General features: G+C 68.6%; 58 protein-coding genes and 2 tRNA genes (1 of these 60 only partly in view). 27 read left to right on the top strand and 33 right to left on the bottom strand.

Features of this window, described 5'->3' with window-relative positions; translation table 11 throughout:
* The 5 genes in view from allB to ACIBGM_RS12190 are tightly spaced (at most 23 nt apart) and all read right to left on the bottom strand, a layout consistent with a single transcriptional unit that may run on beyond the window.
* Positions 1 to 181, bottom strand: the 5' portion of a protein-coding gene (gene allB, locus ACIBGM_RS12210; protein WP_396385422.1) for an allantoinase AllB. It extends 1,151 nt beyond the left edge of the window; only the first 181 of its 1,332 coding nucleotides appear in the window; its start codon is at positions 179 to 181; its stop codon lies beyond the left edge, outside the window.
* The gene (locus tag ACIBGM_RS12205) at positions 178 to 1,287 is read right to left on the bottom strand and encodes a glycerate kinase (protein ID WP_360518888.1); all 1,110 of its coding nucleotides are present in this window, start codon (positions 1,285 to 1,287) and stop codon (positions 178 to 180) included. Before ACIBGM_RS12205 ends, allB begins: the two co-directional genes overlap by 4 nt.
* A complete protein-coding gene (gcl, locus tag ACIBGM_RS12200) occupies positions 1,284 to 3,056 on the bottom strand; it encodes a glyoxylate carboligase (protein ID WP_360518885.1) in 1,773 nt (590 codons plus the stop codon). Before gcl ends, ACIBGM_RS12205 begins: the two co-directional genes overlap by 4 nt.
* Complete coding sequence (locus ACIBGM_RS12195; RefSeq protein WP_360518882.1) at positions 3,056 to 3,940, bottom strand: 2-hydroxy-3-oxopropionate reductase; 885 nt, start codon at positions 3,938 to 3,940, stop codon at positions 3,056 to 3,058. The genes gcl and ACIBGM_RS12195 overlap by 1 nt, the downstream gene beginning before the upstream one ends.
* Before the next feature lie 23 nt (positions 3,941 to 3,963).
* On the bottom strand, positions 3,964 to 4,764 hold the full coding sequence (locus tag ACIBGM_RS12190; RefSeq protein WP_396385421.1) for a hydroxypyruvate isomerase family protein: 801 nt from the start codon (positions 4,762 to 4,764) through the stop codon (positions 3,964 to 3,966).
* Between the two features lie 155 nt (positions 4,765 to 4,919).
* Here ACIBGM_RS12190 and ACIBGM_RS12185 point away from each other — a divergent pair, with 155 nt between their 5' ends.
* From ACIBGM_RS12185 to ACIBGM_RS12145, 9 genes are all read left to right on the top strand, one after another.
* The gene (locus ACIBGM_RS12185) at positions 4,920 to 6,452 is read left to right on the top strand and encodes a PucR family transcriptional regulator (protein WP_396385419.1); all 1,533 of its coding nucleotides are present in this window, start codon (positions 4,920 to 4,922) and stop codon (positions 6,450 to 6,452) included.
* A gap of 156 nt (positions 6,453 to 6,608) precedes the next feature.
* A complete protein-coding gene (gene uraD / locus ACIBGM_RS12180; protein ID WP_360518873.1) occupies positions 6,609 to 8,534 on the top strand; it encodes a 2-oxo-4-hydroxy-4-carboxy-5-ureidoimidazoline decarboxylase in 1,926 nt (641 codons plus the stop codon).
* Positions 8,531 to 9,973 carry an FAD binding domain-containing protein gene (locus ACIBGM_RS12175; RefSeq protein ID WP_360518870.1) on the top strand — a complete coding sequence of 481 codons (1,443 nt, stop codon included), beginning with the start codon at positions 8,531 to 8,533 and terminating at the stop codon, positions 9,971 to 9,973. The genes uraD (ACIBGM_RS12180) and ACIBGM_RS12175 overlap by 4 nt, the downstream gene beginning before the upstream one ends.
* The gene (gene xdhB / locus ACIBGM_RS12170; protein WP_396385417.1) at positions 9,970 to 12,333 is read left to right on the top strand and encodes a xanthine dehydrogenase molybdopterin binding subunit; all 2,364 of its coding nucleotides are present in this window, start codon (positions 9,970 to 9,972) and stop codon (positions 12,331 to 12,333) included. Before ACIBGM_RS12175 ends, xdhB begins: the two co-directional genes overlap by 4 nt.
* Positions 12,330 to 13,172 (top strand): xanthine dehydrogenase accessory protein XdhC, encoded by an 843-nt coding sequence (gene xdhC, locus ACIBGM_RS12165; protein ID WP_360518864.1) that lies wholly within the window; start codon positions 12,330 to 12,332, stop codon positions 13,170 to 13,172. The genes xdhB and xdhC overlap by 4 nt, the downstream gene beginning before the upstream one ends.
* Positions 13,169 to 14,449, top strand: a complete 1,281-nt coding sequence (gene guaD / locus ACIBGM_RS12160; protein ID WP_360518861.1) for a guanine deaminase — start codon at positions 13,169 to 13,171, stop codon at positions 14,447 to 14,449. Before xdhC ends, guaD begins: the two co-directional genes overlap by 4 nt.
* A gap of 273 nt (positions 14,450 to 14,722) precedes the next feature.
* Positions 14,723 to 15,400: a hypothetical protein gene (locus ACIBGM_RS12155; protein WP_396385414.1), complete on the top strand. Its 678-nt coding sequence runs from the start codon at positions 14,723 to 14,725 to the stop codon at positions 15,398 to 15,400.
* A gap of 159 nt (positions 15,401 to 15,559) precedes the next feature.
* Entirely contained in the window at positions 15,560 to 15,952 is a 393-nt protein-coding gene (locus ACIBGM_RS12150; protein WP_360518855.1) for a hypothetical protein, read from the top strand.
* A gap of 128 nt (positions 15,953 to 16,080) precedes the next feature.
* Positions 16,081 to 16,281 carry a hypothetical protein gene (locus ACIBGM_RS12145; protein WP_360518852.1) on the top strand — a complete coding sequence of 67 codons (201 nt, stop codon included), beginning with the start codon at positions 16,081 to 16,083 and terminating at the stop codon, positions 16,279 to 16,281.
* 180 nt (positions 16,282 to 16,461) lie between these two features.
* Here the strand turns inward: ACIBGM_RS12145 and ACIBGM_RS12140 are convergent, their stop codons facing one another.
* From ACIBGM_RS12140 to ACIBGM_RS12110, 7 genes are all read right to left on the bottom strand, one after another.
* The gene (locus ACIBGM_RS12140; RefSeq protein ID WP_360518849.1) at positions 16,462 to 17,190 is read right to left on the bottom strand and encodes a peptidoglycan-binding domain-containing protein; all 729 of its coding nucleotides are present in this window, start codon (positions 17,188 to 17,190) and stop codon (positions 16,462 to 16,464) included.
* Positions 17,191 to 17,291: 101 nt separating this feature from the next.
* Complete coding sequence (locus ACIBGM_RS12135; protein ID WP_360518846.1) at positions 17,292 to 18,650, bottom strand: 8-oxoguanine deaminase; 1,359 nt, start codon at positions 18,648 to 18,650, stop codon at positions 17,292 to 17,294.
* Between the two features lie 88 nt (positions 18,651 to 18,738).
* On the bottom strand, positions 18,739 to 19,644 hold the full coding sequence (gene pucL, locus ACIBGM_RS12130) for a factor-independent urate hydroxylase (RefSeq protein ID WP_360518843.1): 906 nt from the start codon (positions 19,642 to 19,644) through the stop codon (positions 18,739 to 18,741).
* Between the two features lie 3 nt (positions 19,645 to 19,647).
* Complete coding sequence (gene uraH, locus ACIBGM_RS12125; protein WP_360518840.1) at positions 19,648 to 19,977, bottom strand: hydroxyisourate hydrolase; 330 nt, start codon at positions 19,975 to 19,977, stop codon at positions 19,648 to 19,650.
* Positions 19,974 to 20,465, bottom strand: a complete 492-nt coding sequence (gene uraD, locus ACIBGM_RS12120) for a 2-oxo-4-hydroxy-4-carboxy-5-ureidoimidazoline decarboxylase (protein ID WP_360518837.1) — start codon at positions 20,463 to 20,465, stop codon at positions 19,974 to 19,976. The genes uraH and uraD (ACIBGM_RS12120) overlap by 4 nt, the downstream gene beginning before the upstream one ends.
* Before the next feature lie 90 nt (positions 20,466 to 20,555).
* Positions 20,556 to 21,023 (bottom strand): helix-turn-helix domain-containing protein, encoded by a 468-nt coding sequence (locus ACIBGM_RS12115; RefSeq protein ID WP_360518834.1) that lies wholly within the window; start codon positions 21,021 to 21,023, stop codon positions 20,556 to 20,558.
* 23 nt (positions 21,024 to 21,046) lie between these two features.
* Complete coding sequence (locus tag ACIBGM_RS12110; RefSeq protein ID WP_360518831.1) at positions 21,047 to 22,294, bottom strand: DUF6986 family protein; 1,248 nt, start codon at positions 22,292 to 22,294, stop codon at positions 21,047 to 21,049.
* A gap of 125 nt (positions 22,295 to 22,419) precedes the next feature.
* Between ACIBGM_RS12110 and ACIBGM_RS12105 the strand changes: the two genes are divergently transcribed.
* On the top strand, positions 22,420 to 23,184 hold the full coding sequence (locus tag ACIBGM_RS12105; protein ID WP_360518828.1) for an IclR family transcriptional regulator: 765 nt from the start codon (positions 22,420 to 22,422) through the stop codon (positions 23,182 to 23,184).
* On the opposite strand, the gene fgd is transcribed toward ACIBGM_RS12105, so the two are convergent.
* On the bottom strand, positions 23,181 to 24,185 hold the full coding sequence (gene fgd / locus ACIBGM_RS12100; RefSeq protein WP_360518825.1) for a glucose-6-phosphate dehydrogenase (coenzyme-F420): 1,005 nt from the start codon (positions 24,183 to 24,185) through the stop codon (positions 23,181 to 23,183). The genes ACIBGM_RS12105 and fgd overlap by 4 nt on opposite strands.
* Positions 24,186 to 24,639: 454 nt before the next feature.
* Here fgd and ACIBGM_RS12095 point away from each other — a divergent pair, with 454 nt between their 5' ends.
* Together ACIBGM_RS12095 and ACIBGM_RS12090 are read left to right on the top strand one after the other, a co-directional pair.
* Positions 24,640 to 25,482 (top strand): carbon-nitrogen hydrolase family protein, encoded by an 843-nt coding sequence (locus ACIBGM_RS12095; protein ID WP_360518822.1) that lies wholly within the window; start codon positions 24,640 to 24,642, stop codon positions 25,480 to 25,482.
* 36 nt (positions 25,483 to 25,518) lie between these two features.
* A complete protein-coding gene (locus ACIBGM_RS12090) occupies positions 25,519 to 26,010 on the top strand; it encodes a methylated-DNA--[protein]-cysteine S-methyltransferase (protein ID WP_396385412.1) in 492 nt (163 codons plus the stop codon).
* Here ACIBGM_RS12090 and ACIBGM_RS12085 read toward each other — a convergent pair.
* Positions 25,991 to 26,827: a DUF72 domain-containing protein gene (locus ACIBGM_RS12085; RefSeq protein WP_396385410.1), complete on the bottom strand. Its 837-nt coding sequence runs from the start codon at positions 26,825 to 26,827 to the stop codon at positions 25,991 to 25,993. The two genes, ACIBGM_RS12090 and ACIBGM_RS12085, sit on opposite strands and share 20 nt — an antisense overlap.
* 21 nt (positions 26,828 to 26,848) lie before the next feature.
* Between ACIBGM_RS12085 and ACIBGM_RS12080 the strand changes: the two genes are divergently transcribed.
* Together ACIBGM_RS12080 and ACIBGM_RS12075 are read left to right on the top strand one after the other, a co-directional pair.
* The gene (locus tag ACIBGM_RS12080) at positions 26,849 to 27,241 is read left to right on the top strand and encodes a DUF1232 domain-containing protein (RefSeq protein ID WP_360538492.1); all 393 of its coding nucleotides are present in this window, start codon (positions 26,849 to 26,851) and stop codon (positions 27,239 to 27,241) included.
* Between the two features lie 64 nt (positions 27,242 to 27,305).
* A complete protein-coding gene (locus ACIBGM_RS12075) occupies positions 27,306 to 27,914 on the top strand; it encodes a TetR/AcrR family transcriptional regulator (RefSeq protein ID WP_360538490.1) in 609 nt (202 codons plus the stop codon).
* A 57-nt stretch (positions 27,915 to 27,971) separates the two neighbouring features.
* On the opposite strand, the gene ACIBGM_RS12070 is transcribed toward ACIBGM_RS12075, so the two are convergent.
* Complete coding sequence (locus ACIBGM_RS12070; RefSeq protein ID WP_360538488.1) at positions 27,972 to 29,003, bottom strand: hypothetical protein; 1,032 nt, start codon at positions 29,001 to 29,003, stop codon at positions 27,972 to 27,974.
* A gap of 102 nt (positions 29,004 to 29,105) precedes the next feature.
* On the opposite strand from ACIBGM_RS12070, the gene ACIBGM_RS12065 reads away from it, so the two are divergent.
* Genes ACIBGM_RS12065 through ACIBGM_RS12055 form a run of 3 tightly spaced genes read left to right on the top strand, consistent with a single transcriptional unit; the run spans position 29,106 to position 31,458 of the window.
* A complete protein-coding gene (locus ACIBGM_RS12065; protein WP_396385407.1) occupies positions 29,106 to 30,458 on the top strand; it encodes a glutamine synthetase in 1,353 nt (450 codons plus the stop codon).
* 30 nt (positions 30,459 to 30,488) lie between these two features.
* Positions 30,489 to 30,863, top strand: coding sequence for a hypothetical protein (locus ACIBGM_RS12060; protein WP_360538484.1), 375 nt, complete (start codon positions 30,489 to 30,491; stop codon positions 30,861 to 30,863).
* Between the two features lie 37 nt (positions 30,864 to 30,900).
* On the top strand, positions 30,901 to 31,458 hold the full coding sequence (locus ACIBGM_RS12055) for a dihydrofolate reductase family protein (protein WP_360538483.1): 558 nt from the start codon (positions 30,901 to 30,903) through the stop codon (positions 31,456 to 31,458).
* On the opposite strand, the gene ACIBGM_RS12050 is transcribed toward ACIBGM_RS12055, so the two are convergent.
* From ACIBGM_RS12050 to ACIBGM_RS12025, 6 genes are all read right to left on the bottom strand, one after another.
* A complete protein-coding gene (locus ACIBGM_RS12050; RefSeq protein ID WP_396385405.1) occupies positions 31,455 to 31,973 on the bottom strand; it encodes a YciI family protein in 519 nt (172 codons plus the stop codon). The genes ACIBGM_RS12055 and ACIBGM_RS12050 overlap by 4 nt on opposite strands.
* Positions 31,974 to 31,982: 9 nt before the next feature.
* Positions 31,983 to 32,708, bottom strand: coding sequence for an MBL fold metallo-hydrolase (locus ACIBGM_RS12045; protein ID WP_396385829.1), 726 nt, complete (start codon positions 32,706 to 32,708; stop codon positions 31,983 to 31,985).
* Positions 32,705 to 33,664 (bottom strand): acetylxylan esterase, encoded by a 960-nt coding sequence (locus ACIBGM_RS12040; protein WP_396385403.1) that lies wholly within the window; start codon positions 33,662 to 33,664, stop codon positions 32,705 to 32,707. Before ACIBGM_RS12040 ends, ACIBGM_RS12045 begins: the two co-directional genes overlap by 4 nt.
* Positions 33,665 to 33,689: 25 nt before the next feature.
* On the bottom strand, positions 33,690 to 34,148 hold the full coding sequence (locus tag ACIBGM_RS12035) for a hypothetical protein (protein WP_396385402.1): 459 nt from the start codon (positions 34,146 to 34,148) through the stop codon (positions 33,690 to 33,692).
* A gap of 50 nt (positions 34,149 to 34,198) precedes the next feature.
* The gene (locus tag ACIBGM_RS12030; RefSeq protein ID WP_396385401.1) at positions 34,199 to 35,002 is read right to left on the bottom strand and encodes a hypothetical protein; all 804 of its coding nucleotides are present in this window, start codon (positions 35,000 to 35,002) and stop codon (positions 34,199 to 34,201) included.
* 232 nt (positions 35,003 to 35,234) lie between these two features.
* The gene (locus ACIBGM_RS12025; RefSeq protein ID WP_396385400.1) at positions 35,235 to 36,821 is read right to left on the bottom strand and encodes an LCP family protein; all 1,587 of its coding nucleotides are present in this window, start codon (positions 36,819 to 36,821) and stop codon (positions 35,235 to 35,237) included.
* Positions 36,822 to 37,082: 261 nt separating this feature from the next.
* Between ACIBGM_RS12025 and ACIBGM_RS12020 the strand changes: the two genes are divergently transcribed.
* A tRNA-Ser gene (locus ACIBGM_RS12020) sits at positions 37,083 to 37,172 on the top strand.
* A 129-nt stretch (positions 37,173 to 37,301) separates the two neighbouring features.
* Here ACIBGM_RS12020 and ACIBGM_RS12015 read toward each other — a convergent pair.
* Together ACIBGM_RS12015 and ACIBGM_RS12010 are read right to left on the bottom strand one after the other, a co-directional pair.
* Entirely contained in the window at positions 37,302 to 38,186 is an 885-nt protein-coding gene (locus tag ACIBGM_RS12015; RefSeq protein WP_360538469.1) for an LLM class flavin-dependent oxidoreductase, read from the bottom strand.
* 43 nt (positions 38,187 to 38,229) lie between these two features.
* Entirely contained in the window at positions 38,230 to 38,646 is a 417-nt protein-coding gene (locus ACIBGM_RS12010; RefSeq protein ID WP_360538467.1) for a PPOX class F420-dependent oxidoreductase, read from the bottom strand.
* Between the two features lie 48 nt (positions 38,647 to 38,694).
* Here ACIBGM_RS12010 and ACIBGM_RS12005 point away from each other — a divergent pair, with 48 nt between their 5' ends.
* Positions 38,695 to 39,330 carry a phosphoribosyltransferase family protein gene (locus ACIBGM_RS12005; protein ID WP_360538465.1) on the top strand — a complete coding sequence of 212 codons (636 nt, stop codon included), beginning with the start codon at positions 38,695 to 38,697 and terminating at the stop codon, positions 39,328 to 39,330.
* A 91-nt stretch (positions 39,331 to 39,421) separates the two neighbouring features.
* Here the strand turns inward: ACIBGM_RS12005 and ACIBGM_RS12000 are convergent, their stop codons facing one another.
* The 5 genes from ACIBGM_RS12000 to ACIBGM_RS11980 all read right to left on the bottom strand — a co-directional run bounded on the left by ACIBGM_RS12000 (position 39,422) and on the right by ACIBGM_RS11980 (position 44,057).
* A complete protein-coding gene (locus tag ACIBGM_RS12000) occupies positions 39,422 to 41,299 on the bottom strand; it encodes a phosphoenolpyruvate carboxykinase (GTP) (protein WP_360536432.1) in 1,878 nt (625 codons plus the stop codon).
* 326 nt (positions 41,300 to 41,625) lie between these two features.
* Positions 41,626 to 42,855 (bottom strand): hypothetical protein, encoded by a 1,230-nt coding sequence (locus ACIBGM_RS11995; RefSeq protein WP_360536434.1) that lies wholly within the window; start codon positions 42,853 to 42,855, stop codon positions 41,626 to 41,628.
* On the bottom strand, positions 42,852 to 43,439 hold the full coding sequence (locus ACIBGM_RS11990) for a hypothetical protein (RefSeq protein ID WP_360536436.1): 588 nt from the start codon (positions 43,437 to 43,439) through the stop codon (positions 42,852 to 42,854). Before ACIBGM_RS11990 ends, ACIBGM_RS11995 begins: the two co-directional genes overlap by 4 nt.
* A 106-nt stretch (positions 43,440 to 43,545) precedes the next feature.
* Positions 43,546 to 43,818 carry a hypothetical protein gene (locus tag ACIBGM_RS11985; protein WP_360536438.1) on the bottom strand — a complete coding sequence of 91 codons (273 nt, stop codon included), beginning with the start codon at positions 43,816 to 43,818 and terminating at the stop codon, positions 43,546 to 43,548.
* Between the two features lie 17 nt (positions 43,819 to 43,835).
* The gene (locus ACIBGM_RS11980; RefSeq protein ID WP_360536440.1) at positions 43,836 to 44,057 is read right to left on the bottom strand and encodes a hypothetical protein; all 222 of its coding nucleotides are present in this window, start codon (positions 44,055 to 44,057) and stop codon (positions 43,836 to 43,838) included.
* Between the two features lie 163 nt (positions 44,058 to 44,220).
* Here ACIBGM_RS11980 and ACIBGM_RS11975 point away from each other — a divergent pair.
* A tRNA-Arg gene (locus ACIBGM_RS11975) sits at positions 44,221 to 44,293 on the top strand.
* A gap of 118 nt (positions 44,294 to 44,411) precedes the next feature.
* On the opposite strand, the gene ACIBGM_RS11970 is transcribed toward ACIBGM_RS11975, so the two are convergent.
* Entirely contained in the window at positions 44,412 to 44,654 is a 243-nt protein-coding gene (locus tag ACIBGM_RS11970) for a tyrosine-type recombinase/integrase (protein ID WP_396385399.1), read from the bottom strand.
* 25 nt (positions 44,655 to 44,679) lie between these two features.
* Between ACIBGM_RS11970 and ACIBGM_RS11965 the strand changes: the two genes are divergently transcribed.
* Positions 44,680 to 44,889, top strand: coding sequence for a UTRA domain-containing protein (locus tag ACIBGM_RS11965; protein ID WP_396385828.1), 210 nt, complete (start codon positions 44,680 to 44,682; stop codon positions 44,887 to 44,889).
* Positions 44,886 to 45,419, top strand: coding sequence for a hypothetical protein (locus ACIBGM_RS11960; RefSeq protein WP_360536504.1), 534 nt, complete (start codon positions 44,886 to 44,888; stop codon positions 45,417 to 45,419). The genes ACIBGM_RS11965 and ACIBGM_RS11960 overlap by 4 nt, the downstream gene beginning before the upstream one ends.
* A 104-nt stretch (positions 45,420 to 45,523) precedes the next feature.
* On the opposite strand, the gene ACIBGM_RS11955 is transcribed toward ACIBGM_RS11960, so the two are convergent.
* Positions 45,524 to 46,141 (bottom strand): hypothetical protein, encoded by a 618-nt coding sequence (locus ACIBGM_RS11955; RefSeq protein ID WP_360536506.1) that lies wholly within the window; start codon positions 46,139 to 46,141, stop codon positions 45,524 to 45,526.
* Between the two features lie 504 nt (positions 46,142 to 46,645).
* Between ACIBGM_RS11955 and ACIBGM_RS11950 the strand changes: the two genes are divergently transcribed.
* Together ACIBGM_RS11950 and ACIBGM_RS11945 are read left to right on the top strand one after the other, a co-directional pair.
* Entirely contained in the window at positions 46,646 to 47,071 is a 426-nt protein-coding gene (locus ACIBGM_RS11950) for a VOC family protein (protein WP_360537954.1), read from the top strand.
* A 246-nt stretch (positions 47,072 to 47,317) separates the two neighbouring features.
* Positions 47,318 to 47,722, top strand: a complete 405-nt coding sequence (locus ACIBGM_RS11945) for a VOC family protein (RefSeq protein ID WP_360537956.1) — start codon at positions 47,318 to 47,320, stop codon at positions 47,720 to 47,722.
* 520 nt (positions 47,723 to 48,242) lie between these two features.
* Here ACIBGM_RS11945 and ACIBGM_RS11940 read toward each other — a convergent pair.
* Together ACIBGM_RS11940 and ACIBGM_RS11935 are read right to left on the bottom strand one after the other, a co-directional pair.
* Positions 48,243 to 48,986 (bottom strand): hypothetical protein, encoded by a 744-nt coding sequence (locus tag ACIBGM_RS11940; RefSeq protein WP_360537958.1) that lies wholly within the window; start codon positions 48,984 to 48,986, stop codon positions 48,243 to 48,245.
* A 110-nt stretch (positions 48,987 to 49,096) separates the two neighbouring features.
* Positions 49,097 to 50,512 (bottom strand): hypothetical protein, encoded by a 1,416-nt coding sequence (locus ACIBGM_RS11935; RefSeq protein ID WP_360537960.1) that lies wholly within the window; start codon positions 50,510 to 50,512, stop codon positions 49,097 to 49,099.
* A gap of 311 nt (positions 50,513 to 50,823) precedes the next feature.
* On the opposite strand from ACIBGM_RS11935, the gene ACIBGM_RS11930 reads away from it, so the two are divergent.
* Positions 50,824 to 51,336, top strand: coding sequence for a DinB family protein (locus ACIBGM_RS11930; RefSeq protein ID WP_360537962.1), 513 nt, complete (start codon positions 50,824 to 50,826; stop codon positions 51,334 to 51,336).
* Between the two features lie 370 nt (positions 51,337 to 51,706).
* Here the strand turns inward: ACIBGM_RS11930 and ACIBGM_RS11925 are convergent, their stop codons facing one another.
* The gene (locus tag ACIBGM_RS11925; protein WP_360537964.1) at positions 51,707 to 52,186 is read right to left on the bottom strand and encodes a hypothetical protein; all 480 of its coding nucleotides are present in this window, start codon (positions 52,184 to 52,186) and stop codon (positions 51,707 to 51,709) included.
* A gap of 785 nt (positions 52,187 to 52,971) precedes the next feature.
* On the opposite strand from ACIBGM_RS11925, the gene ACIBGM_RS11920 reads away from it, so the two are divergent.
* Positions 52,972 to 53,208, top strand: coding sequence for a hypothetical protein (locus ACIBGM_RS11920; protein WP_396385398.1), 237 nt, complete (start codon positions 52,972 to 52,974; stop codon positions 53,206 to 53,208).
* A 395-nt stretch (positions 53,209 to 53,603) separates the two neighbouring features.
* Complete coding sequence (locus tag ACIBGM_RS11915; RefSeq protein WP_360537968.1) at positions 53,604 to 54,092, top strand: GNAT family N-acetyltransferase; 489 nt, start codon at positions 53,604 to 53,606, stop codon at positions 54,090 to 54,092.
* Positions 54,093 to 54,267 lie beyond the last annotated feature (175 nt).

Below are 54,267 nucleotides of genomic sequence, written 5' to 3'. Positions count from 1 at the left end.
CGACCAGGCCGGGCATCAGCACCTCGTCGTCGGCCAGGATCAGCTCTCGGGCGGCGTCGAGCTGGGCGTCGTACGGCGCTATGGCGGCGATCCGACCGTCCCGCACCCCGACCGCATGCGGGGCTTCACCCGCGGCGGTGATCACGCGGCGAGCCCTGATGACGAGATCCAGCGAGGTCATGCGATGCCCCTCTCGGTTGCTGTCATCGTAGATCTCGGCAGGTGACCGGCCGCGATCTTCTCGCCGAGTTGCCGGAGCAGCGGGATCGGCTCGCCGATACAACGCCGTACGTCGGGCTCGAGGTCGGTCAACGCGTAGGCGGCCGCGATCCCGGCTTCCTCGAGCCTGTGGCGGTCGAGCCGATTGGTGCCGCACACGGCCACCACCAGAACCCCCGCCGCCCGAGCCGCCGCCGCCACTCCCGCGACCGCCTTCCCATGCAACGTCTGCTCGTCCAGCGCACCCTCGCCGGTGACTACGAGGTCCGCGCCTTGGAGCTGCTCGTGGAAGCGAACGAGATCGAGCATCAGCCCGATCCCGGGCCGCAGTTCGGCCCCCAGCAGGGCGACCGCCGCAAACCCCACTCCACCCGCTGCCCCGGCCCCGGGTACATCCCGCAGGTCACGCCCGGTCTCCCGAGCCACGAGATCCGCCCACCGGCCGAGAGCAGCATCCAGCTGCGCGACTTGGGCGGTGTCGGCGCCCTTCTGCGGCCCGTAGACAGCTGCAGCACCCGACGGCCCGGTCAGAGGGTTGTCGACGTCACACGCCACCACAACCTCGACACCAGCGATCCGCTCACGAAGTGCGGTCAGCTCCAGGGATTCCTCACTGATGGTGGCACCCATGGCGCGGACCAGGCCGGTGCCGCCGTCGGTGGAGGCGCTGCCGCCGATGCCCAGGATCACCCGGGTGCAGCCGTTGTCGATGGCCGCGGCCATCAGCTCGCCGGTGCCGCGGGAGGTTGCGGTCATGGGTGCGAACCGGCCGCCGGGGAGGCGGACCAGGCCTGAGGCGTCCGCGAGCTCTACGACTGCGGTGTCGCCGCGGCGGGCGAACCCACTGCGCACGCGCGAGCCGGTCGGGCCGGTCACGGTCACCGCGACCAGTTCGAATCCGGCGGCGACGGCGGCGGCGAGGGTGCCGTCGCCGCCGTCGGCCACTGGTACGGCGTCCACGGTCACGTCGGGGTCGGCACGCCGTACCCCTTCGCGAACCGCCACCGCCACCTGGTTGCTGGTGAGGCTGCCCTTGAACTTGTCGGAGGCAACCACCACGCGGGTCATCGGACCGCGATGGCGGTCGGGGCGTCCTCGGGGCGCTCCGCCAGGTCTTCGAACTCGGTCACGTTGTCGATCTCCAGGCCCATCGAGACGTTGGTGACGCGTTCGAGGATGACCTCGACGACGACCGGCACCTGGAACTCGGCCATGAGCTTCTTGGCCTTCTCCAGGGCGGGCAGGATCTCGTCGGGCTCGGTGACCCGGAGGGCCTTGCAGCCCAGGCCTTCGGCGACCTTGACGTGGTCGACGCCGTAGCCGTTGACCTCGGGGCTGTTGATGTTCTCGAAGGACAGCTGCACGCAGAAGTCCATGTCGAACCCGCGCTGCGCCTGACGGATCAGACCGAGGTAGGAGTTGTTCACGACGACGTGGACGTACGGGATGTTGAACTGCGCGCCGACCGCCAGCTCCTCGATCAGGAACTGGAAGTCGTAGTCACCCGACAGCGCGACCACAGTGCTCTCCGGGTCCGCCACCGCGACCCCCAGCGTCGCCGGAACGGTCCACCCCAGCGGCCCAGCCTGGCCGGCATTGATCCAGTGCCGCGGCCGGTAGACGTGCAACATCTGAGCCGCCTGGATCTGCGACAGCCCGATGGTCGACACGTAGCGGGTGTCCGGCCCGAACGCCCGGTTCATCTCCTCGTAGACCCGCTGCGGCTTGATCGGCACGACGTCGAAGTGCGTCTTGCGCAGCAACGCCGTACGGCGTTCCTGACACTCCGCAACCCACGCGGACCGGTCCGCCAGGCGACCGTCGGCGACCCACTCCCGCGCGACCTCGACGAACACCTCGAGCGCGGCGCGCGCATCGGACACGATGCCGTAGTCCGGCGAGAACACCCGGCCGATCTGCGTCGGCTCGATGTCGACGTGGATGAACTTGCGGCCCTCGGTGTAGGTCCCGACCGACCCGGTGTGCCGGTTGGCCCACCGGTTGCCGATGCCGAACACCAGGTCCGAGGCGAGCAGCGTCGCGTTCCCGTAGCGGTGCGAGGTCTGCAGCCCGACCATGCCGGCCATCAGCCGGTGGTCGTCCGGGATCGAGCCCCAGCCCATCAGCGTCGGTACGACGGGCACCCCGACCAACTCGGCGAACTCGACCAGCAGGTCGGACGCGTCCGCGTTGATGATCCCGCCACCGGCCACGAGCAGCGGCCGCTCCGCGGCGTTCAGCATCGCGAGAGCCTTCTCCGCCTGTGCCCGCGTCGCGGCCGGCTTGGCCACCGGCAGCGGTTCGTACGTCTCGATGTCGAAGTCGATCTCGGCCAGCTGGACGTCCAGCGGCAGGTCGATCAGCACCGGACCCGGGCGGCCGTCCCGCATCAGCTGGAAGGCCTTCTGGAAGGTGCCGGGCACCTGCGCCGGCTCCATCACCGTGACCGCCCACTTCGCGACCGGCTTGGCGATCGAGGCGATGTCGACGGCCTGGAAGTCCTCCTTGTGCAGCTTGGCGACCGGCGCCTGGCCGGTGATGCACAGGATCGGGATCGAGTCCGCGGAGGCGGAGTACAGCCCGGTGATCATGTCGGTGCCGGCCGGTCCCGACGTACCGATGCAGACGCCGATGTTGCCGGCCTTCGCCCGGGTGTAGCCCTCGGCCATGTGGGACGCGCCCTCGACGTGGCGGGCCAGCACGTGCTTGATCCCGCCGTGCTTCTTCATCGCGCTGTAGAAGGGGTTGATCGCGGCACCGGGCAGCCCGAAGGTCTGGGTGGAGCCTTCCTTCTCCAGGATCAGGACCGCGGCGTCGACCGCGCGCATGCGTGCCATCAGCCCGACGCCTTTCCGGACAGGCGCTCCACGCCACGCAGCAGCGCGGAGTGGTCGAGGCCGCCGTCACCGTTGGCCCGGGCGGACGCGACCAACTGGGCGACGAGCGAGCCGAGCGGTACGGCGACACCCGCCTCGCGGGCTGCGGCGGTGACGATGCCCATGTCCTTGTGGTGCAGGTCGATCCGGAAGCCGGGCTGGAACGAGCGCCCCAGCATGTTCTCCTTCTTCTGGTTCAGCACCGAGGACCCGGCCAGGCCACCGCCGAGGACCTCCAGGGCGGCCTTGGTGTCGACGCCGTACGCCTCCAGGAAGACGACGGACTCGGCCAGCGCCTGGATGTTGGCGGCAACGATCAGCTGGTTCGCCGCCTTGACGGTCTGGCCGGATCCGCTCGGGCCGACGTGCACGACGGTCTTGCCGACCACGTCGAACAACGGCTTGGCGGCCTCGAAGTCGTCCGCGTCGCCGCCGACCATGATCGACAGGGCGGCGTTCTTCGCGCCGGCCTCACCGCCGGAGACGGGAGCGTCCAGGATCCGGAAGCCGAGCGCCCGGGCCTGCTCGGCCAGCGACTGGGTGACGTCCGGCCGGATGCTGGAGAAGTCGATGATCAGCGAGCCGGTCTCGGCGTGCTGGAAGACGCCGTCCTCGCCGGCCAGGACCTCTTCGACGTCGGGTGAGTCGGGCACCATCACGCAGATCACGTCGGCGCCCTTGATCGCGTCGGCGACCGAGGTCGCGTACCGGCCGCCGGCCTCGACCAGCGGAGCGCCGCGCTCGGGAGTGCGGTCGAGGCCGGCGACGTTGTGACCGGCGGCGGCCAGGTGCACAGCCATCGGGCTGCCCATGATGCCGAGGCCGATGAAGGCGATGTTCGTCATGTCGGAGATCTCCCAAAGAGGTGTCAGCGGGCGGCGCGCGGCAGCCAGCCGAAGCTGTCGACGGTGGTGGTGGAGGGCTTGTACTCCAGGCCGATCCAGCCCGAGTAGCCGTTGGCCGTGAGCGCGTCGAGCTGCCGCGCGAGCGAGAGCGTGCCGGTGCCGGGCTCGTTGCGGCCGGGGGCGTCGGCGATCTGCACGTGCGCGATCCGGTCGGTGTGCTCGGCGATCACCCGGTCGACGTCGTCGCCGTTGACCGCGAGGTGGTAGAGGTCCGCGAGCAGCCCGACGTTCGGCGCCTGCACCCGGTCGATCACGGCCAGCGCGTCGGCGGCGGTCAGCAGCGGATACCGGTCCGCGCCGCTGACGGGCTCGACCAGTACGACGCCGTCGATCCGGGCCGCCGCCTGCGCGGCGAGCGCGAGGTTCTCGACCGCGAGGTCGTCCTGCTCACTCGGGGAGTGGCCGTCCTCGCGGTTGCCGTACAGCGCGTTGAAGGCCTGGCAGCCGAGTCGCTCGCCGATGCCGACGGTGACGTCGATGTTGTCCCGGAACTCGCCGGACCGCTTCGGCCAGGACACCAGGCCGCGGTCGCCGCCGGGCATGTCGCCGGCGAAGAAGTTCAGGCCGGTCAGCTGGACGCCGGCGTCCTGGATCGCGGTCACGAACGCGTCGACGTGCCGGTCGGTCGGCACCGCCTCGACGAACGGCCACCAGAACTCGACGGCGCCGAAGCCGGCCCGCCGGGCGGCCGCCGGGCGCTCCAGCAGCGGAAGCTCGGTGAACAGCAGCGAGCAGTTCACCGTGTAGCGCAGCGGATTGGTCATAGCATTCTCGACTTTCCGTATTGCGGAAGTTGAATTCTGTTCTGCGAAAAGACCATAGGTGGGCCAGCGCGCCGGCGTCAAGGGAAAGGTTTCCGGCCGGGTGCCCGGGCGTTGTACGTTCCTCTGAGAACCACACCGGGCGGAGGAGGTGCGCCGTGCTGCTGTCCGAGCTGCTCGACGCGCCCGAGCTCGGGCTCCGCCTGCTGCACCTGGCCGACGACTCACTCGCCCGTCCGGTCGGCCGGCTGGTCACCACCGACCTGCTCGAACCCGGCCGGTACCTGAGCGGCGGCGAGCTGGTGCTGACCGGCCTGGTCTGGCGCCGGAGCGAGGCGGACAGCGAGACCTTCGTCTCCTCGATGGCGGTCCGGGGCGCCACCACGATCCTGGCCGGGAAGGCGTTGCTCGGCGCCGTCCCCGAGGACCTGCTCGAGGCCTGCCACCGCCACCAGGTCACCCTCGTCGAGGTGCCCATCGAGGTCGCGTTCGCCGACATCACCGAGTACGTCGCCGCCGCAGGCTCGGCCGAGACGGGGATGCGGCTGTCCGCGAGCCTGGTACGGCAACGGCAACTGTTGTCGTCGATCGCGGCCGGCCGGAGTCTCGACGAGCTCGCGGACCGCATCTCCGCCGAGATCGGGCACGACTGCCGGGTGATCACGCCGACCGGCCGGCACGTCGTACCCGGGCCTGGTCGTCTGGACGAGGAAGTGCTCGACGTGCTCTCGCGGCGGTTCCTGACCGCGGACCGGACTCCTGCGGTCGCCGACGCCTTCGGTACGTCGTACAGCCTGTTCCCGGTCGGGTCGGGTCTGGGGAATCGGCTGACGGCGTGGGTGCTGGCGATCGAGGGCAACCACACGGACTGGTCCCGCGACCACGTCGAGGCAGTGCAAGAGCTGTGCGCGATCGCCGCGCTGGACAGGGCTCGCCGGGACGAAGGGCGGCTGGCGTTGCGGCCTCTGGTGGCTGACGCGCTGGCATTGGTCGAGTCGGGCGCACCGCATGCCGAAGTCGCCATCCGGCTGCGGCAGGCCGGTGCGCACTCGGACCTGCCGATGGTGGTCGCAGTGGCGGACCTGCGCGACGACGGGCCGAGCGAGGTCGCGATCACGCTGCTCGAGGATGTCGCGCTCACGTTCGGTCCCGCGGTCGTGGCGCCGGGGCGTAACGGGGTGCTCGTCGCGTTGCTGCCGTTCGTCCCCGGGCTGCCGGAGCAGCTCCGCCGAGCGTTCGGCCGGCTCTCCTCGGGGCTCGTGCGCGCGCGGCTCGCGGTCGGCGTCAGCGGCGAGACCGGCGTCGACGCGCTGGTGGGTGCGCTCGAGGAGGCCCGGTTCGCACATCGGGTCGCTCGATCGGGCAGTACGCCGGTGTCGGTGGTCACGTCGGAGGAAGTCGCCTCGCACGTCCTGCTGCTCGCCACGTTGCCCGACGACGTACGGCGTACCTACACCCACCGCGTCCTCGGGCCCGTGCTCGAACACGATCGCCGTACCAACGCCGACCTGCTCGCCACGCTGCAGGAGTTCCTCGCCTGCGACGGCTCGTGGTCGCGGGCGGCCGAGGCTCTACACCTTCATGTCAACACCGTTCGCTACCGGATCGAACGCGTTGAGCAACTGACCGGTCGCGATCTGTCCCGGCTCGAGGACCGGGTGGACGTGTTCCTCGCTCTCAAGTCGCTCTGAACCGCGTGGTTTGGGTGATCGCACAAAACCGGGGCCGCCGGAGCGGGTGATCTTCGGAGGTTCACGGGGTGCAAACCGGATCGGCGCGCGCGGATGCTGTCGTGCAGATCACCAAACGCCGCCGCGCCCCCGAGCCACATCCGAGGAAGGTGCCCGATGAAGGCAATCCTGCGACCCGGCCGCCGCGCCAGCCGTCACCCCGTCGACGAGGTGCTGCCACCCGGCAAGCTCGCCGTCTACGGCTTCCAGCACGTCCTGGCGTTCTACGCCGGCGCCGTGATCGTACCGATCCTGCTCGCGAACTCGATCGGCCTCAGCACGCAGGAGCTCGTGCACCTGATCAACGCCGACCTGTTCACCTGCGGTATCGCCTCGATCATCCAGTCGGTCGGGTTCTGGAAGGTGGGCGTCCGGCTGCCGCTGCTGCAGGGCGTGACGTTCACCGCGGTGTCGCCGATGATCGCGATCGGCCTGGCCGCAGGCGGCGGGACCGACGGCCTGCTGGTCATCTACGGCGCGGTGATCGTGGCCGGTCTGGTCACCTTCTTCCTGGCCCCGTACTTCAGCAAGCTGATCCGGTTCTTCCCGCCGGTCGTGACCGGGTCCGTGATCACGATCATCGGCCTGGCGCTGCTGCCGGTGGCGGCCGGGGACGCGGTCGGCGGCGCCGGCCCGACGGCCGACCCGACCAGCGGCAAGAACCTGGCGTACGCACTGGGCACCCTCGCGCTGATCGTGGCGATCCAGCGGATCTTCAAGGGGTTCATGGCCACCATCGCCGTCCTGGTCGGCCTGGTCGCCGGCACCTTGGTCGCCTGGGCCTTCGGCGACGCGCACTTCGACGCGGTCAGCGACTCCGGCTGGGTCGGCGTGACCACGCCGTTCCACTTCGGCTGGCCGCAGTTCTCGCTCGCGGCGATCATCTCGATGGTCGTGGTCATGCTGATCACCGCGGTGGAGACGACTGGTGACGTCTTCGCGACCGGTGAGATCGTCGAGAAGCGGATCGGCCGCGAGGACGTCGCCCGCGCGCTGCGCGCCGACGGCCTGGCCACCACGATCGGCGGGGTCTTCAACTCCTTCCCCTACACGTGCTTCGCGGAGAACGTCGGCCTGGTCCGGCTGACCCGGATCAAGAGCCGCTACGTGGTCGCGGCGGCCGGCGCGATCATGATCCTGCTCGGCCTGATCCCCAAGGCCGGCGCGATCGTGGCCGGCATCCCGCACCCGGTGCTGGGCGGCGCCGCCCTGGCGATGTTCGCCACCGTGGCCGTGGTCGGCTTCCAGACCCTGGCCAAGGTCGACTTCCACGACCACCGCAACGTGGTCATCGTGGCCACCAGCGTCGGCCTGGCGATGTACGTCACCGCGCAGCCCCAGGTCGCCCAGGCGGTTCCGGGCTGGGCCGAGATCATCTTCGGCAGCGGCATCACGCTGGGCAGCCTGACCGCGATCCTGCTGAACATCGTCTTCCACCACCTCGGCAAGGACTTCGGTCCCGCAGTGGCCGGGCTGCCGGGCGACTCGGTCCGGCTGGACCAGGTGAACAAGATGAGCCGCGCGGAGTTCGTCGAGACCTTCGCCGGCCTGTTCCAGGGCCCGCGCTGGATGGTCGAGCGGGCCTGGGAGATGCGGCCGTTCACCGACACCCACGCGCTGCGCCGCTCGTTCCAGGAGGCCCTGTTCTCCGGCTCGCCCGAGGAGCAGCGGCAGCTGATCGAGTCCTACCCGCAGCTCGGCTCGCAGTTCGTCGCCGACGGCCTGAGCGGTGAGGCGTCGCTGCGAGACCAGTCCGCCCGCGGCCTGACCTTCCTGGCCGAGCCGGAGCGCGACGAGCTGGCCGCGATCACCGAGGCGTACCGGGAGCGGTTCGGCTTCCCGCTGGTGATCTCGGTCCGGGACGCGGAGTCGTTCGACCGGATCCTCGAGCAGGGCCGGGATCGGCTGGGCAACTGCGAGAACCAGGAACACGCCGCGGCCCTGCTGGAAATCGCCAAGATCGCTGGGTACCGGTTCGACGACTTCCTCTCGGACGCCAATCCGATTCATAGTGCAAGAACACGCTGGAGCACTAGCCGATGAGTACGACGACCACGCAAGCACCATCGATCACGGTCAATGGCGAACCGACCGCCCTCGGTGACGTTGCCGTGCACACCTCGGTGCTGGACTGGCTGCGGGACCGGGGCCTGACCGGGGCAAAGGAGGGCTGCGCCGAGGGCGAGTGCGGAGCATGTTCCGTGCTCGTCGCCCGGCCCGGCACCGACGCCCCGACCGAGTGGACCGCGATCAACGCCTGCCTGCTGCCGGTCGCGGCGCTCGACGGCCAGGAGGTCATCACCTCCGAGGGCCTGGGCTCCCCGGAGGAACTGCATCCGGTCCAGCGGGAGCTCGCCGTACGCGGCGGGTCACAGTGCGGGTACTGCACGCCGGGCTTCGTGTGCAGCATGGCCGCCGAGTTCTACCGCTCCACGCGTACGACGTCCAACGGGCACTGCGACCACGAGCACGGGCCGAACGGCTTCGACCTGCACTCGCTGAGCGGCAACCTGTGCCGCTGCACCGGGTACCGCCCGATCAAGGACGCGGCCTACGCGCTGGGCGAGCCGGCCGTGGACGACGCGCTGGCCGCCCGCCGGTCCGCGCCGCCGCCACCGCCGGTGGCCACCGCGATCGAGGTGGACGGCGCGGAGTTCCTGCGGCCGGCCGATCTGGCCGAGGTCCTCGAGGTGCTTGCCGAGAGCCCCGAAGCGCAGATCGTTGCCGGGTCGACCGATGTCGGGGTGGAGGTGAACCTCCGCGGCGTCCGGAAGCCGCTGGTCGTCGCGATCGACCGGCTGGCCGAGCTGCGGGAGTTCTCGTTCGGCCCGGACGAGGTCCGGCTCGGCGCCGCGCTGACGCTCAGCGAGATCGAGCGGCTGCTGGCCGGGCGGGTGCCGCTGCTGGCCCAGATGTTCCCGCAGTTCGCGTCCCGGCTGATCCGCAACGGCGCCACCATCGGCGGCAACCTCGGCACCGGCTCGCCGATCGGTGACACCCCGCCGGCCCTGCTGGCGCTGGACGCCTCGCTCGTCCTGGCGTCCCGTCGAGGTGAGCGCGTCGTACCGCTGGCGGACTACTTCACCGGCTACCGGCAGACCATGAAGGCGGCCGACGAGCTGATCCGGACGATCGTCATCCCGCTGCCGCTCGAACCGCTGTCCGCTTTCCACAAGATCGCCAAGCGGCGGTTCGACGACATCTCCAGCGTTGCCGTCGGGTACGCCGTCGACGTCGAGGACGGCGTCGTACGGCGGGCCCGCATCGGACTCGGCGGGGTCGCCGCCACTCCGCTGCGCGCGCTGGCCACCGAGCAGGCGCTGATCGGCAAGCCATGGACCGAGCGGACCGTCCGGGAGGCGGCCGCGGTGATGGCGGCCGAGGGTACGCCGATGGACGACCACCGGGCGAGCTCGTCGTACCGCTCGGCGATGCTCGGCCAGTCGCTGCTCCGGTTCTACGCGGAAGGAGTACGCGCATGAGTTCGCTGTCAGAGCGTCCGCAGCAGGCCGTTGTCGGTCTGCCGCTGCCGCACGAGAGCGCCGCGCTGCATGTCACCGGAAAGGCGCTCTACACCGACGACCTGGTGCAGCGGACCCGCGACGTCCTGCACGCCTGGCCGGTCCAGTCGCCGCACGCGCACGCCCGGATCACGGATCTGCGGGTAAAACCGGCGTACGACGTCCCTGGCGTGGTCCGCGTGCTGACGGGTGACGACGTACCTGGGGTGAACGACGCCGGCGTGAAGCACGACGAGCCGTTGTTCCCGACCGAGGCGATGTTCCACGGGCACGCGATCTGCTGGGTGCTGGCCGACACGTTGGAGGCTGCGCGACTCGGCGCGGCCGCGATCGAGGTCGACTACGAGCCGCTCGAGTCGCTGGTGACCGTCCGGGAGGCGATCGCCGCGGGCAGCTTCCAGGGCACCGGACGGCACCTGGTCCGGGGTGACGTCGAGGGTGCGTTCGCGGACGCGGCGCACGTGTTCCACGGCGAGTTCGAGTTCGCCGGGCAGGAGCACTTCTACCTGGAGACCCACTGCGCGCTCGCTCACGTCGACGAGGGCGGCCAGATCTTCATTCAGAGCAGCACGCAGCACCCGTCCGAGACGCAGGAGATCGTCGCGCACGTTCTCGGCGTGCCGAGCCACGAGGTGACCGTGCAGTGTCTCCGGATGGGAGGGGGTTTCGGAGGCAAGGAGATGCAGCCGCACGGGTTCGCTGCGATCGCCGCACTGGGATCGACGCTGACCGGACGACCCGTGCGGCTGCGGCTCAACCGGACGCAGGACCTGACGATGTCCGGCAAGCGGCACGGGTTCCACAGCGAGTGGCGGGCCGGCTTCGACGACGACGGTCACCTGGTCGCGCTCGATGCCACGCTGACCTCCGACGGCGGCTGGAGCCTGGACCTGTCCGAGCCGGTGCTCGCCCGCGCGATGTGCCACATCGACAACGCCTACTGGATCCCGAACGTCCGCGTTGACGGCCGGATCGCCAAGACGAACAAGACGTCGCAGACCGCGTTCCGCGGGTTCGGCGGCCCGCAGGGCATGATCGTCGTCGAGGACATCCTCGGCCGCTGCGCCCCGCTGCTCGGGTACGACGGGACCGAGCTGCGCCGGCGCAACCTCTACCGGTTGAACGACACCACGCCGTACGGACAGCCCGTCCGGCATGCCGACCGGCTGGAGTCCTGCTGGAGCCAGGTGTCGTCCAACGGCGACGTCGTACGGCGGCAGGCGGAGATCGCGGCGTTCAACGCTTCGAATGCTCACCGGAAGCGGGCGCTGGCGATGACGCCGGTGAAGTTCGGCATCTCGTTCAACCTGACCGCGTTCAACCAGGCCGGCGCGCTCGTGCATGTCTACAAGGACGGCTCGGTGCTGATCAACCACGGCGGCACCGAGATGGGGCAGGGCCTGCACACGAAGATGCTGCAGGTCGCTGCCACCACGCTGGGTCTCCCGCTAACTCGGGTCCGGCTCGCCCCGACCCGCACCGACAAGGTGCCGAACACCTCGGCGACCGCGGCCAGCTCCGGCGCGGACCTCAACGGCGCGGCGATCAAGAACGCGTGCGAGCAGATCCTCGACCGTCTCGCGCAGGTCGCCGGCGGCCGGCTCGGGATCAGCCCGCACGACGTGCGGTTCGCCGACGGCCAGGTCAGCAGCCTGACCGGCGACAGCGTGCCGTGGGAGGAGATCATCAACAGCGCGTACCACCAGCGCGTTCAGCTCTGGGCGGCCGGCTTCTACCGCACCGAGGGCCTGCACTGGGACCCCAATGCGATGCGCGGCGAGCCCTTCAAGTACTTCGCGTACGGCGTCGCCGCGGCCGAGGTCGAGGTGGACGGGTTCAGCGGCGCCTACACGGTGCGCCGGGTCGACATCGTCCACGACGTCGGCGACAGTCTCAGCCCGTTGATCGACATCGGCCAGATCGAGGGCGGCTTCGTCCAGGGCACCGGGTGGCTGACGCTCGAGGACCTGCGCTGGGACGAGAGCACCGGCCCGAATCGCGGCCGGTTGGCCACGCAGGCGGCCAGCACGTACAAGCTGCCGAGCTTCTCGGAGATGCCTGAGGTCTTCAACGTCCAGCTGCTGGAGAAGGCGCATGAGGAAGGTGCGGTCTACGGCTCGAAGGCCGTAGGCGAGCCGCCGCTGATGCTGGCCTTCTCGGTGCGCGAAGCGTTGCGGCAGGCTGCGGCTGCGTTTGGACCTTCCGGCACGAGCGTGGATCTGCCCTCGCCAGCGACGCCGGAGGCCGTGTACTGGGCGCTCGACAAGGCCCGGTCGGCGGTCCGCGTGGAGCGCCTCGAAGCGCAGGCGAGTGGGGTGTGACGACCGAGATGGAATGGATGAAGGCGGTCGAGCGGCTCCGCGAGCAGCGGTTGCCCGGCGTCCTGGTGACCCTGATCTCGGTGCGCGGGCACTCGCCGCGCGAGGCCGGGGCGAAGATGGTGGTCGCGGCGGACGGGACCTGGGCGACTGTCGGCGGCGGCAATCTGGAGGCGCTGGCGGTCGAGCGTTCCAGGGCGATGATCACGGCGGGCATTGGCGAGCCTGAGGTGATCGAGGTCGCGTTGTCGGACAAAGCGCCGTACCAGCACGGGGTTCAGTGCTGTGGCGGTGAGGTGAAGCTGCTGCTCGAGCCGCTGCCGGTGGTTCCTGCGGTGGCGATCTTCGGCGTCGGGCACGTCGGACTCGAGCTGGCGCGGATCCTGGCCCGGCACGACATCGAGCTGCACCTGATCGACTCGCGGCCCGACCAGTTGGTGACCGAGCGGATGGTCGTCCTCGACGACGCGGTGGCCAACCTGCACGTGCACAACGTGCCGGTGCTGCCCGAGCTCGTCGTCGGCGAGCTGCCGGCCGGTACCCACGTCCTGATCATGACCCACGACCATGCGGAGGACGCCGCCCTGTGCGACGCCGCGATCCGCCGGGACGACCTGGCCACGATCGGGCTGATCGGGTCCAGCGCGAAGTGGGCTCGGTTCCGCCGCAAACTCGCCGAGGACGGCAACTCCGCCGCGGCGATCGACCGGATCACCACCCCGATCGGCCTGCCCGATCTGGCCGGCAAGGAGCCGGCCACCATCGCGGTCAGCGTCGCGGCCTGGCTGCTCCACCAGTTCGTTGCCGAACGCAACCCTGCACACCGTGAGGCGAAAGCATGACCATCTACCGAGGCACGTTCCTCGACACGCCGGAGAACCCCTTCACCGGCGGCAGCCTGCGCGTCGACGCAGACGCCGCGCTGCTGGTGACGGACGGCGTGATCGTTGCGCGCGGCACCTTCACCGACGTACGGCGGGCCAACCCGGCCGAGGAGATCGTCGACCTGCGCAGCGGCCTGGTGCTGCCCGGGTTCGTCGACACCCACGTGCACTTCCCGCAGATTCGGGCGGTCGGCGGCCTCGGGCTGCCGCTGCTGGAGTGGCTCGACCGTTATGCGCTGCCTGAGGAGGCGCGCATGGCTGACACCGCCTACGCGGCGGGGGTCGCGTCCGAGTTCGTTCGCGGGCTCGCGGCGGCGGGGACCACGAGTGCGTTGGTCTTCGGAGCGCATTACGCGGACGCTGTCGACGTACTGTTCTCGTCTGCTGCCAAGGTCGGCCTGCGGATCACCAGCGGGCTCGTCGTCAGCGACCGGCTCCTGCGGGAGGACCTGCTCACCACACCTGAGCGGGCCTATGCGGAGTCGCTGGCTCTCGCCGAGCGCTGGCACGGCGTCGGCCGGAACCGGTACGCCGTCACGCCCCGCTTCTCGCTCTCGTGCACCGACGAGCTGCTCGCTGTCTGCCAGACGCTGCTCGAGGAGATCCCGGGCTCGCTGTTCACGTCGCACGTGAACGAGAACGAGGCGGAGATCGCCACGGTGTCCGAACTGTTCGGCGGCAGCGACTACGTGAGCACGTACGACAAGCACGGGCTGGTCAACCGGCGCAGCGTGCTCGCGCACAACGTCCACCCGACCGACGTCGAGCTGAAGACGCTCGGCGAAGGCGGTGCGGCGGTCGCGCACTGCCCGACCAGCAACGCCGCGCTCGGCAGCGGACTCTTCCCACTGTCCCGGCACCTCCAGTACGGCGTCCGCGTCGCACTGGGGTCCGACGTCGGCGCAGGCACCGGCTTCTCCCTGCTGAAAGAGGGCCTGCAGGCGTACTTCTGCCAGCAACTGATCGGCGACCACGGCCATCCGCTGAACGCTGCGCACCTGCTGTACCTGGCGACCGCGGCCGGCGCGGACGCCCTGGGCCTGGACGAGGTCGGCCACCTGAGCGTCGGCCAACGCTTCGACGCCCAACTCCTCCGCCCCGCCGACGGCTCCCCCCTCGCAGTAGGCGTAGCCCACGCCGACGACGCCGAAGAAGCCCTCGCCCGCCTCTTCACCCTAGGCACCCCCGCCGACGTCCACGCAGTCTGGATCAACGGCGACCTCCTCCACCCCTAACAGTGAGGATGATGTGAGTGGGCCCCGCAGTGGTCGTCCTGACTCGCCCTCTAACTGACTTCGGGTCATTGTCGGGATCTGTCGGTCGACTACTGCGGGGCGTGCCTGCACTCACCGGGCCAGGGGTTGTGACTGCATAAGAGCCTGTGCCAGCAGGCACCCATACTGTTTGTCCGCTCGCCTCGGCTGGTGCGTGCCGCCCTGGCCCTAGCGAAAGGACGGCTGATGACCACCATCGCATGAACCGACTGTGTCGCCGGCTCGAGGTGACCGGTGGCGTGGACACTCATTGAGACACTCACACCGCCGCGGCGATCGATGCCGTTGACCGGCTCCTGGGTCATCGGGTGTGTTCCCCGCCAGTATGGCGGGTTACCGGCAACTGCGGCCTGGTTGCAGAGCTTCGGCAGCGTGGTGAAGGTCGGTGTCGAGGGCACCGGTGTATGGCAGCGGATTGGCCTGCTACCTGAGCGGACACGGGGTGCGGGTGATCGAGGTCGACCGGCCCGACCGCAAGCCCCGCTGATCAGCCGCAAGTCCGACCCGAAAGACTCCGAGGAAGCACTCCGCAACCTGCGCATTGCCCACCGCGGCGCCATCAGCCACCGCGCCGACTGCGTGCGCCGGAGCAAGACCCTCGTCGTCACCGCATCCGAAGAACTCCGCGACCAGGTGCGCCACCTGCCGACTCGCGAGCTGGTCACCACCTGCGCCGCGCTGCGCTGCGACCAGATCCGGCCCGGATCAACCAGCCGCACCACCCACACCCGTCTTGACATCCATAGGAGCATCCGACGTTTGCCGAGTCGTCGATTTCGGTGCTTCAGCGAGCGGATCTACTGCAGAAATCCACAACTCGGCGAACCACCTCCGGTTGAACCGCTGGTCAGCCCACGCGCCTACTCCTTAAGCGCGTGCTCGCACGGGCGCGCGTGTCCGGGATGCCCTTGATTTGGTTGCTTGACCCGTATCTGAGCGCAGTTTTATCGTCGGGCCTAGCAGCGAGAGGGGGGTGCTGTGACGGCAGAACAGTGGACACTCGCGGTTATTTGCTTCTTTTCGGGGCTTGCGTCCGGCCTGCTGGGGATGTTGTGCACGATCATGCGCCCGATGCTCCAGGAGATGGACGGCCGGGGCTTCCGGAACTTTATGGGAGCGTTCCTTGAATTCGCCGGCGGTGGACTCGGGAAGGCGTACAACCTCGCCTGGTCGATCGTGATGTTCCTCGGCCCGATCCTCGCGCTCGTGCTCCTCTGGGACGACCGCGGCTCCACGTCGTTCGTGCTCACCGCGATCGGCCTGGGCATCGTGGTCGTCGGTGTGATCATCCTGTCGAACGCGTGGAAGACACCGCACTACAAGGTGATGCTTGCCTGGGACCCCGAGGCGATGCCGGCGGACTGGGAAGCCGGCCGCCAGACCTACTTCACGATCAACTGGATCCAGTGCGCAACAACCTGGTCCGCCTTCGCCCTCTTCCTGGTGGCTCTGGCCTACCTGTAACTGGCAAACAGTCGGGAACCAGTTGCCAGAAGCACACGTCGGATGCGTGACCCGAAGCGGTGAGAACATGTCGCCGAATCAACGAAGTGGTGACGCACGCCTCGCCATGAATCACACAGGAGATGAACTTGAGCAACCAAGAAGAGCGGGACGAAGCGGGAATGAAGAAGGCGATGGATCTTCTCAAGGCGCACGGCCCGGTCGTCGATCGCCTCACGGACATGGGACATCTCAAGGCGGCAAAGAACATCGAGGCCAAGGGCGGCCGCTGGGACTCGCCGGAAGTACGCGACGCCCACAAGCGCGACCGCGGCGGCCAGGGCCGCTGACAAACATCCCGCGCCTGCCAGGCCGGTGACCGCCACGTTGCCAGAAGCAACCGAGCGGTCCACCGGCCGGCGACGCCGACGAGTTCTGCTCACCGAGCGGCGATGAGCCGCGCGGAGGCGTGGGTGGGGCAGCCGGGCGGACGCGCGACGGAGGAGCGCGCGTAGCTGGCTGTGGGGCTGTCAGGCGCAGGCGGGGAGGGTGTTGCGGGAGATGTCGCGGACGGACTTGGTGTGGTGGGCGTTGCCGTAGGTTCCGACCCAGGCGGTGAACTGCTTGCCGTCGTACGCGCCGGCGTAGATGTTGAACTGGGTGGCGATCCGGTCGTCGCCGATGACCTCTCCGTCGATCGGGTAGCCGTGGTCCCACATGTAGTAGGCCCAGTCGGCCCACTTGCCCGAGTTGTTCCACACGGAGACACGGAATGTCTCCGAGTTCACCTTGCACATGTACATGGTGACTCCGGACACCCAGGCCAACGCCTTGCCGTAGGTCCGCAGCTTCCGCCAGGTCTGGGGCCCGACCTTGCCGTCGACAGTGAGGCCGGCGTCGTCCTGGAACGACCGGACCCGGCTCCGCGTCCCTGTGCCGTACACGCCGTCCACGCTGAGCCCACCCAGGTTCTTCTGGAGCAGCCGCACACAGGTGCCACGGCTGCCGAGGCTCAGATAGGTACCGAAGCAGCTCGCGACCGCCGCGGTCTCCGCGTCAGTCTCGGCTGTCGCTGCCGTCGCTGCCGTCGTACCTGTCGCTGCCGTCGCGGCGGGAGAGGACTCGACGGACGGCGCGGCCGTCGGGTCACTCGGGCTGCCGAAGTCCGCGTGAGCTGCTGCGGCCAGGCCCAGCACCAGACTGCCTGCCAACGCTGTGGCGACGACGACGGTGCGCGGTCGACGCAGGATGTTCCTCATGAAGTTCCATTTCTCGCTTGGACAAGTGTTCCTGCAGCACAGTAGGAATCTGCAGGAACACCCCACTGCCCGTACTCCACCCGCACCAGGCAGAGCGTGTCTCAGCGAGCCTTGGTGAGTAGGTCGTTTTGGACCTTGGCTACCTGGAGCGCCAAGCCGGACTCGTCCACGGTGATGACTCTGTTGTGCTCGACGACGGGTTTGCCGTTGATCAGAAGGAGATCCAGAGGCGGCGGGGTGCCGAGGACCAGCGCGGCTACCGGGTCGGCGATGCCTGCGTGTTCCAGCGTGTCGAGACGCCAGAGGGCCAGGTCGGCGAGTTTGCCCTCCTCGATCGAGCCGATCTCGTTCTCGCGGCCGAGGATGCGGGCGCCGTCGAGGGTGGCCATCTCGAGCGCGGCACGGACGTCGAGCGCCTCAGGTCCACCGCGGGCGCGGGCGAACAGCAACGCGTGCCGCAACTCCTCGACCAGGCTTCCGGCTTCGTTGCTGGCGGCACCATCTACGCCTAGGCCAACAGAGCTGCCCGCCGCGCGGAGGTCTGCTGCGCGAGCGATGCCGGCGCCCAACCGGGCGTTGGAGCTCGGGCAGTGCGCGACCCCGGTCCCGGTGCGCCCCAGGTGCGCGATCTCGGAGTCGGAGAAGTGGATGCCGTGGGCAAACCACACGTCCGACCCCGTCCAGCCGAGTTCAGCGACGTACTCCAACGGCGTGGATCCGAAGTGCTCCCGGCAGTACGCGGACTCGTCGGTGGTCTCGGCCAGATGGGTATGCAGCCGGACACCCTTGCGACGGGCGAGTACGGCGGCCTCGCGCATGAGCTCACCGGTGACGCTGAAGGGCGAGCACGGCGCGACCACCAGCTGCAGCATCGAGTCCGGGCCGGGATCGTGCCAGCGGTTGATCGCAGCCTCGGTCGCGGCCAGGATCTCGTCGCGGTCCTCGACGACCGAGTCCGGCGGCAGCCCGCCGTCCTTCTGACTGAGGTCCATCGATCCCCGGGACGGGTGGAACCGCATCCCGACCTGCGCGGCGGCAAGGATCTCCGCCTCCAGCAGGTCCTTCCCGTCACGCGGGAAGACGTAGTGATGGTCGGACGCCGTCGTACAACCGGTCCGCGCGAGCCGGGCCAGCGCGGCCTGAGCTGCCACGTGCACGGACTCGTCGTCGATGCCGGCCCACACCGGGTACAGCGTGGTCAGCCAGCCGAACAGCGTCGCGTCAGCGGCCAATCCACGAGTCACCCACTGGTACAGGTGCTGGTGAGTGTTGACGAGCCCCGGAGTGACCAGGCAGCCCCGCCCGTCGACCACCCGTGCCTCGGCGTACGCCGGCGCCGGACCCGGACCGACGGCAACGATGCGGTTGCTCTCAGCAACGACATGGCCGGTGAACTCCCGGCGGCTGCGGTCGAGAGTGACCACCGTCGCCCCATCGATGACGATCCGCGTTGTGCTCATGCGGTCCAGTCAACCCATCGGCTCGATCGCGCGTCACCGGCAGGGACCACGAACTTCGGCCCCGCCGGCGACCTGCGGTTGGAGGTTCCTACACGAAGCCCGGTACGGCGTGCCACGCGGAGCCGGCGTCGGACGCGTCGTCGCGGACCACGGTCGCCTCGATCAGGCCGTACGGGCGATCGGCCGCGATGAACACCTCGTTCGGGTTCTCCAGGCCGAACGGGCTCAGGTCGACCACGAAGTGGTGCTTGTTCGGCGCCGAGAACTTGATCTCCGCGACCTCCGGATGCCGCTCGAGCACTGCCTCGCCCATCCCGTACAGCGTCTGCTGCAAGGCCAGGCTGTGGATCTTCGCGAACTGCTCCAGCAGCAGCGCCTTGATCTCGTCGTACGACTTGTCCCAGTCGACCTCGGTGTGGTCGTAGCGCCAGCGGGCGACCAGCGACGTGGCGAGGATGCGGTCGTCGGTCTCCTGCAGCGTCGTGTACTTGTCCTTCAGGTACCCGTGGAACTCCGAGCCCGTGGACTTCAGCACGACCAGGTCCTTGATTCCGGAGACGACGTACGACTTCCGCTGGTCGCCGCGGCCCTCGACGTTGACGACCGTCGTCCGTACGCCGCTGCCGGCCCGGACGAAGGAGTGGTCGTGCTCCTGGCCGTCGACCTGGATCCGCTCCCAGGTGTACTCCTCGACCTCGACGCGCGCGCCCTCGGCGGCCGGCGCGGAGTCGATGAAGTGCGCGCCGAGGGTGAGCGCGTAGTCCTCGATCGCGCCGATGCCCCTCTCCTTGGCGAACGCGAACGCGGTGTTCTTCTGGGTGTCGGTCGGCAGCACGTCGCGCTGGTCGCCGGTGGTGTGCGCGTCCTCGAAGTCGCCGCGCAGCGCCGACGAGACGTTCAGGTCGCGGATCTGGTGCCGCGGCGTGTCACGGTAGATGCGGACGACCCGGCTCTCGGCCTTGCCGTACTGGTTGGCGCCCAGGTGGATGGCCATGGGTCAGCTCCCTCGATAGGTGGAATAGGCGAACGGACTGAGCAGCAGCGGGACGTGGTGGTGCCGCTCGTCGGAGATCGTGAAGGTCACGGTGACCTCGGGGAAGAAGATCGTCTGGCCGGACTTCGCCGCGTAGGCGTCGATGTCGAACCACAACTGGTACGTGCCGGGCTCGAGTCCCGCCTCGAAGTCGGAGAACCGCCCGTCGGCGTTCGTCGCGCCTTCTCCGAGTACGGCGACCTGGTCGTCGGCGATCCGGGACAGCCGGACCGGCACCCCCAAGGCGGGCAGCCCGAGTCCGGTATCCAGAACGTGCGTGCTGACAGAGCTCATGAGACGACCTTTGCCAATCGGAGGAGTGCGATCTTCCGGAGTTCCTCGTGTACGACGGCCGCCTCGGCAGTCTCGTCGTGCGTCAACCGCTCGCGCAGGCTGGTGAGCATCTGCTCCGCCGACAGACCGGTCGCGCAGATCAGGAAGACCCGGCCGAACCGCTCCTCGTACTCCCGGTTGCCCGCCGCCAGCGCCGTACGGACGTCAGGGTCGTCGCCGACCCCGGACTGCTCGTTGCGCGACCAGGCCGCCTCGGTGCCGGCCCCTTCGGCCCGGTCGCCGATCCGGGGGTGCGCGGCCAGAGCCCGGTCGACGTCACTGGCGTCGAGCTCGCGCAAGGCCTTGTCAGCGGCCCCGGTCAGCGCCTCGAGGTCGCCGTACGGACGGCCGGCCAGAACGGCGTCGACCCAGCGGGGGACGTCGCAACAGGCCGCCAGCAACGGGCGCAGCCGGTCGTCCGGCGCGGCGTTGAACTCCAGCAGATCCACAGGTCACACCTTCTCGAATCACGAAACTGAATTTCCGTATGACGAGAGTGGCACGCGAGCTGATCCTACGTCAACAGTTTGTTGAATTTCTCAGTCGCGGGCCCGGTTCAGGTAGTTGTAGACGGTGAAGCGGGTGACGCCGAGAGCCTCGGCCACGGTCTCCGCCGACTTGCGATACTCGAATGCGCCCTTGGCCTCGAGCAGCAGCACGGCCCGCTGCTTGTCGCCCCGGGACAACCCACTCAACGGCCCGCCGAGCTCGGCCGCAACCTCCGCGAGCAGCGCGCTCACCCCACTGCCCTCGCGCGGAGCCCGGACCGTGCCGTCCTGGCGCACCTGCAACGTCACCTGGTTCGCGCCGTTGGCGAATGCGGCCTCCAGGACCCGACTCACGGCCGGCAGCAGCAGTTCCTCTTCACCGCGGACCGACGTACCTAAGGGGCCGAAGTCGCACTCCAGCCCCGCCTCCCGGGCAGCCTCGAGCGCCTTGGTCGCGTGGGCGGGCGGCTGGCCCTCGACATCGAAGGGCTCGGTGGTGAACTCCGCTACCAGTCGCATGTCGCGAGGCTAGCCCCGAGCCGTCAGGACCGCACTGGTCGCCGGGCGAGCTTCGCCAGGCCCATGGTGTCCACACCGATCAGCTTGTCGACCTCTGCCGGATCCACGGCGCCACACTCGAGGCCACGCAGTACGTAGCCCGCCAGGGCCGCAGCGGTTGCGGGCTCGTCGAGATAGCCGGAGTTGCCGCCGCTGACGTACGCACGCAGCCGAGCACCGGCCGTTTCCAGACCCTCGCGGTAGAAGAGGTACGTCGCCGCGTACCGAGTCGGGAGTTGGGCCGGATGCATGTCCCAGCCCTGATAGATGCCGCGGGCAAGCGATCGCCGGACCAGGCCGAAGTGCAGTCGCCAGGCGGCATGCACGGCCTCGGTGTCGCCGACCGGCAGGACATTCGTCGAGCCATCGGAGACGAACACGCCGGTGCCTGCCGCGGCCAGCTGCATCACGTCCTTGGCGTGGTCGGCGACCGGGTGATCCATGCTCTGGTACGCCGCCGCCACGCCGAGCGAAGCCGAGTAGTCGTAGGTGCCGTAGTGCAGACCGGTGACGCGGCCGGCGCCCGCGCTGATCATCCGGGCGATCAGCGCGCTGCCGTCCGGGCCGAGGATCGCCTGCGGGGTCTCGACCTGGATCTCGAACGGCAACGATCCGACAGTCAGATCGTAGGCTCGTTCGATTGTCGACAATACGACGACCATCGCCTCGACCTGCTCGACCGACGTCACCTTCGGTTGCGTGATCACGAAGCAGTCCGTCACCGCGTCGGCGCCGGCCAGCTCACGGACGAAGAGATCCAGCGTGCGCAGCCCACGCCGGCGACTCGGCGCCTCCAGCGACTTGATCCGCAGCCCGTGGTACGGCGTCGCCGAGCCGGCCTTCACGGTCTTCGCGAGCGCACGGGCCGCGTCGACCGCGGCGGCATCCTCCTGCTCGTCCGGCCTGGTCCCGTAGCCGTCCTCGAAGTCGATCCGCAGATCCTCGATCGGCTCTCGCTCCAGCTTGGCGCGGACCCGCTCGTGCAGCTCGGCCCCCAGGTCCGCCGGGAGATCCAGCGCTTCGGTCAACCCCGCCGGGCCGTCGCCCAGCGCGGCCTTCGCCTGCGAACCCCACTCGCCGACGGTGTCCGCGTCGTACCGGTCGGCCGGCACGTAGACGGTGTGCACGGGCTGCCGGACCCCTCGATCACCCGGGTACCGCGCGGCCAGCTCCGCATCGGCCGCAGCCAGCAGCCGATCCAACTCCGCAGCGAGATCGTCCACGTGAGTCATGACAACACACCTCGTTCACCTTGACGCCAGTTTCCGTATCGCGGATACTAATATCTACTTTGCGGAAGCCGCAATGTCCGGTATCTGTCGCTAAACTTCCATGATCCGGAAAGAGGGAGTGTGCGGTGGCGGAGAAGACTGAGGGCAAGGGCCGGTCGGGCAGTGTGCAGTCGATCGAGCGCGCCTTCGGGCTGCTCGAGACGATGGCCGACGCGGGCGGGATGATGGGCCTGTCCCAGCTGGCCACGGCGTCCGGCCTGCCGCTGCCGACGATCCACCGGCTGGTCCGCACGCTGGTCGACCTCGGCTACCTGCGCCAGGAGCCGTCCCGGCAGTACGTGCTCGGCCCGCGGCTGATCCGGCTCGGCGAGAGCTCCTCGAACATGCTGAGCGTCTGGGCCCGCCCGCACCTGACCCGCCTGGTCGACGAACTCGGCGAGTCGGCCAACATGGCGATGCTCGACGGCGACCAGATCGTGTACCTCGCGCAGGTCCAGTCGCGGCACTCGATGCGGATGTTCACCGAGGTCGGCCGCCGGGTGCTGCCGCACTGCACGGCCGTCGGCAAGGCGATCCTCGCGAAGCTGCCCGAGGCCGAGGTGCGCGAGCTACTGCATCGCACGGGCATGCCGAAGCACACCGACAACACCATCACCGACCCCGAGGCGTTCACCGCCCAGCTGCACAAGGCCGAAGAGGTCGGCTACGCCACCGACGAAGGCGAGCAGGAGCTCGGGGTGCGCTGTGTCGCGGTCGCCGTACCGGACGCGCCGTCCCGGCTGGCGATCTCGATCTCCGGGCCCGCCGGCCGGATGTCGGAAGAGCTCGTCGAACGAGCCGTCCCCCTGCTCACCCAGGCCGGCAAGGCCTTCTCGGAGGACCTGCGTTAGCCGAGCTTCCGCAGCAGCGGAAGCACGTCTGAGGTGAACTGGGTGAGGAAGCGTTCCTGGTCGTTGCCGGGACCGTGCACGACGAAGTGGTTGAAGCCGGCGTCCAGGTAGGGCTGGAACTGCTTCACGACCTCCTCGGGGTCGGAGGCGACGATCCAGCGCTGCGCGACCTGCTCGATCGGCAGCTCGTCGGCCAGCCGCTCCATCTCGGTCGCGCTGGTCACGCTGTGCTTCTGCTCCGGCGTCAGCGACAGCGGCGCCCAGAACCGGGTGTTCTCCAGCGCGGCCGCGGGGTCGCGGTCGTAGGAGACCTTGACCTCGAGCATCCGGTCCAGGTCGTCGAACTTCTTCCCGGCCTTCTCAGCACCCTCCTTGACCGCGGGGATCAGCTTCTCGGTGTACAGCTCCATCCCCTTGCCCGAGGTCGCGATGAACCCGTCGCCCGCGCGGCCGGCGTACTTGGCCACGAGCGGTCCGCCGGCGGCGACGTACACCTTCAGCTGGGTCTCCGGGCGGTCGTAGATGAACGCGTCGACCGTCTTGTAGTACGGCCCCTCGGAGCTCACGCCGTCCTTCGTCCACAGGTCGCGGATCAGCTGCACCGCCTCCCGCAGCCGCGCGAACCGCTCCTTGAACTCCGGCCACTCCATCCCCGACACCGCGATCTCGTTCAGCGCCTCGCCGGTGCCGACTCCGAGCATCACCCGCCCCGGGTACAACTCACCCATCGTGGCGAACGCCTGCGCGATCACCGCCGGGTTGTACCGGAAGGTCGGCGTCAGCACCGACGTTCCCAGCAGCACGCGGTTGGTCCGCTCGCCGACCGCCGCCAGCCAGGCCAGCGCGAACGGCGCGTGGCCGCCCTCGTGCCGCCACGGCAGGAAGTGGTCCGAGACGGTCACACTGTCGAGCCCGAGCTCCTCGGCCCGGACCGAGTACTCCACCAGCTCCCGCGGCCCGAACTGCTCCGCCGACGCCTTGTACCCGACTCGAATGCTCACCCTCTGCTCCCAACGTCGTCTGGACCTGCTCCTCCAAGCCAACCCCATTCTGGCTGGACTTATGCCGCCGGGGGCAAACGGACAGGAGGTAGTCCGCGTCGGCAGGGTCTCCCCTGCGTGCGAGTCGCCGCAGAACTCGTCCGGAGCCGGATACCTCCTGTCGGTCTGCACCTTCGGTTAGCATGTGGATCCGGCGCGGCCCGCGCCTCACCTTCGTCGACCGGCCCCAGCCCGGTCTCATCGAGAAGGCAAAGGGACTTCCTGTCTCGGGCCGTACGTCCTGGTCAGCCGCCTCGGACGGGATCGCTGGGGGATCGCGGACGAGTGCGTGGAAGGCCAGATGACAGCGCACAGGAACCTCAAACGGCGGGTTCGAGCCCGCGCCGCCAAGACGGGTGAGTCCTACACGGCTGCCCTCCGGTACTTCCGTCCGACTCCCACAGGAGAACCAGACATGCCGGAAAACCACACCCTGCGTCTCGCCGTCGTCCAGTCGACGATGCGCGACGACCCGACCAGCGCCGCTCTGCTCCGGGAGGCCGGCGCCGAGATCCGCAGCTTCCTGAAGCAGGCCGCGAAGGCCGGCGCCCGCCTGGTGCACTTCACCGAGGGGGCGATCTGCTTCCCGAGCAAGCACGTGATGTCGGAGCTCGGCCCGGACGACGTCGGCCCGTCCGACTGGACCAAGGCCGACTGGACCGTGCTGCAGCAGGAGCTCGACCGAATCGCCGTACTCGCGGGTGAGCTCGGGATCTGGGCGGTGATCCCGTCGGTGCACCAACTGCCCGCACCCGATCGCCCGCACAACAGCATGTACGTCGTCTCCGACCAGGGCAAAGTGGTCGCCCGGTACGACGAACGCACGCTGTCGACCACGAAGCTCACCTGGATGTACAGCCCCGGCAAGCAGCCGGTGACCTTCGACGTGGACGGATTCCGGTTCGGGCTCGCGCTCGGGCTGGACGTGCTGTTCCCGGAACTGTTCACGGAGTACGACCAACTCGGCGCTGACGGCGTACTGGTGTCGTACGCGACGAACGGCGTCTCGCACCACGAGCACGTGGCGGTTCAGGCGCGCGGGTGCGCGGTCAACAACACCTGCTGGATCAGCTTCGCCGTGTCGGCCAACCCGGACGGCGGGCTCGAGGCGGGCGTGATCGACCCGCGGGGCGAGTGGGTGGCCCAGGCGCCGGCGGACGGTTCGCCGGCGATGGTGGTCACCGACGTCCAGCATGCCGAGGTGACCCAGGTCGGCCGGGAGTTCCGGCGCCGGACCCGGGAGCGCGTCGGCTCCTGAGGCTCACACGTCCGGGTGCTGACGCGTTCCATCAGCATGAACAGGCACGCGACCGTCAGCACCCGGATCGGTGACCTCACCCTGGTCGCCGCAGGCAATGCACTGGCCGGCGTCTACTTCCCGCACCACTGGGTGAAGCCGACGCCGGCCACTCTCGGCGAGCCGGTCGAGCCGACCGACCCGGTCATCGCCGAGGCCGCCCGCCAGCTCGACGAGTACCTCGCCGGTGAGCGGATCGGCTTCGACCTCCCGATCGTCCTGCGCGGCGACGCCTTCCAGCGGCGCGTGTGGGCGGTCCTCACCGAGATCGAGTACGGCGCGACCACGACGTACGGCGAGATCGCAGCCCGACTCGGCGAGACGGCCCAAGCGGTGGGAAAGGCAGTCGGCCAGAACCCGCTCTGCATCGTCGTCCCATGCCACCGCGTGGTCGGCAAGAACGGCTCACTGACCGGGTACGCCGGCGGGCTCAAGCGGAAGCAGTTCCTCCTGGACCTGGAGGAACCAGTCACCGCCCGGCTTTTCTGATCTTCAGGCGTTGGGCGAGGGCTTCCGCGTCGAAGGGGGCACGGACCTTGACGTCGTTGTCGAAGTAGACGTAGGTGTCGCGCTTCCAGGATCTGATCTTGCGGGCCCAGTGGTCGAGCGACTCGTCGTCGTACCCGCTGACGTAGAGCTCCTCGGCGCCGTGTAGGCGGACGTAGGCGAAGTCGGAGGTGACGTCGCCGAACATCGGCCACTTGCCGGCGGTGTCCGCACAGACCAGCGCGATGTCGTACGCGCGGCACAGCTCGACGAACTCCTTGGTCTCGAAGCTGGAGTGCCGCACCTCGATCGCATGCCGGAGCGGGATGTCGACCGAGCACTCCAGCAACGCCCGGCCCTCCATCCGCTCGTCATGACCCTTCGCGACCTCGGCTGCGGCCGCCGTGGTGCGCGGCAACGACTCGAAGAACGGTCCGCACCGGTCGGCGTCGTACCCGAGATTCGGCGGCAGCTGCCAGAGCACCGGACCAAGTTTGTTGCCGAGAGCAAGTACGCCGGAGGCGAAGAAGTTGGCCATCGGCGCGTCGACGTCGACCAGCTTCTTCATGTGCGTGACGAAGCGCGGACCCTTGACCGAGAACACGAACCCGTCCGGCGTCTCGTCGTACCAGCGCTGGTACGACGACGGGCGCTGCAGCGAGTAGAACGAGCCGTTCAGCTCGATGGAGTTCAGCCGGCCGGAGGCGTACTCCAGCTCGGCCCGCTGCGGCAGGCCCTCGGGGTAGTACACCTTCCGCCAGGGCGCGTACCGCCAGCCCGAGATTCCCACTCGGTACCTGCCGTCCGGCCAGCGGTCCATGGTCCCGATTATGGTTGACCCGTGGTCGAGGCGCTGGTGATCGCCGGGATCGTGGCCGGCCTGTGGGCGCTCAGCTGCGGTCTGATGGTCCTGTTCGCCCATCGGCTCCCGAACGGCCTGCTCCGGCAGGTCGCCGAGTTTCTCCCGTCGTGTGTGACCGCGGCCCGCACGCTCCGCATGCACCCCGACGTCCCCCGCCGAGCCAAGATCGCCCTGCTCGTCGCCGTCCTCTGGGTACTGTCGCCGATCGACCTGCTGCCCGAGTTTCTCCCGGTCATCGGCCCGCTCGACGACGTCGTCGCTGTCGTCCTGCTGCTGAGGTACGCCGCCCGCTCGATCCCCCGCGAGACCCTGCTCGGCGCCTGGCCGACCGACCCTCGCCTCCTGGAACGCCTCCTCGGCCGACCTAGCTGAGCAGCGCCGCGGATCGCGGCCTCCGGGAGTTCTTGTAATGATTGCAAGACCGTAGCATGGGGGCGTGGATCCCCGGAAGCGACGGACGATGGACGCACTGGTCCGGGCCGGCCAGGAGATCTTCAGCGAGCGGTCCGTCGACGACGTGACGGTCGAGGAGATCGCCGAGCGGGCCGGGGTCGCGGTCGGGTCGATCTACAACCACTTCGGTTCGAAGGCAGGACTGCAGGCAGCGGTGGTCGAGCACGCGCTCGAGGCCGACCGGCACTACATGGACCGCGCGTACACCGCGGACCGGTCGCCGGTCGAGCAGTTGTACGCCGCCGCTGAGCAGTACCTCGACTTCTACCTCGACCACCCGGACTACTTCCGGATGCTGGCGTTCCCGGGTCAGCCGGGTCAGTACCAGGCCGGGCACGAACTGTCGGAGCGACTGGTCCGCGCGGTCGACGAGCAGAACCGCCGCCTGGTCGAGGCGCTCCGGCAGGGCATGGCGGCTGGCGTGATCCGGTCGGTGGACCCGGAGGAGGTCGCGACGATCCTGTGGGCGGCCTGGAACGGCGTGATCAGCCTCGGCTGGCGCCCCGACAGCCTCCGCCGGGACCCGGCCGAGCTCCGCGCACTGCTCGGCACCGCCACCGAGATCGTCGCCACCGGCCTCCTCGCCCGCTGACGCCTGCTCGCCCGCTAACGCCTTCTCATCCGCTGGCGCCTCCCGTCCGCCGGCGCCTCAGCTTCCGCGGACGGACAGCGGAAACCAGCGGCTCGCGAGGAGCCGCATCGTGCCCTTGCCCTTCGGCGGAATGTAGGCGACCAGTTCGTAGCGCTCCTGTCGAGCGATCGACGTCTTGACCTCGGACGGCACCCCGAATCCACGCTGCATGTCGCCGACGGTCGAGGTGTCCCACACCATCTTGGTGTCGCCCTGGTTGCGATAGGAGTGCACCAGGTCGAGCCCGAACCAGACGAGCGCACCACCGGATTTCGTCCGCAGCGCATAGACCGGGGTTCGGGCGGCGACGGCGCGGCTGGTTCCGGCCCAGTCGTTGCTCGTGTAGGCAGTCCGATTGTCGACAATCTTGGCGCGCGCCTTCTGGAAGATGCCATCCTTCGCGAGCCGTTTCGCGTACGGGTTCTTGGCGCCCTCGGTCACGGCGCCGGCCAGGACGGCGGGGACCTGGCTCGGTGCGATCTCCAAGCGGGTGTCGGTCGCGGCCACGACCGCCGGGAAGTCCGCCACGTCCACTCCGGACGCGAGCGGACCGGTCGCGGTACTCGAGTACGGCGCATACGTCACCCGCCACGGCGCACCGCTGCGCTCCTGGACGAACAGCAGGAAGTCGCGCGTCGCCGGCGTCGAGCCGCGGTCCGTCGCGGCCGTGAAGAACCACCGGGGGTACCCGGTGACCATCGGCGCCGCACCCAGCGCTCCGGTGTATTTGACCTTGGCATAGCGCAAACCGTTCTTGCGATACACGCGGTACTGCGCACTGTGCAGCTGCAGCGCCGATCCCGTCTCGACCTTCGCAGCCCGTGCCGGGTCCAGTTTCGCGTTCGCCTGGCTGATCGCCGGCAGGTACCGCTTCAGCACGTCCTCCGCTCCCCGCGTGCTGATCGCGGGCACCGGCTTCGGCTTGGGCGCCGGAGCCGGTGTCGACACGACGGCGCCGGGGTTGTCCTCGGCGCGGTCCTGGTCGCCACCGCAGCCTGCCGTCGCAAGGACGAGAGCAGTGACCAGGACGGTGGGCGGGGTCAAACGCATTCGTTTCTCACCTTCGTCGACGGCGGAGCCGACCGATCATCTCGTCTCCTGGGGGCAGAGCAGCTGAACTTACAGCGCCTTGTCGTGTGGTACGAAGTCAGCGTGTCCATCACCGACAGCCTGCCGCCCGCGGACCGCGTCAACGCGCTGCTCGACAGCGGTCTGCGGATGCTCATCACGTCGATCGTCGACAACGCGGGTCTCACCCGCGCCAAGTCGGTGCCGGCCTACCGGTTGCGTACCGCGGCCCGCGACGGCATCGGCCTGTCCCCGGTGTTCGCGCTGATGTGCACCGACGACGGGATCACTACATCGCCGCTGGTCAACGGGCCGGTCGGCGACAACCGGCTGATCCCCGACCTGACCGCCGCCGCGCCGCTCGGACCGGACAACACCGTGTTCTGGGCGCCCGCGGACCAGCTGTTGCAGGACCACCAGCCGGTGGACATCTGCCAGCGCGCAGCCCTGCGCCGGCAGGAGGAGCGGGCGATCGCGGCTGGGCTCGACGTGAAGCTGGGGTTCGAGCTCGAGTTCACCGTGTTCACCGGCGATCCGGCTGATCCGAAGGTCGCCACGCTCGGTCCGGCGTACGGCGTCCTGGCGACGCTGAAGCTGGAGGACTTCGCGGTCGACGTCCTCGAAGCACTCGATGCGGCCGGCGTGCCGGCGGAGCAGTTGCATCCGGAGTACGCGCAAGGGCAGGTCGAGGTCGCGTTGCCGCCGGCGTCGCCGTTGCAGGCGGCCGACCAGTCGCAGCTTGCGCGTCTCGTCGTACACCGGGTGGCGCGTCGGCACGACCTGCTCGTGTCGTTCGCGCCGATCACGGTGGCCGGGTTCGTCGGCAACGGGGCGCACATCCACTTCTCGGCGGCGCTGAACGGCGTGCCGTTCGGGGACGACGGTGGTCCGTCGGAGCATGCGCGGCACTTGATCGCGGGCGTGCTGAACGAGCTCGACGGCCTCACCGGCGTCCTCGCGCCGAGTGTGGTCAGCGCCGACCGCCGTGTGCCGGGCAACTGGGCGGGCGCGTACGCGTGCTGGGGTCCGGAGAACCGCGAGGCCGCGCTGCGCTACGTGCCCGGCAGCATCACCAGCCGCCCGGACTCGGCCAACTGCGAGATCAAGATCGGCGACCCGTCGGGCAACGCATATCTGTCTGCGGCCGCAGTACTCGCGAGCGCACTGACCGGGCTCGAGCGGAAGGCGGAGCTCCCGGACGGGCTCGACCGCGACCCGGCGACGTACTCGGACGCCGAGCTTTCGAGGATGGGCGTACGGCGCTTGCCGCTCACGCTCGAGGACGCCCTCGGCGCGCTCGAACGGTCAGCGGTCCTGCGGGAGGCGCTCGGCGAGGCGATCGTCGACCCGTTCCTCGCCGTACGGCGGCATGACGCCAAGTCTCTCGGCAGCCTGTCGCTCGAAGACCGCGTCCGCGCCTTGCGGTGGCGCTACTAGTCGGCGCCGGGATCACTTACGGTAATCCTCATGGCATTGGCTGCGAAGGGGAGCAAGGGCGAGTCGTTCCTGGCGGTGGTCGTCGGCGGCGGGGCGGCGTTCGGGCTGGTGGTGATCACTTCGCGGTCCTGGAAGGCCTGCCAGGTCGACGTCGCGGGCAGCGTGCCCAACGGCCTGACCCTGCTGTTCCTCGGCCTGCCCCTGGCGCTGATCGTGAACCTCGTCCTGTTCAACATCGTCTTCCGCTACGCAGGCAAGGCCTTCCTGTTCTCCCTGGTCGCCGCCTCCATCGCGATCGCCATCGCCGACCTGGCCCTCTACTCCTGGCAAGGCACCCCAGCCGACTCCCCCGGCATCTGCCCCGGCAACGTCCCACCCTGGTGGCCGGCCTGGATCCCGACGTGAAAGTGGTTTGAAAGCTTCCTGCGATGAGGTGGACTCCATGAGCGGACCGACGCGGTTGTACATGGCGATGTCGTTGGATGGGTTCATTGCTGGGCCGGATGATCGGCCGGGGCAGGAGTTGGGGCGGGGTGGGGGGCGGTTGTTCAACTGGCTGGACGATCGGAACGAGCCGGGGATCAACGGGGAGATCTACGCGGAGGCGCTGGCGACCGGGGCGGTGATCGCGGGGCGCCGTACGTTCGAGCTGGCCGGGCGGTGGAACGGCGACCACCACGACGGCGTGCCGATCCACATCCTCACGCACCACATCGACGAGGACGACGTGCCGCCCGGCACCGCGAAGTTTCACACCGACGTCGCGACGTGTGTCGCCGAAGCCCGGGCCGGTGCGGGCGACCGCGCGATCCTCGTGCACGGGGCCGGCGCGGCCCAGTCCCTCCTCGCCGCGGGCGAGCTCGACGAGCTGGAGATCCACCTCGTACCGGTCCTCCTCGGCGAAGGCCGCCGCCTCTTCGACAGCACCCCGGCCGAGCTCCAGCTGATCCGCTCCCTCGAAGGCCGCGACGCGACCCACCTCCGCTACAAGGTCGGCTAGCGGCGGCCGCCGAATTCCCAGGGGTGGGCTTCGGCGCCGGGGAGGAGGCTGGCGGCGGCCTCGGGGGTTGGGGCTTCTACGAGCGCAGCCTGGCCGACCGGCCTCTCGTCGAGAGTGAACAGGTCGCCGTACAGGATGACGTGGTCGGTCGGGGTGATCGGGGTCGGCTCGGTGGTGATGACGAGGTAGCGGTGGTATTCAGGGACTGCGTTGGCGAAGTCCCACATGGTGGCGCCGGTGTGGTTGTGGAAGCGGTACAAGTCGACGCGCTCGAAGGCGCCGGCGCGGTAGTACGGCTCGTCGAAGGCAAACGTCCGTACGGCGTCCTCGTCGGGCAGGTCGACGATGTGCAGGCTCCCGGTCGTCTCGGCGTCGTCGTCGTGACCGGTCAGCGTGGGACCACGGGCGATCAGCTCGTCGGCGTACCCGTCCATGAACGACCAGTGCTCCTCGTTCAAAGCAACCTTGATCTCGAACCCGCCCGGCCGATCCCGTCCCCACACGAAGAACTGCATGACCGCACCTTAGAAGGTGTAGGTGGCACCGATCTCCGCATGGACCGCACCGGCTTGCGCACTGGCCGCTTCAGGGGTCAGCAACGGCCCGACATGCGTCACCACCAACTGCCCAACCCCGCATCGCCCAGCCAACGAGCCTGCCTGCGCAGGCGTGTGGTGGAAGGCGTTCGGGACCGGATCGTTGGCCTCGCACAGCAACAAATCGGCGTCGGCCGCCAGCTCGTCCAACGCCGGGCAAGGCGTGCAGTCGCCGGAGTACGCCAGCACCCGACCGTCCGCCGTCGCACGCAACCCATATGCCTCAGGACCACCGTGGTCCACAGACCGGCTGAGCAAGGTCAGCTCCTTCAGCTGCACTTCATGCCCGTCGGACAAGGCGTGCAACTCCAGTACGTCGGCCAGAAAGCCGGCATCCGGTTGCGCGAAGAACCCAGCCAGCCGATCCGCCAGTCCGGCCGGCGCGTAGACCGGAAGCGGAGCCCGGGCAGGCATCTCACCGTACGCCAAGGCGTAGTAGGCGTTCAGCAAGTCACCGATGTGGTCGAGGTGCAGGTGCGACAGCCACACCGCATCCAACTCCGACAACTCGGCATGCCGAAGCAGTTCCGCCAGCGATCCGGGACCGGCGTCGACCCACACCGAGGCACCGCCGGCCCGGAGCAGATACCCCGAGCACGGGCGATCCGGCTGCGGGTACGGCGCGGCGTTGCCGAGGACCGTGAGCGTGGTCAGAGCTTCGCGCCGATCAGCTGGTAGATGTCGTCGTGCGCGCCCGGTAGGTCGTCGTGACCGAAGTCCGGGTACACCCGCACCGACTTCGGCGCGGTGACCTTGTTGTAGGCGGCGTACTGCGTCGACGGCGGGCAGACCTGGTCCTCGAGGCCGACGAACAGTGTCACCTCACCCCGGATCCGCGCCGCCAGGTGCTGCACGTCGATGTACCCGAGGGTCGTGAACACCTCGTCCTGCCGCAGGTGCCGCGGGTCCCGCTTCCTGAACCAGGTGACGATCTCGTCGTACGGCGCCCGCTCCAGGTTGAGGTCCCAGGCTCGCTGGTAGTCGACGAGGAACGGGTAGACGCTGGCGGTGTACTTGATCGACGGCGTCAACGCGGCCGCCACCAGCGACAGCCCACCACCCTGGCTCCAACCGGTGGTCGCGATCCGCGTCTCGTCCACGTCGGGCAGCCCGCCGATGATCTGCGCGAGCCGCCGGGTGTCCAGGAAAACGTGCCGGTAGAGCAATCCCTCCGGCCCGTCGTCGAGCCCGTGCACCAGGTGGTTGTGCAGGGAGAAGCTGTTCGCCGCCTGCGACTCGGTCAGGAACCCGACCTGCTCACGGACGTCCAGCGCGGCCACGGTGAACCCGCGGGCGGCGTATGGCAGCAACTCGACCCACTTCGGCTGCTCACCGCCGTACCCGTGGAACAGCAGCACCGCGGGGCCCGTCGGCTCCGCGGGCCGGACGACCTTCGCGTGCACGCGGTAGCCGCCGGTGCCGGTGAAGTACAGGTGTTGCGCGGTCGCAGTGGTCAGCGGGAAGTCCGTCGCGTCCACGAACTCGGTCTCCGGGGCGACCGCGTCGAGCTCGAGCAGCCCCTTGTCCCAGTACTGGTCGAAGTCGGCCGGCCGCGGGTTGGTGCCCTGGTAGCCGGTCAGTTCCTCGGACGACATCTCGAACGAAAGCACGCGAGCTCCAAACGATCGGGGTGACTCATTCTGCGGGATCTGCGTCGTCCGGCGCGGTGCCGTCCCAGATCGTGTAGCCGTGCGCCTCGTTCAGCCGGTCTCGCAGCGCGGTCTCCAGCGACTCGATCTGCCCGGGCGCGAGCCAGCTGATCGGCACCAGGACCGAGTGCTCCTTCTCCTGGGTCCGCATCACGATCGCCTCACCGTGCGTCGTCTCCACGCGCCCGACCGCGGTGACGTCCGTCCAGGCCGTGCGGACCCCGCGCACCTCGATGTCGTCGTCCCGCAGCTTCAGGACGACGGGGGGCCGGACAAGCACGTACAGCCCGGCGAGCACGACCAGCCCACCCAGCACGAGGAAGACGGCGACCACCGCACCCGGCAGCCCGATCGCCCACAGGATCGCGGCGACCCCGAGCAGGATCAGCCCAGCGGCCGGGATCCCGACGAATCGCCCCGCCCGCATCCGGTACGTCGTACGCATCGCAGAAGTCTCTCACCTGCGAAAAGACGAAGGCGGAGGAGGTGGGGTGCCTAGAACGCGTCGGTCTCCGAGGTCGAGGCGTTGCCGAAGGGGGTCCGCGCCAGGCTGATCGACCAGTCGAACGATCCGTCGAAGCGGTCGTCGTACTTCTCGTACTGGCAGTCCTCGGTGAACCGCCGGTTCGCGGCGTCCCAGCCGGTGCCGGACTTGAAGTAGACGTAGTAGCTGCCGCGGATCCCGTTCAGCGTCGCCTTGTGGTTGGCGCGCACGTAGATCGACACCTGCGGCTTGCGCGGGTTGCGGTTCGTCACCACGATCACCACGTCCGACGAGCTGCCGTTGTCGATCGCCAGCCGCCCCGGACCGCGGGAGCCCGACCGCTGGATGACCTTGCCGTTCGTGCCCCGCCCGTTGACCGACGGCGGCGCCTTCGGAGCCGGCGGTACGACGAGCGCGCCGAACCGGAGCCCCTTCCCGACCGCCCGCGACACCCCTTGCGTCAGCTCGGCGACCGACGTACGGATCCCCGACTTGGCCTCGTAGAGCCGGACGGCCGGCGCCTTGGGCAGACCACAGCCGGTCTTGGTCAACCCGGCGGCGCTGAGGTTGTCGGTGACGTCGTCCGGATAGCCGTCGAACGACGCGAGCACCGTCTCGTGGGCCGCGTCGAGCGCCTTGGGCGGGTTCACCTTTTCGAGCGCCTGCCGCTCGAGTACGACGGCCGCCGCAAGCTGAGCCCGGGTCGCGTCGAAGGCGGGCAGCGTCCTGGCGTTCATCACCCGGACCACGTACGGCCGCAGCACCTTCTCGACGTTGGTCAGCGCCCGCTGATACATCGGGACGGACAACCGCACCGGCGTGGGTGGTGGGGCCGGAGTCGGTTTCGGTGGCGGTGTGCTCGTCGTACTGCTCTGAGGCGCCGGGGCTTGCCCGGCCTCCGGCTCAGCGCTGCACGCTGCAGCCGCCAAGAGTGTGATCCCGATCGCCGTTGCCGTCCACCGCCGCACAGTCACCCCCAGTGACTCGTTCCGTGCGGTCAATACTTCCCGGCCGGCTACCGGGTCAGTCGTGGATGGCCGGTTGCTGTCAGTTGCCGCCGGCCTCGGTCGGGTTGTACGCGCAGGCGTCGTTCAGGTTCTCGGTCGCGCCCGGGGTGACGGACGGCTTCGGAGTATTGGGCTTCTTGGTGGTCGTCGTACCGCTGGACGGCTTCTTCGTCGCGGTGGTCGACGGGGTGGAGGCGACCGGCTTGCTCTTCGGGTTGATCGCCTTCTGCACGAGCTCCTGCATGGCCTCGTAGTCCGGGTTCTTGCCGGTCGGGAAGTTCTTGCTCTTGTCCAGGTCGACGTTGGTGACGTTGGCGCCCTTGACCTTCAGCCCGAGCTCGATGAACGCCGGCAGGATCTCCTGCGGGATGTCGGTGCGCAGCAGCTGCTTGCCGGCCGACGCGATCTGCTGGTACTTCGTCACCAGAGTGGCCGGCTGGACGCTGTTGACCAGCGCGTGGATGGTGCAGCGCTGCCGCTCCTGCCGGGACGGGTCGCTGAGGCCGTAGCGGCCGCGCGCGAACCACAGCGCGTGGTAGCCGTCGAGCTTCTGGTCCGGGCCCGGCTCGATGTACCCGGTCGGCTTCCGCTCGCTGTTCGAGCCCGGGCCGGCGCCGTAGTCGCCGCCGATCGGCACCCGGTAGTTGACGTTGACGGTGATCCCGCCGACCGCGTCGATGATCTGCCGGAAGCCGGCCAGGTTGACCTGCATGTAGTAGTCGATGTCCAGGCCGAGCGCGGCGCCGGCGGCGAGCTTCACCGCGTCGGCGCCCTCGTTGTCGGTCTGCCCGAGGATCCCGGGGTGCTGCTTCGGGATGTTCTCGTACATTGCGTCCAGGTAGTACTCGGGCTGCTCGACGTTGCCCTTGTTCGGGTCCCAGAAGCCGTCCGGGTACACCTTGTGCAGCGGCGAGTCCGCCGGGAACGGCATCCGCATCCAGTTCCGGCTCAGCGAGATCAGCGAGGTGTCGCCGGTCTTGGTGTCGATGCTGGCCACGATCACCGTGTCGGTCCGGGTGCCTTCCCGGCCGACGCCGTCGTCGGCGCCGAGCAGCAGCAGGTTCAGCCGCGGGGTGTTCGCCCACGGGTCCTTCTTGTTCACCTTCGGCCGGGTCGCGCTCTTCGAGTCGCCCTCGGACTGGAACACGCTGCCGACCAGGTCCCGCTGCGCCATCACGGTCTGCGCCGCCACGGTCGTCGGTACGGCGATCGCGAAGCAGAGCAACCCGACGAACATCGACCCCGCCAGCCGGCCGGTGTAGGTCATGCTCACCGGGCGGAGCAGCTTGTGCGAGGCGACCACGATCCAGATCCAGCAGATGCCGAGGCCGACCACGGCCGCGGTCGCGATCAGCAGCTGGCGCGGCGAGACCGCGAAGGCGAGGACAGAGTCACGCCGGGTCAGGCCGACGTACGCCGCGAGGAGCAGCAGGCCGATGCTGATCGTGAGCACGAATGCGCCGAGCTTCTTGCGGCCGCCCATCAGCAGCCCGGAGCCGGGGACCAGCGCGCTGAGCAGGGTGAGTCCGATCGCCTTCGACGCCGTACGGGCCCGCGGCGTGCGGTGCCGGGACCGGTTGGCTCGAGGCGCGGACCTCCGTCCGGCAGCGCGAGTACTCCGCGACATGGCTCCGTTCCCTGATCGACGACGTGGCAGCCCTCCGTCGGCCGCGTGCAGCGGCCCACGGTACTTCAGACGCCCACGGCACCCACTCGGTTGACGTGTGCTGACGACCCCCGTCGATGCGGGCCAGATTACAGGTGCACCGGGTTAGTCTCCCAACGTGCCACCTCCGGCACGCTGAGTGTCGCCGGACCCGCTTTGCTGCGAACCGGGTCGAGCGGATAGTCTTGGCCGTCGTCGAGTTCCCCTGCGGGAACCGTCGGAGGAGGCGTCGCCTAGTCCGGTCGATGGCGCCCGCCTGCTAAGCGGGTTGAGGGTAACCCCCTCTCGCGGGTTCAAATCCCGCCGCCTCCGCTCTGGGAGCTCCCTGTCCGCGAACTGCGCGGACCGGGAGCTCCGGTGTGTTTTCTGGGGGCGGGGCCCCCAGACCCCGCCCCGGAGGGGCTTCGCCCCCCGGACCCCCGGGTGGTTGCCGGGCCGGTGTTATTTGCTCATCAACTGCCTGGCTTCGGCCAACCGTTCGACCGAGCGTGGACTCATCGGCTCCAGCGAGACGATCAGGTGGTCGACGCCCAGGTCTTGGTACGCCGTGAGGGCGTCGGCCAACTCCTGGACCGTGCCGTCGAAGGCGCGGGTCTCGGGGTCGGGGACAGGCGGCTGGTCGGGGTCGCGGACGATGATTCCGACCGTCGATGCGACCGTGCGGCCGGTCTTCTGGACTACGTCGTGGAGCGTGCCCAGGCGTTCTTCGACCTTCTCGGTCGGGGCGCCGTACCAGGCTGTGTTCCAGGCGTCGGCCCATTCGGCGGTCAGGCGCATCATGCGCGGGCGGTGTCCGGCGACCAGGATGGGGATCGGCCGCGCGGGCGGCGGCTCGAGGACGGCGTCGCGGACGTGGTGGTAGGTGCCGTCGAAGCTGACCGTCTCGCCGCGGACCAGCCGCGCCACGATCTCCAGCCACTCCTCGAACCGCCCGACCCGATGGTCCGTCGGCAGCCCGAACGCCTCGTACTCCGGGTCGTGCCAGCCGGCCCCGACCCCGAGCACCAGCCGCCCGCCCGACACCTCGTCGAGCGTCGCCGCCATCTTCGCGGTCAGCCCCGGATCCCGGAACGACGCGCACAACACCAGGTTCCCGAGCTCGACCCGGGTGGTGGCGGCCGCGACCGCGCTCAGCAGCGTCCACGCCTCGTGCATCCCGAACAGCTGCCCGTCCGGCGCCTTGTAGAAGAAATGGTCGGCCAGCCAGACGGAGTCCATCCCGGTGCGGTCCGCGGCCTCGGCCACCGCCCGGATGTCCTTCCACCCCGGCGCCGTTCCGCCGGGTCCGTCCTCACCGCCGACAGGAAGCATCACACCGATCTTCATGCCGCCAACCTATCCGCGGCACAGCCCGGCACGCGGGCCGCGGTCAGCTCATCCACGGCCCAACGCCGCTGATTCGGTCGACGGTGATGTGGGTGACGTAGCCAGGCGGCAGGTTGTCGCCGGGCAGGAAGTCGGCGTCCGGTCCGATGTAGGTCCTGGCCAGCTTCCGCAGCACGTCGACCGCCCCGCCCTCGGTGATCCGGGCGGTGCCGGTGATCACCAGGTACTCGGTCAGGCCCATCTCGTTCATTCGATCGGTCTCGATCGACAGGACCACCCGGCCGTCGCGCCGGATGTTCTTCACCTTCCGGTTGTTCGGCACATGCGCCGCGATGATCTCGTCGCCGTCGAGGCCCACCCAGATCACCGAGACCTGCGGGCTTCCGTCCGGATTGATCGTCACCAGATGCCCGAGGGCGTCCGACTCGAGGACCGTCCGCGCGTGCTCAGGTATCTGCATGCCACCAAAAGTACGCCTGACGAGCCCTGGCGAGGGATCATGCTGGGTATGAGGCCGTACCCGAACCGGGCGGCTGCGGGCCGGGCTCTGGCCGACGAGCTCGGCGAGGTCGCCGGATCAGTCCTCGTCCTGGGGCTGGCGCGCGGTGGTTTACCCGTGGCGGCGCCGGTCGCGGACGCCCTGGGGGCGGAGCTGGACGTGCTGATCGTCCGCAAGCTCGGCCTGCCGCAACAACCGGAGCTCGCGATGGGCGCGATCGCGGGCGTCGGCGGCGAGACCCAGACGGTCCGCAACGAGCCGGTCCTGGCCGAAGCCGGTGAGCATGCGCTGGCCGACGTCCTCGAGGAGGAGACGCGCGAGCTGCGGCGCCGCGAGGTGGCGTACCGGGGCGATCGGCCGGCAATCGACGTCCGCGGGAAAGTGGTGATCCTGGTCGACGACGGCCTGGCCACCGGCTCGACCATGCGAGCGGCAGTGGCAGCGGTACGGCGGCAGCAGCCGGCTCGCGTGATCGTCGCCGTACCGGTCGGTGGTGCGGACGGCTGCCGGCGACTGGCCCAAGTCGCGGACGAGGTGGTGTGCGTGTGGACGCCGCTGTACTACACCGCGGTCGGCCAGGCCTACCGCGACTTCTCGCCAGTCGAGGACGAGGAGGTACGGCGCATCCTCGCCGAGCGGCCGTAGTCAGAAGAGCGCGGCGCCCCGGCCGGTGGGCCAGGGCGCCGCGCTTTCCGTCCGACGTGCCGGCTTCCGAATCGGCAGGTCGGAGTCTGGGTCAGCCGAGCCGCGCTCGCAGGTTGTCGAGCTCGAGCTTCAGCGTGGCCGGAACCTTGTCACCGAGCTTGGCGAACCACTCCTCGATCAGCGGCAGCTCGGTCCGCCACTCGTCGGCGTCGAACTTCAGCGCGATCGCCAGCTCCTCGTCGGTCATGTCCAGGCCGGACACGTCCAGCGCGTCGGCGGTCGGCACCCGGCCGATCGGGGTCTCGACCGCGGCGGCCTGGCCCTCGATCCGCTCGATCACCCACTTCAGCACCCGGCTGTTCTCGCTGAACCCGGGCCAGACGAACTTGCCGGCCTCGTCCTTGCGGAACCAGTTCACGTAGAAGATCCGCGGCAGCTTGGAGGCGTCGTGCTCCTTGCCGACGGTCAGCCAGTGGTCGAAGTAGTCACCCGCGTTGTAGCCGAGGAACGGCAGCATCGCCATCGGGTCCCGCCGTACGACGCCCACCTCGCCGACCGCGGCCGCGGTGGTCTCGGACGACAGCGTCGCGCCCATGAACACACCGTGGTCCCAGTCCCGCGACTCGGTCACCAGCGGCACCGTGGTGGCCCGGCGGCCGCCGAAGATGATCGCCGAGATCGGCACGCCGTTCGGGTCCTCGTACTCGTCGGCGATGATCGGGCACTGCTTGATCGGGGTGCAGAACCGGCTGTTCGGGTGGCTCGACAGCTCGCCCGAGTCCGGCGTCCACTCCCGGCCCTTCCAGTCGGTCAGGTGGTTCGGCGGGGTCGGCGAGTAACCCTCCCACCAGACGTCACCGTCGTCGGTGAGCGCGACGTTCGTGAAGACCGAGTTGCCCTTCTCGATCGTGCGCATCGCGTTCGGGTTGGTCTTCCAGCCGGTACCCGGGGCCACGCCGAACAGGCCGAACTCGGGGTTCACCGCGTACAGCCGGCCGTCCGCGCCGAACCGCATCCAGGCGATGTCGTCGCCGAGCGTCTCGACCTCCCAGCCCTCCAGGGTCGGGTCGAGCATCGCCAGGTTGGTCTTGCCGCAGGCGCTCGGGAACGCGGCCGCGATGTAGTGGACCTTCTTCTCCGGCGAGATCAGCTTCAGGATCAGCATGTGCTCGGCGAGCCAGCCCTCGTCCCGAGCCATCGCCGACGCGATTCGCAGCGAGTAGCACTTCTTGCCGAGCAGCGAGTTGCCGCCGTACCCGGAGCCGTAGGACCAGATCGCCCGCTCCTCGGGGAACTGCACGATGTACTTCTCGTCGTTGCAGGGCCACGGCACGTCCTTCTCGCCCTCTTGGAGCGGTGCGCCGACGGAGTGCAGACAGGGCACGTAGTTCGCGTCAGTGCCCATCTTCTCGAGTACGTCGGCGCCGGTGCGGGCCATGATCCGCATCGACGCGACCACGTACGCGGAGTCGGTGATCTCGACCCCGAACATCGGCTTCTCCGCGGTCAGCGGGCCCATGCAGAACGGGACGACGTACATCGTCCGGCCGCGCATCGAGCCGCGGTACAGCCCGGTCATCAGGGCCTTCATCTCGCCCGGGTCCATCCAGTTGTTGGTCGGACCGGCGTCTTCCTCGTTGACCGAGCAGATGAACGTGCGCTGCTCGACCCGCGCGACGTCCGACGGGTCGGTGCGGACCCAGAACGAGTTCGGCTTCTTCTCGTCGTTCAGCCGGACCATGGTGCCGGCCGCGATCAGCTCGTCGGTGAGCTGCGCGTACTCCGCGTCCGAGCCGTCCATCCAGTGGATCCGGTCCGGCTGCGTCAGTGCGGCGACCTCCGCGACCCAGGCCAGCAGGCCGGCGTGCTTCGTCGGGGCGTCAGTCAGGTCGTAGGCCTCGGCTTTGAGGGGCTCCGGGTCGGCGGTGGCGTCGGCTTCGGTATGGGTCGGGCTGGCGGTGGTCGTCATCGGCGGCTCATTCCCTCTCGGCTGTCGGGCCCGGCGGCCGGCCTGCCCCTCGACGCTGAAGGGAAGGTACGGCTCCGGCCGCCGGGGTCTCCGGCGGTGCGATCCAGCTGGCTGGCGGTGTGATCTGTCGCATACCAGTGCGTCCAGTGGACATATACCAGTGTGCAAGTGGTACTAACGGTACGCGACTCGAACGCGTGGTGAGAACCAGGAGCATGTGAGCCCGCTCACAAAGTTTTCGCGACAATCGCTTTCCGGTGAACCTTGTGAAAATGAGAACGGCCCGCGCTGGATGCGCGGGCCGTTGCTGAAGATTCTTCGGCGGATCAGCTGGTCTGCCGCCAGATGTCGTTCACGATGCGCTGGACGTCCGCTTCCTCTCCGGCGACGCCGGTGGCCATCACCCCGACCAGCCACCACTGGCCGCCACTGATGAAAGCGTGCGTCATCGTCAGCGCGTACACCTTCGTCTTCTGAGAGTCACCCTGCTCGGTGAACCAGGTCCTCGGTTCCTTGGCAGTCTCCGGCGCGGGCGCCGTGAATGCGGCCGTCCAGGCCTTGTCGAACGCGGGCCGGTCGGCCATGCAGGCGGCCAGGTCCTTGCACGGGTGCAGCGCGATCCGGGCGTCGAGCGTCCCGCGCGGCCGGTCCCTCATCGCAGCGGTCTGCACGCGGCGGTAGATCGCCTCGCCGGACTCACCGAGCGAGCTGACCTCGGGCGGCCGCGGCCACCCGAACGCGAACGGGAGCCCGCCGGTCAGGACCGGCTGCACATCCGCGCCGGCCGGGTACGTCGCACCGAGGACGCCGGGGGCACCGGTCGGAGGCTTGTACTTCGCGGTCGTGATCCGCGGGACACCGGGGAGCATGACCGACGGCGGGAGAGGGCTCGGGGTGACCGCGGCAGGCACAGCCTCGACCGGCTCGTCCTTGACCGCGCTGCCGATCGTGGAGCCGATCGAGTACGTGACGGTGAAGACCAACAAGACGATGATCACGGCAACGACGTAGACCCAGGTGCCGATCTTGTGCCGGTACTCGCGGGCGAGCTCGACCTTGGACTGCCGTGGTTTCGCGGGCTGCAGCGCCGCCTCCATCGCGCTCTGCAGGGTCTGCTCACCTGGTGGCTGGGCTGCGGGGGACGGCGGTTGGTCTTGCGGGGTTGCGGCCGCCGGGGGGATGGCGCCGTACCCGCTGAGCTGGGAGCGGACCGCCTGCAGGGACTCCTCGTCGTTGCCAAGGACGCCGTCGAGTGGGTCGATCAGCCGCTCGGCGCCGGACTGGCCGGGGATCAGCTGGGTGATCGCGTATGGGCGGTCGGTGCTGAAGTTCGCGGCCCACAGCGGCGTTTGCAGCTGCCCGGGCTCGAGTGCGGCGCCGCGGCCGGCCTGCACGAGGCGGTCACGCACGACCTCGTCCCGTGCGCCGGTCTCGCTCAGCAACAGCGCGACGACCTCCATGCCGGTGAAGCTGCGGCCGCGCCACAACTCCGCCAGCGGATGCGCCAGCAGCTGCTGGTCGAACTCGTAGCCGGGGATCTGCGGCGTGCTGTTCACTTCGTCTCCCAGATCGCGCGGTCCGCCAGCACCAGCGCCGCCTGCTCTGCGCTCTTCTGCTCGACCGGGTAGGCCGTGTAGTCCACGTTGACGACCACATCGCCGCGCTGCACGATTGCATGAACCGACCACGACTGGCCGGCGATGCCCCGCGCGGTCGCGCTCAGCTTGGTCGGGTACGGCCGGTCGGCGACGGCGTCGAGCGGGCTCCGCTCCCACGTCCACTTCGCGTTCTGCGCCGGGTTCAGCGGTGCGCGGCCTGCGCCGAAGTCCCGGCCGCCGTACGGCGTGATGGTCAGCTTCACCACCGCGGCGGAGTAGGTGCGCTGCGAGCGGGGATCGGCCTGCGCGGCGCAGGTGATCACCGAGGTCCCCGCCTGGGTCAGCGAGACCTCGCCCTTGGATGCCTGGGGCAACAGGCTGGACACGTCGCCGATCCGCTCGCACACGTCGGCCGGCAGCTTGCGGGCCGGCACGATGTCCTCCGGCTGCACCGGGTCACCGAGCGCGAACCCGATCCCCGCCCCTGCGACCACGGCGACCCCACACGCGATCGCCGTACCCCGCACCAGTCGACTCGCCATGCCCGCGACCTTAGTCACGCAGAGGTCCTCCCTTGCCCGTCAACGACGCGTCGTTGGACGAGTGCAGGGAGCAACCGGTTCCCTCTTTGTCAGTTTGGTCAGTTTGTCAGTCGAGGAGAGTCTGGACCGATCCGCCGGACTCGGACAGCTTCGTCCCGAGGCCCTTGAGCGCGTCGCCGACTGTGGCCAGGATCCCCGACAGATCCTGCAGATTCCCGGCCAGGCTCTCGATCTCGGTCGCGACCCCGCCGACCTGCCCGCTCCCGTCGTTCAGCTTCTTCGCCGCCGCGTCCCCGATCCCCGGGATCTTGTCCAGCTCACCCGCCAGCCCCGACAGCATCCCGGCCGCGTCCTTCAGCTTGTCCTTGGCCGAGTTCATCGTGTTCGCGCTCCCGGTCAGCGCCTGCCGCGCCCCACCCTCCCGTCGTCCCCGACCAGCGTCCCGGCCGCCTTCGCCGCCTGCTCCCCCGCCTCGGCCAGCCCCGACCCGACCGTCTTCAGCAACTCCGGCAACTTCCCGATGAGCCCCACCGCGTCGTCCGGCAACCCCCGCACCAGCTGCAGCACCTTCTCGAAATCGTCCGAGTTCTCCATCACGAACCCGACCGCCTTCTTCACGTCCCCCAGATCCCGCCCACCCAGCTAGTCCTCAATGCCCATGCCCCGGATCGTAGGGCCGCCGCCCCTCCCCACCCCGCCCGCCGCACCGCCCGAAACCCACCCGTCGAGCCCGATTGGCCTACACCGGCCCCCGCCATGTATCGTTACTCGTCGTTGTCCAGCGCTCGTAGCTCAACGGATAGAGCATCTGACTACGGATCAGAAGGTTGGGGGTTCGAATCCCTCCGAGCGCGCTTCGTGAAGGCCCAGGCAGACATTCTCTGACCTGGGCTTTTGTGTTGTTGGAGTGAACGGCACATAGCGCGGCTGTGGTGCTCGCCGCCCTCTTGACCCCCGCGATTGACCCCAACGTCATTCCTCCGGCTCCTCGAACAGGAACCCGAGCCGGTCCACGGCGTCCCGCTGCAACTCCTCGGCCACATCGACGTAGATGACCTTCGTGGTGCGGGGGTCAGCGTGCCCGAGAATGTCCTGAATCTGCTCAAGCGGGACACCCTGACTCCACAGCAATGACGCACACGAGTGCCGCAGGTCGTGGAACCGGATTCGCCGTACGCCGGACTTGGCGCACAGGGCATCGAAGTGACGGTTCACGTTCCGCGGCGGGTACGTCGACGAGCTGACCACACGGATGCCCCGACCAGACGAGGCCCGCAAGCTCGGCCTCAACGCGGGGACCCCGGTCCTGGTCTACGTGCGGACGACGTACAGCGACAAGCGACCCCTACGCCTGACGCTCACGATCTTCGCCGGCGACCGCAACCGCGTCGTGTACGAAATCGGCGACCTCCACGCGTACACCGGCGAGAACGGCGGCGCGGCGTCATGATCGTCGAACAGGCCACCATCGAAGACCTACCGGTCATCCTCGCCATGCGGACCGAGGCCAGCCAGTGGCTCGCCAAGCGCGGCATCAACCAGTGGGCAGTCGCATGGCCGAACCCCGAGGCCCAGTCCGAGCGCATCCTCACCAGCATCCGCGCCGGCGAGACCTGGATGATTCGCACCGACGACGGCAGCACCGCCGCCACGGTCGCGCTCGATTCCTTCTCGGACCCCCAGCTCTGGACGCCCGACGAGCAGGCCGAACCCGCGATGTATTTGCACCGGCTGATCGTGCGCCGCAAGTACGCCGGTCTTGTGATGACGCGATCGATTGGGCATGCGACCGCGCCGGCCAGCTCGGCAACCGCTGGGTCCGCATCGATGTGTGGACCGACAACATCGGCCTCCACCGCTACTACGAGAACCGCGGCTTCAAACACGTCCGCACCCTCGACCTGGCCGACTACCCCTCCGGCGCCCTCTTCCAACGCCCAGCAACCGACTGGCGTGGCCGGAAGACAGGTCAAGCACTGACCGAACGGCCCCAGACGCTGCCGGCCCGTCAGGGCCGTTTCGAGGCCTTCGAACGCGCACTCTGGCCGGTGCTCAACGAGGCGAGCATCTGACGATCGAACCTGCTACTGCTGGAGCCTCAATGGCCCATCATTGAGTATCAACACCACCGCGCCGACGACGTGGATTGCTGCGAACGCCAGGAACAGCGGATCGGGCAATGCGAAGCGGTAGCGCGCAGGTTCCGTGTCGTCAACAACGCCTCGTGCCCGAACCTCCGCGGCGACACGGTTGATGAGCTTCGCGAGATCGCCCTGCGTACCGAAGTTGTCGCTGAAGGCCTGGGCGTTAGCAGCCTCGACCCCGGCGGCGATGAAGCTCCGGCTCGCAGTCTTGATCCGGAGGTTACTTCCGCTGACTGCTGCCTCGACCTGCCCCAAGGGGATCGCCGCTGTCCGGAACGGGTTGCGGACGACGACATGTGTCCGCGTCACGACAAGCGAGGACGCGGCATAGAGGTACAGCCCGCCCAGCAGGACGAGGAAGAGGATCTGAAACGACCAATCGCCGCCAGTTAGGTCATCGCCCTTGCCCTCGGGAAAGTACGTAAGCAGGATGCTGAGTACCGACTCGCCCACGAGGAAGGCTCCGGCGACCGTGCGCAGAAATGGTCGGTGATAGCGCACCGGCGCGTCCGGATATGTGGCGATCGCGCGCGCTGTCCTTGGGCGCAGCAGTGTCATGCGACCAATCCTCCCCTCGAACATGCCGGCTGGTCGACACGCCGTCTTTCGTGCCCTGACTGACTCATCCCCGAATCGCGGCTCTGTTGCCGGATTGACCTCTTATGGATCAAGGGCGCGCCTTCGGCGCGCCTCCCGCGCGGGGTGGGCGAGCCCATGCGGCCTGCCGGCCGAACCTCGCCCACCCCGCGCGGAGAACGGCTGGCACTTTTGATCGCAGACCCACCCGGCACCGTCCGAGCCCTGGCGTCCGACCGCCGGTTAGCCCCGTCCCCCTGGCCGCTCGATTGTCCGGCCACCACGACACACGTCAAGAGCGCTTCGCGACACTACGGATCGGCAAGCCGACTCTTGACATGTGCCGCGCTGGCCTGGGTTGGCAGCTATCAGGGGGACGGGGCAAATGTGGGCCGTCTAGCTAGTCAGCGGCTACTGCACCACGCGGGCCGGGTCGGGTTGCTCTCGGTGAGTGGCTGTTGCAGGCTGAAGCCTCGGAGGTGTGCGATGCGTTTCAATCAGACAATGCCTGTGGACGTATTGGTGCCGGTGCTGGCTTACCCGGATGTATCTGAGGCAGTCGAGTGGTTGACCGCCGCGTTCGGCTTTCGCTTACGCTGGCAGATTTCTGATCATCGAGCTCAGCTCGCTGTTGGACCGACGGCTGCGCTTGCGATCGTGCAGTCCGACGCGCCTCCTACCGGTGCGGACGAGGTCATGGTGCGAGTCGATGACGTAGATGCACATGCGGCAGTCAGCCGGGCTCATGGTGCAGAGATCACGCAGGATCCGACGACCCACGTCTATGGCGAGCGCCAATACGTTGCCCGTGACTACACCGGCCGGAGCTGGTGCTTCAGTGAGTCGGTTGAAGACCGCGCGCCGCGAGCCTGGGGCGCCGTCGAGGGGCCGAGCCTCCGGGCTGAGCCCTAACCCGGAGCACCGACAAACGCACGCTCCTACGGATCAGGGGCCGGAGCTGGGACAGCTTCGCGTGAGGCAGCTACGCCACACGGTGGACAGTCTGCGCCAGGCGATCGAGTCTGCGACAGCATCGGCGTTGCAGCCCAAGGTGATATTGGTTCGCGGGGCCGGAATGGGGACGAAGAGCATGTCAAGCAGATTGGCTTAGAGTCGAGCTAATTCGTTAACGACGGGAAACCCAAAGGAGTCGACGAGATGCAAGGGTCCGACGAAGAAGCGGCGGGGGTCCGATGGAACGCGGTATGCATCGATTGCGCGCCCGACGAGTACGACGCTGAGGTTGCCTTCTATCGCGACCTGCTCGGGACGGAGGTCGCCGAGCGCGAGCCGCGTTGGGCTGCCTTGCGAGACCCCCAAAGTGGAATGTGGCTCAACATCCAGGCCAATGATTGGTATGTGACTCCTGTGTGGCCAGAGGAGGTTCCCGCGCAGACGAAGATGATGCACTTCGAGATCCGAGTGAACGACGTCCAAGCCGCGGTCGCGCGTGCGGTGTCATTCGGTGCTCGTGAGGCTCGTCAGCAGCCGGCAGACCGAGTCCCGCGCAGGTTAAGGGTGATGCTGGATCCTGCGGGACATCCCTTCTGCCTCTGGAACTGATCCCGACCAGGTTGCACAGGAACTGCGCCTGGTCACTCGTGATTGCAGGGTCGAAGATGACCCCAGTCCGACCCCAACGAGCCCGAGCAAGATGCACGAGTTGGCACCACTGAGGTGAATCGTATGCACGGCGGCGCGGCGCACCTCTAGAGTTGCAGGCTCCTACGGATCAGAAGGTTGACGGTTCGAATCCCTCCGAGCGCGCCAAACCTGGTCGCCCCACGCGGCGCTACGCCCACTCCTACGTCGCGTGCTCGCCACCGCTCCCACCCACCCGGTCCACGCGCCTATCGCGCTTCATCCGACCGCCCCGTGGCTCCGCCAACTCGCAGTCAGTGAGCAGCCCGTGGAAGCCCCACGCGGCCGCCGACAACGCCTTTACGCATTCGCGTATCAAGGCATGTACCTCCGACAAGCGAGCGTCCCCGCATGCCGCATTCCGCGCCTGTCATGCCGGTGATGAGATGCGGCTGCTCGACACGCCTAGGGCACATATCGCGCCGGGTGCCGGACCGGGTTGTCAGGCCGGGCTGATCGCTGGGTTGAGGCGGAGCAGTCCCGCGGGGAGCGTATCGGCCCATTCGGCCATCTCGGCGGTGACGCGGAATGGTTCGGCCGTGGCGAACGGTTGAGCTTGCGCGTCTGCGCTGCCGGTGCCGCAGGTTTCCAGGCGCCACTCCCGCCAATGGGACAGCAGGACGTCGCGGACCTCGTCGAGTTGAGCGCGGGTGAACCGGCTGGGCACCACGCAGAGCTGATCTGGCAGGTGCGGGGATAACTGCCGGGTCACCGCGTCGACATCGGTGGCGGCGACGACGAGGACCTCCTGGTCCGCCGACGGCCGGAAGACCACCCCGTGGACCATCGCCCCGGACGATTCCAGGTCGCCGTAGTCCAGGTCCCAGGGCAGCGCGTCACGCCGCCAGCCGTCGGGCGGCGGCGGGCACGGTGGGTCCGTCCAATCCGCACTCGGCTCCCGAGCAGGGATGTCCGGTGACTGTTCCTCGACCTCGATGCTCTCGTCGCGCCATGTCCCGACCACCGAGACAAAGTCCGGGACTCGGTTCGCTGCGAAGTCGGTAGGTACTGCCTCGGCGTCGGCCCCGATCAGCCGGATCGACCGATCTGACTTCCAACCCGGTGGTTTGGAGATCAGAGCATCGACGCGGGCCAGGTCCAGCCAATCACCGTCCGGACCGGCGACGTACTGACCCCAGGTCCGGACTCGATCCCCGGCCTCGAACACCAAATCCCTGGCCGCCATGTACCCATGGTCCCTCGTCTCGCACCAGTTGGGTTCGGAACGACCCGAAGCCGCCAGGCCCGCGCCGCCTCTACTCGGCGCCACGTGACCGCAATTGCCGCGTAGCGTGGTCAGGCCTCTGAACGCTCCAGGGCCTGACGGTAGGACTCGAAGGCGATCGGGTCCTTCACCGGATCCGGACGGTTGGCTTCGTTCAGGGTTGCGGCGCGGGTGATCCCGCCAAAGACGCGATCAACGGCGAGCGCGGAGTCCTCGGCGGAAAGTGAGAACTCACGCGCGACCGCAGTCTCCAGTTCGAGCCCGGAGACTCCACGCGCACTGGTGGCGAGGGTGTAGTTGACGACGTCGGCCACGTCGCGGCCGGGCGGCAGGGCTACTGACATGTCGTCCGACCATACGAGCGCCTCGGCCGCCTTGGTCGCCTGATCGAGCGGCTTCGACGGTTTGATTCGAGACAGCCACATTCTGGCCTCGTCGTTGGGTAGTGGAGTGGCCTCGACACTCGCGCACAGGAGCGGGTACGCGCGGCCGGAGTCCCAGCCGCGTCGGTAGGGAGGCGGATCGAGAACGATGACGCGCACGCCATCGATCAGCGGGATCTCGTCAGGCCGGCCTTCGTTCCAGATCCAAGCTCCCACGCCGTCAACGAGGTTGAACTGGCCGGTGAGACCGCCTGCAGGGGCGAGGTCTCCAGAACCATCGGCGGCCGCGAGCATCGCGGCCGTCGGCGCGACGGGCACCGCCGAGGTGTCTCGGCGACGAAGGACGCCTCGCCGCGCGACCGGAAGCAGCGGGATGATGTGAGCCGCGAGAAGTGTGTGGAGTTGGAAATTGTCGGACACGCCCGAGATCGTGACGCGGAAGGCAGTGCCGGTGGAGCGGTGCAGCACGACCAGCGGCTCGTCGTCGAGAATGCGGAGCAGGCCCACCAGCCATGGAGCGAGGTCAGGAAGGTCGTCCTCCGCGACGATCGCTGCTGCCGTTAGCCGCTCCCGCTGCGGCAGCGCACGCCGGACGTCGGCACGCTGGCCGAGGAACAGGATGGGTTGCACCCACGACTCGGCATACATCCACGAGCGAGCGACGGCGCCTGGGTCGTCGATCCGGGAGGCTGCTGCTGCGACGAACCGCTCGTACTCGCGATCACCGCACTCCGCTCGCTCTGGGACTGGCCCGACAAGCTCCTCGTAGAGTGCCACGAACCGCCGCGTGCCTTCCAGCGCGCGGCACGCGTGCTCAACCAGCGTGTCCAGAACCGGCGTGGCATCCCCGTCCATGCCGATCAGGGAACCGAGGTACTGCGCGAGCGGTCCGCCCAGGGACTCCGGCGCGTCGGTGAGTACGGGTGCGAGCAATGTGACCGCTGTGTCGAGGTCTTGCCGTGATGCCTCCTGGAACCTGTCCGCGAGGCGCTGTCCGGCCGCGAAGAACGCTTCCGGGTCCTCACCTCGCGCTGCCGCGGCGATGTCCTTGACGATGGTGTGCAATGCGTCTGGGAAAGCCACCGCGCGAGCGTACAGGCCCACGCGTCAAAGTGGCGCTGCTCTCACGACCAGACCGCAGGTGACTGCCGCGCACGCCGAGCACCATCACGCCGCCGACGGAGGACAGTAATCCCCGAGGTTCGTGATCCGACAACTGATCCGCTCTCTGCCGAAGTTTGGCTCTATGGATCAAGGGCGCGGGCGTCGTCCGAAGTCCTGACGTCTGACTGTGGGTAGCCCGTGCGGGTGCAGCGCGATCCTCCGTTGGGGGCGGGCCGATCGCGTGGATCTCCGCAGTTGCCTGGGACTCGTAGTCCTCTGCCCTGGTCGTACGTCGATCGTATTGTTGGCGCATGGTATTTGAGTCGCCCGTGGAGCGGGCAGTGCCGAATCGTCTGGCTGACGAGCGCGACGCGCTGGCACAGCAGCTCGACTTCCACCGCGCCACCCTGCTTCACAAGCTGGAAGGACTCGATGGAGAGCAGCTGAGCCGGCCGATGACGCCGTCTGGGCTCAGCCTGCTGGGGTTGGTGAAACACCTAGCCGAGACGGAGCATGGCTGGTTCCTCAAGATCTACGGAGGCTTGCGCGAGCCAGATCTGTTCTCGACCGACGGTGACCCAGATGCGGAGTTTCGCGTCGGTCCGGATGAGACGGCTGACGCCCTAGTCCGGCAATACCTACTGACCTGCGAGCGGGCCCGGGCCGTCGTGGCCGCCGGCGGGCTCGACGACGTGGTCACGACGCCGTCGGGAGCGGAGGCCAACTTGCGGGCAATCTTGGTCCATATGGTCCAGGAAACCGCGCGGCACAATGGTCACGCCGACATCATCCGAGAGGCGATCGACGGCGCAACAGGCCATTGAAGCCCGGTCAGAACTGGGTCCTTACATCGGCGCCGGCTCGACAGGTCATCCGCGGGTTCAATCGGTCGAGCCCACGCTCAGCGATTTGTCGCTGAGCCACGCAGAAGGCTCGCAACAGCCTTTGCAAGGCAGTACTGCGTGACCCCGGTCCAACCCAACGACAGCGCACCGCTGAGCACGTTCCTGCCACTCGCGCTACAGCCCGCCCAGTGCAGTCCGAGTACTGCGACCGACCGCGGGCTAGCCCTGTCCCTCTGGCCTCTCGATCGTACGGCCGCCACGACACGCATCAAGACACCCGGCGGTCGCCGGATCGCAAGTTGCGGCGGCCGAGCAAGTCCGGTCGTTTGTGCCGGTGCGGTTCGGCTGCTTATAGGTCGACTGCGCGGATGTACGCGAGGGGATGCGCGGGATCGAACGTGTCCACGACCAAGGTTCGGCTGCTGCCGGCTGCTGTCTGATCCTCCACCATCAACGCCCGTCGGAACGACTCCGGCCCTGGGCACGTATCCGACGCCGGTAGTTCCTGCTGGGCGACAGTTTGTGGCGCGGCAAATCGGCTTGCGGCGAGGAACGTTCGTAGGCCTGCGGGCGTGGTCCGGAACGAGATTTGCAGCGTGTGCTCGTCGAACATCGGATGCACATCCGAGCGGAAGCTCAGTTCCGCCACATCGGGCGGCAGTTCGACGTCGAAGGCTGCGGTGATGACTTGGAGTTCGACGTTGCTGCCCGGGCATGCGCGCGGATCAGCGATGTCGGGTGCTCGCTCGGACATCGGAAAAGCCAGCGTGAGGGCGATAACGGAGACGACGAGTGCCGCGACCCCGCCGATGACGAACCAGCCGGTCACAGCCCGAACCCGTCTCATGGATCGATAAGAGTAGCGGCGACAGCAACCGATGCGCTGATCATTGTGCGCGGGAGGGCGCCACCTTCTGGCTCCGGTGATGATTCGGGTCTTCGCGCGGTGCAAAAGGGCTTCGCGACTCTGCCCGTCTGCCTGTCGGCAGCCCTTGACACCGCCGCTGCGACCCGTGGGTCGGCGGCCATCCAATGCTGGCTCAGGCCGCAGTCCTGCGGCCGATTGGCTCGTTGGTCCAGGCGATGTTTCTCGGTAGGGCTGGCAGTGGGCCAGACAATGGTGGAGTTGCCCGACGATCTTGCTGGCGACACGCCGAAGCGCTGCCTCGTGGGTGTCGCCCGCCGCGCGGCGGCTGCGCCTCGGAACCGAGCCGTCTCCGCAATCGGCGACCCAACTCCGCGCATCGACGAGGACGTTGGCGCATCGTGACTGTCGAGCAGACCAGGATCGACGGACCGCCCAACCATCCTCGCGATACGCACCGAGGCGAGCGAGTGGCTCGCCAAGCGCGGCATCAACCAATGGACCGGCGCCTGGTCGAACCCTGAGTTGGGGATGTTGCTGACGCGCCGCGGCGCGGTTGACCTCTGCAATCATTGGGCCGCGTGAGGACTCACGGCTGGCCATATCCCTTTCGGCGACGACCATGGGATGAGATCGACGCATTCCTTGGGGACATGGCAGATCGCCATGGGGAGTTCCGACATATGTCAGACATAGTCAAGAGTGTCCTCGTCTCGGATCAGACCGGGGCTTTGGCGGCGTGCACGTCGATGCACGACCTGATCGTGGTACCGACGCCGATCCCTAAGCCGCCGTACGGCGTGGTTGCGGTGCGCGCCCCAGGCTCGATCCATCAGCCGGCCAGAGGATTCGTGCGCATCGAGCACCTCTCTACGACCGGCCACGACGATGTCATCGACAAGCCGGTAGTTGACGCGGTTCCGCTGTTTTGGCGATTCATGATCGAGAAGTTCGGTGTTGATCCTGGTCGCGAACCAACGCACTGACGTGCCGCAGACAGGACCGGAGAGCATGCCGCTTGTCGGCCAATTGTTCCCAGCAGCGGCCCACTCGATGGCTACGCCCGCTGGAACGTCACGTCGACGACTGGTGCCCCCGTGGATCGGGCACTGGGTCGATCTCAACAAGGCGATTGGACTCGGCGCTGTCCTCGGACGAACGCGAGGTCCGAGCGGCTGATCCCACAGGTAACCTGTCGGTGTGGCACTGGGACGGGGCAAGACGGAGCATGACGGCGCTCGGAACATGTCGCGCAAGCACGGCCACTGGGGCACCACCGAAGAGGCCAAAGAATGGGCGTCACGGGCTCGGCGGCGCGACGAGAAGCGCGAACTTGATCAGGCTCGCCACGAGATGACCGAGACACCTGGTGGTGGTGAAGATGACGGCAGTCGTACTCGATCTGGCGGTGAGAGATCTGGCTGACGCCGATTTGGGCGCGTGTGGGTTTGCTGGCAGTGAATTGCACGTGAGGCAGGTTGCCAAGCAACTCGAGCGAGCGCGCCGCGGGGAGGTCGACTACCTTGCCGTCTGTACGAAGAACGACCTGCCCGTGGCCATCGGCGCGGTCGACTACCTGCCGCATCCCGGTGCTGGTTCGTTGACTCAGCTATCCGTGCACCCGGCGTTGCAGTCCTGCGGGATCGGGACGGTGCTCATTGGGGCTGCTGAGCAGCGGATCTTGGCCCGAGGTCTTGATCGGGCCGAGCTTGGTGTCGAGCTGAGTAACCCGCGAGCCCGTGCCCTCTACGAGCGGCTGGGCTACGTAGCGTACGACGAGGTACTCGAATCTTGGGACCAGCAAAACCCTGATGGCTCGATCACGCGGTACGAGGCGACATGCGCTCAGATGCGGAAGGAACTGAGCTAGGGCAACTACACCGCCGCACGCGTCCGCTACGCCAGCTCGTACGTCGCCCGTTCGCCAGCTGTCCGGGCACAATGAGCTATGTGTCGACGGCAGCTGAAAACTGACCAGTGGGCGGCAACTGAAAATTGACCAGCTTCCCGGAGAGATCCTGGCTTGAACCGAGCCGGGGAGGGAG

The organism is Kribbella sp. NPDC050470, from assembly GCF_044458365.1.
Lineage (GTDB): Bacteria > Actinomycetota > Actinomycetes > Propionibacteriales > Kribbellaceae > Kribbella.
The sequence above is the reverse complement of the archived record's forward strand: the minus strand, read 5'-3'. Positions and strand labels throughout refer to the sequence as shown.

What these genes read in the sequence shown, in the direction of transcription:
- ACIBGM_RS12205 (WP_360518888.1), bottom strand. Translation starts at nt 1,287, where the DNA reads ATGACCCGCGTGGTGGTTGCCTCCGACAAGTTCAAGGGCAGCCTCACC.
- gcl (WP_360518885.1), bottom strand. Translation starts at nt 3,056, where the DNA reads ATGGCACGCATGCGCGCGGTCGACGCCGCGGTCCTGATCCTGGAGAAG.
- ACIBGM_RS12195 (WP_360518882.1), bottom strand. Translation starts at nt 3,940, where the DNA reads ATGACGAACATCGCCTTCATCGGCCTCGGCATCATGGGCAGCCCGATG.
- ACIBGM_RS12190 (WP_396385421.1), bottom strand. Translation starts at nt 4,764, where the DNA reads ATGACCAATCCGCTGCGCTACACGGTGAACTGCTCGCTGCTGTTCACC.
- uraD (WP_360518873.1), top strand. Translation starts at nt 6,609, where the DNA reads ATGAAGGCAATCCTGCGACCCGGCCGCCGCGCCAGCCGTCACCCCGTC.
- ACIBGM_RS12175 (WP_360518870.1), top strand. Translation starts at nt 8,531, where the DNA reads ATGAGTACGACGACCACGCAAGCACCATCGATCACGGTCAATGGCGAA.
- xdhB (WP_396385417.1), top strand. Translation starts at nt 9,970, where the DNA reads ATGAGTTCGCTGTCAGAGCGTCCGCAGCAGGCCGTTGTCGGTCTGCCG.
- guaD (WP_360518861.1), top strand. Translation starts at nt 13,169, where the DNA reads ATGACCATCTACCGAGGCACGTTCCTCGACACGCCGGAGAACCCCTTC.
- ACIBGM_RS12150 (WP_360518855.1), top strand. Translation starts at nt 15,560, where the DNA reads ATGCTCCAGGAGATGGACGGCCGGGGCTTCCGGAACTTTATGGGAGCG.
- ACIBGM_RS12140 (WP_360518849.1), bottom strand. Translation starts at nt 17,190, where the DNA reads ATGAGGAACATCCTGCGTCGACCGCGCACCGTCGTCGTCGCCACAGCG.
- ACIBGM_RS12135 (WP_360518846.1), bottom strand. Translation starts at nt 18,650, where the DNA reads ATGAGCACAACGCGGATCGTCATCGATGGGGCGACGGTGGTCACTCTC.
- pucL (WP_360518843.1), bottom strand. Translation starts at nt 19,644, where the DNA reads ATGGCCATCCACCTGGGCGCCAACCAGTACGGCAAGGCCGAGAGCCGG.
- uraH (WP_360518840.1), bottom strand. Translation starts at nt 19,977, where the DNA reads ATGAGCTCTGTCAGCACGCACGTTCTGGATACCGGACTCGGGCTGCCC.
- ACIBGM_RS12115 (WP_360518834.1), bottom strand. Translation starts at nt 21,023, where the DNA reads ATGCGACTGGTAGCGGAGTTCACCACCGAGCCCTTCGATGTCGAGGGC.
- ACIBGM_RS12110 (WP_360518831.1), bottom strand. Translation starts at nt 22,294, where the DNA reads ATGACTCACGTGGACGATCTCGCTGCGGAGTTGGATCGGCTGCTGGCT.
- ACIBGM_RS12095 (WP_360518822.1), top strand. Translation starts at nt 24,640, where the DNA reads ATGCCGGAAAACCACACCCTGCGTCTCGCCGTCGTCCAGTCGACGATG.
- ACIBGM_RS12090 (WP_396385412.1), top strand. Translation starts at nt 25,519, where the DNA reads ATGAACAGGCACGCGACCGTCAGCACCCGGATCGGTGACCTCACCCTG.
- ACIBGM_RS12085 (WP_396385410.1), bottom strand. Translation starts at nt 26,827, where the DNA reads ATGGACCGCTGGCCGGACGGCAGGTACCGAGTGGGAATCTCGGGCTGG.
- ACIBGM_RS12070 (WP_360538488.1), bottom strand. Translation starts at nt 29,003, where the DNA reads ATGCGTTTGACCCCGCCCACCGTCCTGGTCACTGCTCTCGTCCTTGCG.
- ACIBGM_RS12060 (WP_360538484.1), top strand. Translation starts at nt 30,489, where the DNA reads ATGGCATTGGCTGCGAAGGGGAGCAAGGGCGAGTCGTTCCTGGCGGTG.
- ACIBGM_RS12055 (WP_360538483.1), top strand. Translation starts at nt 30,901, where the DNA reads ATGAGCGGACCGACGCGGTTGTACATGGCGATGTCGTTGGATGGGTTC.
- ACIBGM_RS12050 (WP_396385405.1), bottom strand. Translation starts at nt 31,973, where the DNA reads ATGCAGTTCTTCGTGTGGGGACGGGATCGGCCGGGCGGGTTCGAGATC.
- ACIBGM_RS12035 (WP_396385402.1), bottom strand. Translation starts at nt 34,148, where the DNA reads ATGCGTACGACGTACCGGATGCGGGCGGGGCGATTCGTCGGGATCCCG.
- ACIBGM_RS12025 (WP_396385400.1), bottom strand. Translation starts at nt 36,821, where the DNA reads ATGTCGCGGAGTACTCGCGCTGCCGGACGGAGGTCCGCGCCTCGAGCC.
- ACIBGM_RS12015 (WP_360538469.1), bottom strand. Translation starts at nt 38,186, where the DNA reads ATGAAGATCGGTGTGATGCTTCCTGTCGGCGGTGAGGACGGACCCGGC.
- ACIBGM_RS12010 (WP_360538467.1), bottom strand. Translation starts at nt 38,646, where the DNA reads ATGCAGATACCTGAGCACGCGCGGACGGTCCTCGAGTCGGACGCCCTC.
- ACIBGM_RS12005 (WP_360538465.1), top strand. Translation starts at nt 38,695, where the DNA reads ATGAGGCCGTACCCGAACCGGGCGGCTGCGGGCCGGGCTCTGGCCGAC.
- ACIBGM_RS12000 (WP_360536432.1), bottom strand. Translation starts at nt 41,299, where the DNA reads ATGACGACCACCGCCAGCCCGACCCATACCGAAGCCGACGCCACCGCC.
- ACIBGM_RS11990 (WP_360536436.1), bottom strand. Translation starts at nt 43,439, where the DNA reads ATGGCGAGTCGACTGGTGCGGGGTACGGCGATCGCGTGTGGGGTCGCC.
- ACIBGM_RS11985 (WP_360536438.1), bottom strand. Translation starts at nt 43,818, where the DNA reads ATGAACTCGGCCAAGGACAAGCTGAAGGACGCGGCCGGGATGCTGTCG.
- ACIBGM_RS11960 (WP_360536504.1), top strand. Translation starts at nt 44,886, where the DNA reads ATGATCGTCGAACAGGCCACCATCGAAGACCTACCGGTCATCCTCGCC.
- ACIBGM_RS11955 (WP_360536506.1), bottom strand. Translation starts at nt 46,141, where the DNA reads ATGACACTGCTGCGCCCAAGGACAGCGCGCGCGATCGCCACATATCCG.
- ACIBGM_RS11950 (WP_360537954.1), top strand. Translation starts at nt 46,646, where the DNA reads ATGCGTTTCAATCAGACAATGCCTGTGGACGTATTGGTGCCGGTGCTG.
- ACIBGM_RS11945 (WP_360537956.1), top strand. Translation starts at nt 47,318, where the DNA reads ATGCAAGGGTCCGACGAAGAAGCGGCGGGGGTCCGATGGAACGCGGTA.
- ACIBGM_RS11940 (WP_360537958.1), bottom strand. Translation starts at nt 48,986, where the DNA reads ATGGCGGCCAGGGATTTGGTGTTCGAGGCCGGGGATCGAGTCCGGACC.
- ACIBGM_RS11930 (WP_360537962.1), top strand. Translation starts at nt 50,824, where the DNA reads ATGGTATTTGAGTCGCCCGTGGAGCGGGCAGTGCCGAATCGTCTGGCT.
- ACIBGM_RS11920 (WP_396385398.1), top strand. Translation starts at nt 52,972, where the DNA reads ATGCACGACCTGATCGTGGTACCGACGCCGATCCCTAAGCCGCCGTAC.
- ACIBGM_RS11915 (WP_360537968.1), top strand. Translation starts at nt 53,604, where the DNA reads ATGACGGCAGTCGTACTCGATCTGGCGGTGAGAGATCTGGCTGACGCC.